Origin of the sequence: Serratia sp. CC22-02 (genome assembly GCF_900182895.1) — a bacterium.
GTDB classification, from domain to species: domain Bacteria; phylum Pseudomonadota; class Gammaproteobacteria; order Enterobacterales; family Enterobacteriaceae; genus Serratia; species Serratia nevei.
The window spans coordinates 446,516-504,063 of the sequence record NZ_FXUD01000003.1; the positions used below are offsets into that span (position 1 = coordinate 446,516).

General features: G+C 61.2%; 49 protein-coding genes (2 of these 49 running past the window's edge). 29 read left to right on the forward strand and 20 right to left on the reverse strand.

Annotation, left to right across the window (positions count from 1 at the left end; all coding sequences use genetic code 11):
- The 7 genes from murG to lpxC all read left to right on the forward strand — a co-directional run.
- Positions 1-72 carry the end of an undecaprenyldiphospho-muramoylpentapeptide beta-N-acetylglucosaminyltransferase gene (gene murG, locus QOL81_RS14030; protein ID WP_060422475.1) on the forward strand. It extends 993 nt beyond the left edge of the window, so the window shows 72 of its 1,065 coding nt (coding positions 994-1,065); its start codon lies off the left edge, out of view; its stop codon occupies positions 70-72.
- Positions 73-156: 84 nt separating this feature from the next.
- Positions 157-1,632, forward strand: a complete 1,476-nt coding sequence (murC, locus tag QOL81_RS14035; RefSeq protein WP_025301571.1) for a UDP-N-acetylmuramate--L-alanine ligase — start codon at positions 157-159, stop codon at positions 1,630-1,632.
- Complete coding sequence (locus tag QOL81_RS14040; RefSeq protein ID WP_283439891.1) at positions 1,625-2,545, forward strand: D-alanine--D-alanine ligase; 921 nt, start codon at positions 1,625-1,627, stop codon at positions 2,543-2,545. Before murC ends, QOL81_RS14040 begins: the two co-directional genes overlap by 8 nt.
- A gap of 1 nt (position 2,546) precedes the next feature.
- Entirely contained in the window at positions 2,547-3,398 is an 852-nt protein-coding gene (ftsQ, locus tag QOL81_RS14045; protein WP_004932761.1) for a cell division protein FtsQ, read from the forward strand.
- Complete coding sequence (gene ftsA / locus QOL81_RS14050; protein ID WP_004932758.1) at positions 3,395-4,651, forward strand: cell division protein FtsA; 1,257 nt, start codon at positions 3,395-3,397, stop codon at positions 4,649-4,651. Before ftsQ ends, ftsA begins: the two co-directional genes overlap by 4 nt.
- A 74-nt stretch (positions 4,652-4,725) precedes the next feature.
- A complete protein-coding gene (gene ftsZ, locus QOL81_RS14055; protein WP_004932757.1) occupies positions 4,726-5,880 on the forward strand; it encodes a cell division protein FtsZ in 1,155 nt (384 codons plus the stop codon).
- Between the two features lie 103 nt (positions 5,881-5,983).
- Positions 5,984-6,901: a UDP-3-O-acyl-N-acetylglucosamine deacetylase gene (gene lpxC / locus QOL81_RS14060; RefSeq protein ID WP_004932754.1), complete on the forward strand. Its 918-nt coding sequence runs from the start codon at positions 5,984-5,986 to the stop codon at positions 6,899-6,901.
- Between the two features lie 104 nt (positions 6,902-7,005).
- On the opposite strand, the gene QOL81_RS14065 is transcribed toward lpxC, so the two are convergent.
- A complete protein-coding gene (locus QOL81_RS14065) occupies positions 7,006-7,521 on the reverse strand; it encodes a DUF721 domain-containing protein (RefSeq protein WP_033637110.1) in 516 nt (171 codons plus the stop codon).
- A gap of 26 nt (positions 7,522-7,547) precedes the next feature.
- Here QOL81_RS14065 and secM point away from each other — a divergent pair, with 26 nt between their 5' ends.
- From secM to mutT, 3 genes are all read left to right on the forward strand, one after another.
- Positions 7,548-8,078 (forward strand): secA translation cis-regulator SecM, encoded by a 531-nt coding sequence (secM, locus tag QOL81_RS14070; protein ID WP_038873490.1) that lies wholly within the window; start codon positions 7,548-7,550, stop codon positions 8,076-8,078.
- Between the two features lie 82 nt (positions 8,079-8,160).
- The gene (gene secA / locus QOL81_RS14075; RefSeq protein ID WP_038873493.1) at positions 8,161-10,869 is read left to right on the forward strand and encodes a preprotein translocase subunit SecA; all 2,709 of its coding nucleotides are present in this window, start codon (positions 8,161-8,163) and stop codon (positions 10,867-10,869) included.
- 80 nt (positions 10,870-10,949) lie between these two features.
- Positions 10,950-11,354, forward strand: coding sequence for an 8-oxo-dGTP diphosphatase MutT (gene mutT, locus QOL81_RS14080; protein WP_084826851.1), 405 nt, complete (start codon positions 10,950-10,952; stop codon positions 11,352-11,354).
- 39 nt (positions 11,355-11,393) lie between these two features.
- On the opposite strand, the gene yacG is transcribed toward mutT, so the two are convergent.
- The 3 genes from yacG to coaE are packed head-to-tail and all read right to left on the reverse strand — an operon-like array spanning position 11,394 to position 13,009.
- On the reverse strand, positions 11,394-11,585 hold the full coding sequence (gene yacG, locus QOL81_RS14085; protein ID WP_004932737.1) for a DNA gyrase inhibitor YacG: 192 nt from the start codon (positions 11,583-11,585) through the stop codon (positions 11,394-11,396).
- Positions 11,586-11,636: 51 nt separating this feature from the next.
- The gene (gene zapD / locus QOL81_RS14090) at positions 11,637-12,389 is read right to left on the reverse strand and encodes a cell division protein ZapD (RefSeq protein WP_038873498.1); all 753 of its coding nucleotides are present in this window, start codon (positions 12,387-12,389) and stop codon (positions 11,637-11,639) included.
- Positions 12,390-12,394: 5 nt separating this feature from the next.
- Positions 12,395-13,009, reverse strand: coding sequence for a dephospho-CoA kinase (gene coaE / locus QOL81_RS14095; protein ID WP_060422484.1), 615 nt, complete (start codon positions 13,007-13,009; stop codon positions 12,395-12,397).
- 362 nt (positions 13,010-13,371) lie between these two features.
- On the opposite strand from coaE, the gene QOL81_RS14100 reads away from it, so the two are divergent.
- On the forward strand, positions 13,372-14,415 hold the full coding sequence (locus tag QOL81_RS14100; RefSeq protein WP_283439892.1) for a GMP reductase: 1,044 nt from the start codon (positions 13,372-13,374) through the stop codon (positions 14,413-14,415).
- Positions 14,416-14,466: 51 nt separating this feature from the next.
- Here QOL81_RS14100 and hofC read toward each other — a convergent pair whose 3' ends face one another.
- The 4 genes from hofC to nadC all read right to left on the reverse strand — a co-directional run bounded on the left by hofC (position 14,467) and on the right by nadC (position 18,629).
- Positions 14,467-15,666: a protein transport protein HofC gene (gene hofC, locus QOL81_RS14105; RefSeq protein WP_060440770.1), complete on the reverse strand. Its 1,200-nt coding sequence runs from the start codon at positions 15,664-15,666 to the stop codon at positions 14,467-14,469.
- Positions 15,663-17,105 (reverse strand): type II secretion system protein GspE, encoded by a 1,443-nt coding sequence (gspE, locus tag QOL81_RS14110; RefSeq protein ID WP_060422493.1) that lies wholly within the window; start codon positions 17,103-17,105, stop codon positions 15,663-15,665. Before gspE ends, hofC begins: the two co-directional genes overlap by 4 nt.
- Before the next feature lie 5 nt (positions 17,106-17,110).
- Positions 17,111-17,548, reverse strand: a complete 438-nt coding sequence (gene ppdD, locus QOL81_RS14115) for a prepilin peptidase-dependent pilin (protein ID WP_060422496.1) — start codon at positions 17,546-17,548, stop codon at positions 17,111-17,113.
- 190 nt (positions 17,549-17,738) lie between these two features.
- Positions 17,739-18,629: a carboxylating nicotinate-nucleotide diphosphorylase gene (gene nadC / locus QOL81_RS14120; RefSeq protein WP_060422499.1), complete on the reverse strand. Its 891-nt coding sequence runs from the start codon at positions 18,627-18,629 to the stop codon at positions 17,739-17,741.
- Positions 18,630-18,713: 84 nt separating this feature from the next.
- Here nadC and ampD point away from each other — a divergent pair, with 84 nt between their 5' ends.
- Positions 18,714-19,310 carry a 1,6-anhydro-N-acetylmuramyl-L-alanine amidase AmpD gene (gene ampD, locus QOL81_RS14125; RefSeq protein WP_060422503.1) on the forward strand — a complete coding sequence of 199 codons (597 nt, stop codon included), beginning with the start codon at positions 18,714-18,716 and terminating at the stop codon, positions 19,308-19,310.
- The gene (ampE, locus tag QOL81_RS14130; protein WP_033631795.1) at positions 19,310-20,164 is read left to right on the forward strand and encodes a beta-lactamase regulator AmpE; all 855 of its coding nucleotides are present in this window, start codon (positions 19,310-19,312) and stop codon (positions 20,162-20,164) included. The genes ampD and ampE overlap by 1 nt, the downstream gene beginning before the upstream one ends.
- 60 nt (positions 20,165-20,224) lie before the next feature.
- On the opposite strand, the gene hemL is transcribed toward ampE, so the two are convergent.
- Positions 20,225-21,514 carry a glutamate-1-semialdehyde 2,1-aminomutase gene (hemL, locus tag QOL81_RS14135; RefSeq protein WP_049272773.1) on the reverse strand — a complete coding sequence of 430 codons (1,290 nt, stop codon included), beginning with the start codon at positions 21,512-21,514 and terminating at the stop codon, positions 20,225-20,227.
- A gap of 174 nt (positions 21,515-21,688) precedes the next feature.
- Between hemL and clcA the strand changes: the two genes are divergently transcribed.
- Together clcA and erpA are read left to right on the forward strand one after the other, a co-directional pair.
- Positions 21,689-23,128, forward strand: a complete 1,440-nt coding sequence (clcA, locus tag QOL81_RS14140; RefSeq protein WP_047728941.1) for a H(+)/Cl(-) exchange transporter ClcA — start codon at positions 21,689-21,691, stop codon at positions 23,126-23,128.
- 89 nt (positions 23,129-23,217) lie between these two features.
- Positions 23,218-23,562, forward strand: a complete 345-nt coding sequence (erpA, locus tag QOL81_RS14145) for an iron-sulfur cluster insertion protein ErpA (protein ID WP_033649222.1) — start codon at positions 23,218-23,220, stop codon at positions 23,560-23,562.
- Positions 23,563-23,618: 56 nt separating this feature from the next.
- Here the strand turns inward: erpA and QOL81_RS14150 are convergent, their stop codons facing one another.
- The 4 genes from QOL81_RS14150 to mtnN form a co-directional block, all read right to left on the reverse strand.
- Entirely contained in the window at positions 23,619-23,867 is a 249-nt protein-coding gene (locus QOL81_RS14150) for a hypothetical protein (protein WP_127554757.1), read from the reverse strand.
- 200 nt (positions 23,868-24,067) lie between these two features.
- Entirely contained in the window at positions 24,068-24,682 is a 615-nt protein-coding gene (locus QOL81_RS14155) for a TRIC cation channel family protein (RefSeq protein ID WP_147839740.1), read from the reverse strand.
- On the reverse strand, positions 24,682-25,467 hold the full coding sequence (gene btuF / locus QOL81_RS14160) for a vitamin B12 ABC transporter substrate-binding protein BtuF (protein ID WP_060422567.1): 786 nt from the start codon (positions 25,465-25,467) through the stop codon (positions 24,682-24,684). Before btuF ends, QOL81_RS14155 begins: the two co-directional genes overlap by 1 nt.
- A 22-nt stretch (positions 25,468-25,489) precedes the next feature.
- Positions 25,490-26,191 (reverse strand): 5'-methylthioadenosine/S-adenosylhomocysteine nucleosidase, encoded by a 702-nt coding sequence (mtnN, locus tag QOL81_RS14165; RefSeq protein ID WP_049200308.1) that lies wholly within the window; start codon positions 26,189-26,191, stop codon positions 25,490-25,492.
- Positions 26,192-26,320: 129 nt separating this feature from the next.
- Here mtnN and dgt point away from each other — a divergent pair, with 129 nt between their 5' ends.
- Both dgt and degP read left to right on the forward strand, forming a co-directional pair.
- A complete protein-coding gene (gene dgt, locus QOL81_RS14170; RefSeq protein WP_149570941.1) occupies positions 26,321-27,838 on the forward strand; it encodes a dGTPase in 1,518 nt (505 codons plus the stop codon).
- A 179-nt stretch (positions 27,839-28,017) separates the two neighbouring features.
- Positions 28,018-29,457, forward strand: a complete 1,440-nt coding sequence (gene degP, locus QOL81_RS14175) for a serine endoprotease DegP (protein WP_033637134.1) — start codon at positions 28,018-28,020, stop codon at positions 29,455-29,457.
- Positions 29,458-29,524: 67 nt separating this feature from the next.
- Here degP and barA read toward each other — a convergent pair whose 3' ends face one another.
- Positions 29,525-32,251, reverse strand: a complete 2,727-nt coding sequence (gene barA / locus QOL81_RS14180) for a two-component sensor histidine kinase BarA (protein ID WP_038873538.1) — start codon at positions 32,249-32,251, stop codon at positions 29,525-29,527.
- Positions 32,252-32,317: 66 nt separating this feature from the next.
- On the opposite strand from barA, the gene rlmD reads away from it, so the two are divergent.
- From rlmD to eno, 5 genes are all read left to right on the forward strand, one after another.
- On the forward strand, positions 32,318-33,667 hold the full coding sequence (gene rlmD / locus QOL81_RS14185) for a 23S rRNA (uracil(1939)-C(5))-methyltransferase RlmD (RefSeq protein WP_197757207.1): 1,350 nt from the start codon (positions 32,318-32,320) through the stop codon (positions 33,665-33,667).
- A gap of 9 nt (positions 33,668-33,676) precedes the next feature.
- The gene (relA, locus tag QOL81_RS14190; protein WP_038873545.1) at positions 33,677-35,908 is read left to right on the forward strand and encodes a GTP diphosphokinase; all 2,232 of its coding nucleotides are present in this window, start codon (positions 33,677-33,679) and stop codon (positions 35,906-35,908) included.
- A gap of 102 nt (positions 35,909-36,010) precedes the next feature.
- Positions 36,011-36,805: a nucleoside triphosphate pyrophosphohydrolase gene (gene mazG / locus QOL81_RS14195; RefSeq protein WP_033649234.1), complete on the forward strand. Its 795-nt coding sequence runs from the start codon at positions 36,011-36,013 to the stop codon at positions 36,803-36,805.
- A gap of 348 nt (positions 36,806-37,153) precedes the next feature.
- Positions 37,154-38,791 (forward strand): glutamine hydrolyzing CTP synthase, encoded by a 1,638-nt coding sequence (pyrG, locus tag QOL81_RS14200; RefSeq protein ID WP_033637139.1) that lies wholly within the window; start codon positions 37,154-37,156, stop codon positions 38,789-38,791.
- Positions 38,792-38,872: 81 nt separating this feature from the next.
- Positions 38,873-40,168, forward strand: coding sequence for a phosphopyruvate hydratase (eno, locus tag QOL81_RS14205; protein WP_038873548.1), 1,296 nt, complete (start codon positions 38,873-38,875; stop codon positions 40,166-40,168).
- Between the two features lie 116 nt (positions 40,169-40,284).
- Here eno and QOL81_RS14210 read toward each other — a convergent pair whose 3' ends face one another.
- From QOL81_RS14210 to QOL81_RS14225, 4 genes are all read right to left on the reverse strand, one after another.
- The gene (locus QOL81_RS14210) at positions 40,285-41,679 is read right to left on the reverse strand and encodes an L-histidine transporter HutT (RefSeq protein WP_060422516.1); all 1,395 of its coding nucleotides are present in this window, start codon (positions 41,677-41,679) and stop codon (positions 40,285-40,287) included.
- Between the two features lie 102 nt (positions 41,680-41,781).
- Entirely contained in the window at positions 41,782-43,317 is a 1,536-nt protein-coding gene (gene hutH, locus QOL81_RS14215; protein WP_025301604.1) for a histidine ammonia-lyase, read from the reverse strand.
- Positions 43,314-45,005 carry a urocanate hydratase gene (gene hutU / locus QOL81_RS14220; protein WP_041033306.1) on the reverse strand — a complete coding sequence of 564 codons (1,692 nt, stop codon included), beginning with the start codon at positions 45,003-45,005 and terminating at the stop codon, positions 43,314-43,316. The genes hutH and hutU overlap by 4 nt, the downstream gene beginning before the upstream one ends.
- Positions 45,006-45,380: 375 nt before the next feature.
- Positions 45,381-46,721, reverse strand: a complete 1,341-nt coding sequence (locus QOL81_RS14225) for an MFS transporter (RefSeq protein WP_015376678.1) — start codon at positions 46,719-46,721, stop codon at positions 45,381-45,383.
- A 327-nt stretch (positions 46,722-47,048) separates the two neighbouring features.
- Between QOL81_RS14225 and queE the strand changes: the two genes are divergently transcribed.
- Positions 47,049-47,720, forward strand: a complete 672-nt coding sequence (queE, locus tag QOL81_RS14230; RefSeq protein ID WP_047728915.1) for a 7-carboxy-7-deazaguanine synthase QueE — start codon at positions 47,049-47,051, stop codon at positions 47,718-47,720.
- Positions 47,721-47,750: 30 nt separating this feature from the next.
- On the opposite strand, the gene queD is transcribed toward queE, so the two are convergent.
- Complete coding sequence (gene queD / locus QOL81_RS14235) at positions 47,751-48,110, reverse strand: 6-carboxytetrahydropterin synthase QueD (protein ID WP_004932638.1); 360 nt, start codon at positions 48,108-48,110, stop codon at positions 47,751-47,753.
- 436 nt (positions 48,111-48,546) lie between these two features.
- On the opposite strand from queD, the gene cysJ reads away from it, so the two are divergent.
- The 3 genes from cysJ to QOL81_RS14250 all read left to right on the forward strand — a co-directional run bounded on the left by cysJ (position 48,547) and on the right by QOL81_RS14250 (position 52,860).
- Positions 48,547-50,349: an NADPH-dependent assimilatory sulfite reductase flavoprotein subunit gene (gene cysJ / locus QOL81_RS14240; RefSeq protein WP_060422522.1), complete on the forward strand. Its 1,803-nt coding sequence runs from the start codon at positions 48,547-48,549 to the stop codon at positions 50,347-50,349.
- Complete coding sequence (gene cysI, locus QOL81_RS14245; protein ID WP_038871907.1) at positions 50,349-52,064, forward strand: assimilatory sulfite reductase (NADPH) hemoprotein subunit; 1,716 nt, start codon at positions 50,349-50,351, stop codon at positions 52,062-52,064. Before cysJ ends, cysI begins: the two co-directional genes overlap by 1 nt.
- Before the next feature lie 61 nt (positions 52,065-52,125).
- Positions 52,126-52,860 carry a phosphoadenylyl-sulfate reductase gene (locus QOL81_RS14250; RefSeq protein WP_283439893.1) on the forward strand — a complete coding sequence of 245 codons (735 nt, stop codon included), beginning with the start codon at positions 52,126-52,128 and terminating at the stop codon, positions 52,858-52,860.
- A 55-nt stretch (positions 52,861-52,915) separates the two neighbouring features.
- Here the strand turns inward: QOL81_RS14250 and QOL81_RS14255 are convergent, their stop codons facing one another.
- On the reverse strand, positions 52,916-53,986 hold the full coding sequence (locus QOL81_RS14255; RefSeq protein ID WP_060422571.1) for an aminopeptidase: 1,071 nt from the start codon (positions 53,984-53,986) through the stop codon (positions 52,916-52,918).
- A 261-nt stretch (positions 53,987-54,247) separates the two neighbouring features.
- Between QOL81_RS14255 and cysG the strand changes: the two genes are divergently transcribed.
- The 3 genes in view from cysG to cysN are tightly spaced (at most 22 nt apart) and all read left to right on the forward strand, a layout consistent with a single transcriptional unit that may run on beyond the window.
- The gene (gene cysG / locus QOL81_RS14260; protein ID WP_070914987.1) at positions 54,248-55,678 is read left to right on the forward strand and encodes a siroheme synthase CysG; all 1,431 of its coding nucleotides are present in this window, start codon (positions 54,248-54,250) and stop codon (positions 55,676-55,678) included.
- Between the two features lie 22 nt (positions 55,679-55,700).
- Entirely contained in the window at positions 55,701-56,609 is a 909-nt protein-coding gene (cysD, locus tag QOL81_RS14265; RefSeq protein WP_004932620.1) for a sulfate adenylyltransferase subunit CysD, read from the forward strand.
- 11 nt (positions 56,610-56,620) lie between these two features.
- A protein-coding gene (cysN, locus tag QOL81_RS14270; protein ID WP_055316082.1) for a sulfate adenylyltransferase subunit CysN crosses the window boundary here: on the forward strand, positions 56,621-57,548 show its 5' portion. 500 nt of this gene lie beyond the right edge of the window; the window shows 928 of its 1,428 coding nt (coding positions 1-928); its start codon is at positions 56,621-56,623; its stop codon lies off the right edge, out of view.

A 57,548-nucleotide genomic window follows, 5' to 3' on the forward strand; every position in this document is an offset into this window, starting at 1 on the left:
AAAGCGCGCGCGGTCGCCATTCCGGACGCCACCGAGCGCGTGGCGGCGGAGCTGGTGCGGCTCGCCAAGTAACGAGTGCAGGGGTTCGGTGCGCCGAACCTGAATAAAAGCAATGTGATGTAGGGCCGGGGTACCGGATCCGGATTAGAGAGAGTGATGAATACACAACAACTGGCGAAACTACGTACTATCGTGCCCGAGATGCGTCGCGTCCGGCACATTCACTTTGTCGGCATCGGTGGCGCCGGCATGGGTGGTATCGCCGAAGTGTTGGCAAACGAAGGGTATCAGATCAGCGGCTCCGACCTGGCGCCGAATCCGGTCACCCAACAGTTGAGCGCGCTCGGGGCGACGATTTATTTCAATCACCGTCCGGAAAACGTGCTGGATGCGAGCGTAGTGGTGGTGTCTACCGCCATCTCCGCCGACAACCCGGAGATCGTCGCCGCCCGTGAAGCGCGCATCCCGGTGATCCGCCGCGCAGAAATGCTGGCGGAGCTGATGCGTTTTCGCCACGGCATCGCTATCGCCGGCACGCACGGCAAAACCACCACCACGGCGATGGTTTCGAGCATTTACGCCGAAGCCCGCCTGGACCCGACCTTCGTCAACGGCGGGCTGGTGAAGGCGGCGGGCACCCACGCGCGACTGGGGTCCAGCCGTTATCTGATCGCGGAAGCGGATGAGAGCGATGCGTCGTTCCTGCATCTGCAGCCGATGGTGGCCGTGGTCACCAACATCGAAGCCGACCATATGGACACTTACCAGGGTGACTTCGAGAACCTGAAGCAGACGTTTATCAATTTCTTGCACAACCTGCCGTTCTACGGCCGTGCGGTGATGTGCATCGACGATCCGGTCGTGCGCGAGCTGTTGCCGCGCGTGGGTCGCCACATCACCACCTATGGCTTCAGTGAAGATGCCGATGTGCGCATCGAAGACTACCGGCAGATTGGGCCGCAGGGGCACTTTACCCTGAGCCGTCAGGACAAACCGTTGCTGACGGTGACGCTGAACGCGCCGGGCCGCCACAATGCGTTGAACGCGGCGGCGGCGGTGGCGGTGGCAACCGAAGAAGGCATCGACGACGAAGATATCCTGCGCGCGCTGGCGGGCTTCCAGGGCACCGGGCGTCGCTTCGATTTCCTCGGCGAGTTCCCGCTGGAGCCGGTCAACGGCAAAGCGGGCAGCGCGATGCTGGTGGACGACTACGGCCACCATCCGACCGAGGTGGACGCCACGCTGAAAGCGGCGCGCGCCGGCTGGCCAGACAAGCGTTTGGTGATGATCTTCCAGCCGCACCGTTATACGCGCACCCGCGATCTGTACGACGATTTCGCCAACGTGCTGTCGCAGGTGGATGTGCTGCTGATGCTCGACGTGTACGCCGCTGGCGAAGCGCCGATCCCGGGCGCGGACAGCCGTTCGCTGTGCCGCACCATCCGCAGCCGCGGCAAGCTGGATCCGATCCTGGTTTCCGATGCCGATACCGTGCCGGAAACCCTGGCGCAGCTGCTGCAGGATGAAGACCTGGTGCTGGTGCAAGGCGCCGGCAACGTGGGCAAAATCGCCCGTAAACTGGCCGAGCTGAAGCTGCAGCCGCCGAAGAAAGAGGAGGAGCACCATGGCTGATAAAGTTGCAGTTCTGCTGGGCGGCACCTCCGCTGAACGTGAAGTCTCTCTGCAATCCGGTGCCGCGGTGCTGGCCGGGTTGCGCGAAGCCGGTATCGATGCGCACGGCGTCGATACCCGCGATTTCCCGGTGACCCAGCTGAAAGAGCAGGGGTTCACCAAAGTGTTTATCGCGCTGCATGGCCGCGGCGGCGAGGACGGCACCCTGCAGGGGCTGCTGGAGTTCCTCGAACTGCCTTATACCGGCAGCGGTGTGATGGCCTCGGCGCTGACCATGGACAAATGGCGCACCAAAATGGTGTGGCAGTCGATGGGTTTGCCGGTGGCGCCTTACGTGGCGCTGAATCGCCAGCTGTACCTCGGCGGCGAAAAAGCGGCGCTGCTGGCACGCGTGGCGGAGCTCGGCCTGCCGCTGATCGTCAAGCCGAGCCGTGAAGGTTCCAGCGTCGGCATGAGCAAGGTCACTGAAAGCGCCGCGTTGGAAGCCGCGTTGGAAGAGGCCTTCCGCCATGATGACGACGTATTGGTGGAGAAGTGGCTGAGCGGCCCGGAATATACCGTGGCGATGCTGGGCGACCAGGTTCTGCCGTCGATCCGCATCCAGCCGGCCGGCGTGTTTTACGACTACCAGGCCAAGTACATTTCGGACGACACGCAGTACTTCTGCCCGAGCGGTTTGAGCGCCGAGCAGGAAGCCGAGATGGCGGCGTTGGCGCTGCGCGCCTATCGCGGCCTGGACTGCAGCGGCTGGGGCCGCGTCGACGTGATGCAAGACAGCGATGGCAGCTTCTATCTGCTTGAGGTGAACACCTCTCCGGGCATGACCAGTCATAGCCTGGTGCCGATGGCGGCGCGCCAGTTTGGATTAAGCTTCTCGCGGTTGGTGGCGAGAATTTTGGAGTTGGCCGACTGATATGTCGCAAGCTGCCCTGAATGCGCGCGATCGCGAGGTGGATAACGGCCCGCGCCGCAGCAATGGAACCCAGTTGGCGGGAATGATTTTCCTGCTGATGGTGTTGGGAACGGTCGTGTGGAGCGGTTGGGCGGTGCTTGGCTGGATGAAAGACGCCAGTCGCCTGCCGCTCTCAAGGCTGGTGGTGACCGGCGAACGCCACTACACCACCAACGATGATATTCGTCAGGCGATCCTGGCGCTGGGCGCGCCCGGCACCTTTATGACGCAGGATGTGGACGTCATCCAGCAGCAGATCGAACGTCTGCCGTGGATCAAGCAGGCCAGCGTGCGCAAACAATGGCCGGATGAGCTGAAGATCCATCTGGTGGAGTACGTCCCGGTGGCGCGCTGGAACGATTTGCACATGGTGGACGCCGAAGGCAAAGCGTTCAGCGTGCCGGCGGAGCGGGCGGGCAAACAGAAGTTGCCGCTGCTCTACGGTCCGGAAGGGAGCGAGCAGGATGTGCTGGAAGGCTATCGGGCGATGAGCGCCACGTTGGCGGCCAGCAAATATACGCTGAAAATGGCGGCGATGACCGCGCGCCATTCCTGGCAGCTGGCGCTGGACAACGATGTCCGGCTTGAGCTGGGGCGCGATGACCGCAACGGGCGTTTGCAGCGGTTTATCGAGCTTTACCCGGTATTGCAGCAGCAGGGCCAGGCGGAGAGCAAGCGTGTCAGCTATGTCGATCTGCGCTACGAGTCCGGCGCTTCGGTAGGGTGGGCTCCGGTGTTGGTCGATCCGCAGGCGCTTGGCGGTCAGCAAAACAGTAATCAGCAACAGAATCAGGCACAGGCAAAACAACAATGATCAAGTCGACGGACAGAAAACTGGTAGTTGGACTGGAGATCGGTACTGCAAAAGTCTCCGCGTTGGTAGGGGAAGTTCTGCCCGATGGCATGGTCAACATTATCGGGGTGGGCAGCTGCCCGTCTCGCGGCATGGATAAGGGTGGCGTAAACGACCTGGAGTCGGTGGTGAAGTGCGTACAGCGCGCCATCGATCAGGCCGAGCTGATGGCGGACTGCCAGATCTCCTCGGTGTACCTGGCGCTGTCGGGCAAACACATCAGCTGCCAGAACGAAATCGGCATGGTGCCGATCTCGGAAGAGGAAGTGACGCAGGATGACGTGGAGAACGTGGTGCACACCGCCAAATCGGTGCGCGTGCGCGACGAACACCGCATTCTGCACGTGATTCCTCAGGAATACGCCATCGATTATCAGGAAGGCATCAAAAACCCGGTTGGGCTGTCCGGTGTGCGCATGCAAGCCAAGGTGCATCTGATTACCTGCCATAACGATATGGCGAAGAACATCGTCAAGGCCGTGGAACGTTGCGGCCTGAAAGTTGACCAACTTATTTTCGCCGGTCTGGCCGCGAGCTACGCGGTGCTGACCGAAGATGAACGCGAACTCGGCGTTTGCGTGGTGGATATCGGCGGCGGCACCATGGATATGGCGGTGTACACCGGCGGTGCGCTGCGCCACACCAAAGTGATCCCTTATGCCGGGAACGTGGTCACCAGCGATATCGCCTACGCCTTCGGCACGCCGCCGACCGACGCGGAAGCGATTAAAGTTCGACACGGCTGTGCGCTTGGGTCGATTGTTAGCAAGGATGAGAATGTAGAGGTGCCTAGCGTCGGGGGACGTCCTCCGCGCAGTCTGCAAAGACAGACGCTGGCTGAGGTCATTGAGCCACGCTACACCGAACTGTTGAATCTGGTTAACGATGAAATTTTGCAATTGCAGGAGCAACTGCGTCAGCAAGGGGTGAAGCATCATCTGGCAGCCGGTATCGTGCTGACCGGTGGCGCCGCCCAGATTGATGGCCTGGCAGCCTGTGCGCAACGGGTGTTCCACACCCAGGTACGCATCGGCCAACCCTTGAACATCACGGGTCTGACGGATTATGCGCAGGAGCCTTACTACTCGACAGCGGTAGGTCTGCTGCACTATGGAAAAGAGTCTCACCTGAGCGGTGAGACGGAAGTAGAAAAACGCGCCTCGGTGGGCAATTGGTTTAAACGTATCAATAGCTGGCTGAGAAAAGAGTTTTAATGTTTCAACAAAGAGATCATGCTGAGTAATCTTTTTATGATCTCGCAGCGACAGGCACAAAACGGAGAGAAACTATGTTTGAACCAATGGAACTAACCAATGACGCGGTGATTAAAGTCATCGGCGTCGGCGGCGGCGGTGGCAATGCCGTTGAACACATGGTGCGCGAGCGCATCGAAGGTGTTGAATTCTTTGCTGTGAACACGGACGCCCAGGCGCTCCGCAAAACGGCGGTTGGCCAAACCATCCAGATTGGTAGCGGTATTACCAAAGGTCTGGGTGCGGGCGCGAACCCGGAAGTGGGTCGCAATTCAGCGGAAGAAGACCGCGAAGCCCTGCGCGCAGCGCTGGACGGCGCAGACATGGTCTTCATCGCGGCCGGCATGGGCGGCGGTACCGGTACCGGTGCGGCACCAGTGGTGGCTGAAGTGGCTAAAGATTTGGGTATTCTGACCGTGGCCGTGGTGACCAAGCCTTTCAACTTCGAAGGCAAGAAGCGCATGGCATTCGCGGAGCAGGGTATCGCTGAGCTGTCCAAACACGTGGACTCGCTGATCACCATCCCGAACGATAAATTGCTGAAAGTTCTGGGGCGCGGCATCTCTCTGCTGGACGCGTTCGGCGCGGCCAACGACGTGCTGAAAGGCGCGGTGCAGGGTATCGCCGAGCTGATCACCCGTCCGGGCCTGATGAACGTCGACTTCGCCGACGTGCGCACCGTGATGTCCGAAATGGGCTACGCGATGATGGGTTCCGGCGTGGCTTGCGGTGAAGACCGTGCCGAAGAAGCGGCCGAAATGGCGATCTCCAGCCCACTGCTGGAAGACATCGACCTGTCCGGCGCGCGCGGCGTGCTGGTCAACATCACCGCCGGCTTCGACCTGCGTCTGGATGAGTTCGAAACCGTGGGTAACACCATCCGTGCGTTCGCGTCCGACAACGCTACCGTGGTTATCGGTACCTCGCTGGATCCGGAAATGAACGACGAACTGCGCGTAACCGTGGTTGCAACCGGTATCGGTATGGACAAACGTCCTGAAATCACCCTGGTGACCAATAAGCAGGCCAGCCAGCCGGTGATGGATCACCGTTATCAGCAGCACGGCATGTCGCCTCTGCCGCAGGAAGTGAAACCTGCCGCCAAGGTGGTCAACGACCAAGCTGCGCAGCCGAATAAAGAGCCCGACTATCTTGATATTCCAGCCTTCCTGCGTAAACAGGCAGACTAAGAATATCCTGAGAATTTGGAATCTCCGCTCTTTGTGCTAAACTGTCCCGCCGGCCATGCTGTATGCTTGGCTGGTAGGATGGATAACATTGCGAGATAAAACGATGATCAAACAAAGGACATTAAAACGTATTGTTCAGGCGACTGGCGTCGGTTTGCATACCGGCAAGAAAGTCACGCTGACAATGCGCCCAGCGCCGGCTAATACCGGGGTCATCTATCGTCGCACTGACTTGAATCCACCGGTTGATTTTCCGGCTGATGCAAAATCCGTGCGTGATACCATGCTCTGTACTTGCCTGGTGAATGAGCATGACGTGCGTATTTCGACCGTTGAACACCTCAACGCCGCGCTGGCTGGGTTGGGCATCGACAACATCGTTATCGAAGTCGACGCCGCTGAAATCCCAATCATGGACGGCAGCGCCAGTCCGTTCGTGTTCTTGCTGCTGGATGCCGGCATCGAAGAACTGAACTCGGCGAAGAAATTCCTGCGTCTGAAAGAGACCGTGCGTGTTGAAGATGGCGACAAATGGGCCGAGCTGTCCCCGCATAACGGGTTCCGCCTGGACTTCACCATCGACTTCAACCACCCGGCTATCGACGCCAGCTCTCAGCGCTATCGTCTCGATTTCTCGGCTGAGTCGTTCGTTCGTCAAATCAGCCGCGCGCGCACCTTCGGGTTTATGCGCGACATCGAATACCTGCAGTCCCGCGGCCTGGCCTTGGGCGGCAGCTTCGATTGCGCTATCGTGGTAGATGACTACCGCGTGCTGAACGAAGACGGCCTGCGTTTCGAAGACGAGTTCGTACGTCACAAAATGCTGGACGCCATCGGCGACCTGTTCATGTGCGGCCACAACATCATTGGCGCGTTCACCGCGTTCAAGTCTGGCCACGCGCTGAACAACAAACTGCTGCAGGCCGTGCTGGCCAAGCAGGAAGCGTGGGAATACGTGACCTTCCAGGACGAAGCCGAAATGCCGTTGGCATTCAAGGCACCGTCCACCGTATTGGCGTAAGGTCTGAATTCCTCGCCTGCTGCGAATAAAGGCAGGTGCATCCTCTGAGAGCCTGAGAACTCAGGCTCGTGATGCGATCTGATGTTTTGCAGCTGTGTCGCTGATTACTTATCACGACTGGTTGTGTTGGTACCCTCTCCGGCCAATGCAGCCAGCCGTTCCAATATCTTGCGCAGTTTCTCCGGGCTACGGCTCGCCAATCCTCTCAGTTCTTCCGCACTTTCCAGACTCAAATGCCGCATCGGCACGGGTTTTTCCGGCGCTTTCTCTGCGTTTTGCACCTGGTGGCTGCCTTTCGCCATCAAGGCCGGATTAATCCTGATGTCGATCGACGACAATGATGGTAGAATTTGCGCTCGTAGTGCAGACAGCAAAGCGGGTTGTTCGTAGCGCAAGCGCATCATCCAACTGGCATTTGCCGTTTCAAGCACTAAAATACCCTGTCGGAAATTCGCGACGCGGCACCAGGGATGCAGGGGAGCAGGCAACAGGCCCTTCACTGCACGGTTAAGCTTGAGCAGCGCCACCGCGCGTTGCTGGACGTTATGCAGCGGCCCTTTGCTGCCGGCAGACGCGTCGTCGAACAGGACATCTAATAATTGTGGACGGCTATCGCGCATAATGGGCTCCGGCGGATTATAAACTCGTGATCGGTATTCTAAATCGTTGGCGACAATTTGGCAGACGTTATTTCTGGCCCCATCTCCTGTTAGGGATGGTTGCGGCCACGCTTGGCGCGTCTTCCAATTTGCCCGGCGCCCCCGATCAGGCCGCACTGCCGAATACGTCGTCCAGCCTTAACCGGCAAAATTCAGCCAACGGCACCTTCAACAGCCTGGCCCTGCTGCAGGACGCGCACCGTCGCCCTACCTTCAGCGTAGATTACTGGCAGCAACATGCGCTGCGCACCGTCATTCGTCACCTCTCTTTCGCGCTGGCGCCGCAGGCGGTTTATGCGCGGGTGCAGGAGAGCGAAGCCGAAGCCGAACCGCCTTTGCAGGTAGCGCAACTGGCGCTGCTTTCTACCCTCAACGCGCTGCTGACGCACGAGCCGAAGCCGCCGACGATCATTCGCCATACCCACCTTGAGGTGCTGCCAACGCTGGCACGGCACCAGACCGGCCTGTGGGTGGCGCAGGTACAGGGCATTCGCGCCGGGCCTGCCGCGCTCGTCTGACTCCGCCCTCAGGGCACAAAAACCATAAATAATAGCAAGTTGACTGCCGTATTCGGCCGTCATGACAGAGATATCAAACATCATGTTAGTGAAATTATTAACCAAAGTTTTTGGCAGCCGTAACGATCGTACCCTGCGCCGCATGCGCAAAGTGGTTGAGCAGATCAACCGCATGGAACCGGACATGGAAAAACTGTCCGATGACGAACTGAAAGCGAAAACCAACGAGTTCCGTGCGCGCCTGGAGAAAGGTGAGTCGCTGGAAAGCCTGATCCCGGAAGCCTTCGCCGTAGTGCGTGAGGCGAGCAAGCGCGTGTTCGGCATGCGTCACTTCGACGTGCAGCTGCTGGGCGGCATGGTGCTGAACGACCGCTGCATCGCCGAGATGCGCACCGGTGAAGGTAAAACCCTGACCGCGACGCTGCCGGCCTACCTGAACGCCCTGAGCGGCCGCGGCGTGCACGTCGTGACCGTCAACGACTATCTGGCGCAGCGTGACGCCGAAAACAACCGTCCGCTGTTCGAGTTCCTCGGCCTGAGCATCGGCATCAACCTGCCGGGCATGCCGGCGCCGGCCAAGCGTGAAGCTTACGCCGCTGACATCACCTACGGCACCAACAACGAATACGGTTTCGACTACCTGCGCGACAACATGGCGTTCAGCCCGGAAGAGCGCGTGCAGCGCAAACTGCACTATGCGTTGGTGGATGAGGTGGACTCCATCCTGATCGATGAAGCGCGTACGCCGCTGATCATCTCCGGCCCGGCTGAAGATAGCTCCGAGATGTACATCAAGGTCAACAAGCTGATCCCTAAACTGATTCGCCAGGAAAAAGAAGACTCCGACACCTTCAAGGGTGAAGGGCACTTCTCGGTGGATGAGAAGGCGCGTCAGGTCCACCTGACCGAACGCGGCCTGATCCTGATCGAAGAGATGCTGGTGGAAGCCGGCATCATGGATGAGGGCGAATCGCTGTACTCGCCGACCAACATCATGCTGATGCACCACGTTACCGCCGCGCTGCGCGCCCACGTGCTGTTCACCCGCGACGTTGACTACATCGTGAAAGACGGCGAAGTGATCATCGTCGACGAGCACACCGGGCGTACCATGCAGGGCCGCCGCTGGTCCGACGGCCTGCACCAGGCGGTGGAAGCCAAAGAAGGCGTGGAGATCCAGAACGAGAACCAGACGCTGGCTTCAATCACCTTCCAGAACTACTTCCGTCTGTACGAGAAGCTGGCCGGGATGACCGGTACCGCCGATACCGAAGCCTTCGAATTCAGCTCGATCTACAAGCTGGACACCATCGTGGTGCCAACCAACCGTCCGATGATCCGTAAGGACATGCCGGATCTGGTGTACATGACCGAGAAAGAGAAGATCGGCGCCATCATCGAAGACATCCGCGAGCGTACCGCCAAAGGCCAGCCGGTGCTGGTGGGTACCATCTCAATCGAGAAATCCGAAGTGGTTTCCCATGAGCTGACCAAAGCGGGCATCGAGCACAAGGTGCTGAACGCCAAATTCCACGCCATGGAGGCGGACATCGTCGCCCAGGCCGGCCAGAGCGGTGCGGTAACCATCGCCACCAACATGGCGGGCCGTGGTACCGATATCGTGCTGGGTGGCAGCTGGCAGGCCGAAGTGGCGTTGTTGGAAGAGCCGACCGAAGAGCAGATCGAGGCCATCAAAGCGGCCTGGAAAGTGCGCCATGACGCGGTGCTGGCGGCGGGCGGCCTGCATATCATCGGCACCGAGCGCCATGAATCGCGCCGTATCGATAATCAGCTGCGCGGCCGTTCCGGTCGTCAGGGCGATGCCGGTTCATCCCGCTTCTACCTGTCGATGGAAGATGCCCTGATGCGTATCTTCGCGTCGGATCGCGTGTCCGGCATGATGCGCAAACTGGGTATGAAAGAAGGCGAAGCGATTGAGCACCCGTGGGTGACCAAGGCGATCGCCAACGCCCAGCGCAAGGTAGAGAGCCGCAACTTCGACATCCGTAAGCAGCTGCTGGAATACGACGACGTCGCTAACGATCAGCGCCGCGCCATCTACAGCCAGCGTAACGAATTGCTGGACGTGTCCGACGTGAGCGAAACCATCGCCAGCATCCGCGAGGACGTGTTCAAGAGCACCATCGACAACTACATTACGCCGCAGTCGCTGGAAGAAGAGTGGGACATTCAGGGGTTGGAAGAGCGCCTGAAGAACGACTTCGATCTGGAGATGCCGATCGCACAATGGCTGGACAAAGAGCCGGAGCTGCACGAAGAGACGCTGCGCGAACGCATTCTGGAGAACGCCAAAGAGCAGTACCAGCGTAAGGAAGAAGTGGTCGGCAGCGAAATGATGCGCAACTTCGAGAAGGGCGTGATGCTGCAGACGCTGGATTCCCTGTGGAAAGAGCACCTGGCGGCGATGGACTACCTGCGTCAGGGTATTCACCTGCGCGGCTATGCGCAGAAGGATCCTAAGCAGGAGTACAAGCGTGAATCCTTCAACATGTTCGCCACTATGCTGGAATCGCTGAAATATGAAGTGATCAGCGTGCTGAGCAAGGTTCAGGTGCGGATGCCGGAAGAGGTGGAAGCGCTGGAACAGCAGCGCCGTGAAGAGGCCGAGCGCCTGGCGCAGCACCAACAGCTGAGCCACCACGACGAGAACGCGCTGGTGACCGAAGATCCGAACGCGCCGGCGACCGCCGAGCGTAAAGTGGGCCGCAACGATCCGTGCCCATGCGGCTCCGGAAAGAAATACAAGCAGTGCCACGGCCGCCTGCAGTAATGCCGGCTGCGGTTAATCGATAATACCCAGGGGTTCAGCTTGCTGAGCCCCTGTTTTTTGACACCCATCAGGAGGGTGAGATGAAACATCTGAATATCGCCGTGGGCATCATCCGTAATGCGCAACGGGAGATCTTTATTACCCGCCGCGCCGCCGACGCGCACATGGCCGGATTCTGGGAGTTCCCCGGTGGCAAGATCGAACAGGGTGAAACGCCGGAGCAGGCGCTGCGCCGCGAACTGCGGGAAGAGACCGGTATCGAAGCCGAACGCGCCGAACTGTTGGAGGTGGTGGAGCACCGCTTCAGCGATCGCATCGTGACGCTGAATTTTTATCTGGTGGAAGCCTGGGCGGGCGAGCCGTTCGGCCGCGAGGGGCAACCGATGCGCTGGGTAAAACAGGCAGAGCTGCGTGAAGACGAGTTCCCGGAAGCCAACGCCGGCATTATTCAGCTGCTGGTGGCGCAGGCGAACGCTGCGCAATAACAAGGTTGGCCTGGCGGGCGCCAGGCCAATCGTGGACGATCAACGATCGTCCATTTCACTCCAGTCTTCGCTTTCCGACAGATCGCTGTTGCTCGGAATACGCTTCTCTTCATCGGCCCACTCGCCGAGATCGATCAGCTGGCAGCGCTTGCTGCAAAACGGCCGGAAGGGGCTAACTTCACCCCAAACCACGCCGGTGCCACAGGTTGGGCATTTTACTACGGTCGTCATAACGGTTCCTTACGCCTTCTGCCAATGCTGAGAAGGCTTTCTTGCACAAGTTCAACAACAGGCCAGTTCGAACGTCAGGCGTTCAGGCACCACGCCATTTTCGCTATCCAGCGGCAGGAAGCGAATGGCATAGCGGGTCTTGTGGCCGGAAATCTGCGGATAAAGCTGCGGCGCCAGATGGAGGCGCAGGCGCAGCAGATCCGCCCCTTCGGCGTTGTCCTGGAAAAAGCCGTTCAGGCTGATTTGATTGCGGAACGGCCCGGATTGGCGGATCAGATCCAACACCATGATCAACGCCTGGTTCAGCGGATCCAGCGACTGCAGCCAGGTGGCGACGTCGGCATCGCGATCCTGCTGCGGCGCGTGCATCCACATGTGCAGGGTCGGCAGATCGAAGCTGCAGCAGCCGCCGGGAATGTTCAGCCGCTGGCGCACCAGACCGATCAGCCGGTCTTCGCGCAGAGCCTGGCCTAGGCGCGGCGCCGCCATCAGCGCCGATGAGCGCGACTTCAACTGGCCGCGCAGCTGATCGATCAGCGCCATATCCACGCCCGGCACATCGGCCCAGGCCAACAGTTTCTGCTGCTGGCGCTCCAGCTCTTTGAGCAATTCGGTGCGTACTTCGCCGCGCTCCAGCACGTCCAGCAAGTCGGAGACGGTGCGAAAGAAGGTGAGGGCGATGGCGGTTTCGCTCAGGGCGCGTTGGCCGTGCAGCTGTTGCAGCAGAAATTCGATGCGTAGCCAGGTACGCATTTTTTCGTTCAGCGGGTGTTCAAAGAGAACGGTTGGGGAAACATCACTCATGCAGTTTAATCCTGTTGGGGCGCTGTTGCCGCCAGTTCAAGGTAGCGACGATGCAGTGCGGCGACCTGTGGCTCTATCCCCTGAGCGGCGCCGCTGTTGTCAATAATGTCATCCGCCACGGCGAGGCGCTGCCGGCGCGTGGCCTGGGCGGCGAGAATTCTCTGCGCTTGCTCGCGGCTGACGCCGTCGCGCGCGATGGTGCGAGCCAGCTGGGTTTCGGCGTCGACGTCGATCACCAGCACCCGATCGGCGCGCTCCTGCAGACCGTTTTCCACCAGCAGCGGCACTACCCACAGCGCGTACGGGCTGGTGGCCTGCGCCAGTTGGCGCTGGGTTTCACGGTGTATCAGCGGATGCAGCAGCTGGTTCAGCCAGGTTTTGTCATCGGGATGGCTAAAGATGCGCTGACGCAGCGCAGCGCGGTTCAATGCGCCGTCCGGCAGCAACATTTCATTACCAAATCGCTCGGCGATCGCGGCCAAAGCAGGGGTGCCCGGCTCGACGACCTGACGGGCGATCACGTCGGCATCGACGAGGGTTGCGCCGTGGCGCGCAAAGGCGTTCGCGACGGTCGTCTTGCCGCTGCCTATGCCCCCGGTCAACGCAACAATGTAGGCCATGGTGTTAGGTGCATCCGATGTTCATAAAAAAATAATAGTCGAATCATAAAGCGATCGCGCAGAAGTGCAAGTCGGCAGGCGGCGCTTGCGCGTCGGCACCGATCGGACGGCGAGAAAAAGCGCAGCGGCACGGCAAAAATGAGCGGGCAATCACACTGCGGTTATGCAGGTAAATTTGTCGGATTGTAGCGTAAATAAAGGCGAATTCGCAGTCTTGTTCGGCGATTATTAGCGCGTATTATAACGTCACTGGAACTGGCATTAATCTCGCCGCCGTCTTTTTGCGCCACTGGAAAGCCGTCGGGCAGAGGTTCGAATATCCTCCTTGCGATCCGTCGCCATTAACCAGGAAATCATAAGTCATGCGTATTGAAGAAGATTTGATGTTGGGCTTTAAAGACGTGTTGATCCGCCCTAAGCGCTCCACGCTGAAAAGCCGCTCCGAGGTTGAACTGGAACGTCAGTTTACCTTCAAGCATTCAGGTTGCAGCTGGTCCGGCGTGCCGATTATCGCCGCTAACATGGACACGGTGGGCACCTTCCGCATGGCCGAGGCCCTGGCTTCTTTCGACGTTCTCACCGCCGTACACAAACATTACAGCGTCGAGCAATGGGCTGACTTCGTGCAGCGCATGCCGGAATCGGTGCTGCGCCACGTCATGGTGTCCACCGGCACTTCCGAAGCCGACTTCGCCAAAATGCAGCAGATCCTGGCCCTGTCTCCGGCGCTCAAATTCATCTGCATCGACGTGGCCAACGGCTACTCTGAACATTTCGTCGCCTTCCTGCAGAAAGCGCGCGAAGCTTGCCCGAATCACGTGATCTGCGCCGGCAACGTAGTGACCGGCGAGATGGTGGAAGAGCTTATCCTCTCCGGCGCCGACATCGTTAAGGTCGGCATCGGCCCGGGTTCAGTCTGTACCACCCGCGTGAAGACCGGCGTGGGCTACCCGCAGCTGTCGGCGGTGATCGAATGCGCCGATGCGGCCCACGGGCTGGGCGGCCAAATCGTCAGCGACGGCGGCTGCTCGGTGCCGGGCGACGTTGCCAAAGCCTTCGGCGGCGGTGCTGACTTCGTGATGCTGGGCGGCATGCTGGCCGGCCACGACGAGTGCGAAGGCACCGTGGTGGAAGAGAACGGCGAGAAGTTCATGCTGTTCTACGGTATGAGCTCCGAGTCGGCGATGAAACGCCACGTCGGCGGCGTGGCGGAGTATCGTGCGGCCGAAGGCAAAACCGTCAAGCTGCCGCTGCGTGGCGAGGTGGAGTTTACCGTGCGCGATATCCTCGGCGGCCTGCGCTCCGCCTGCACCTACGTCGGTGCCGAGCGCCTGAAAGAGTTGACCAAGCGCACCACCTTTATCCGCGTGGCGGAGCAGGAAAACCGCGTCTTCGGCAGCAAATAAGCCGCACCTTGCATCGGGCGCAGCGCACAGCGGCGCCCGCTATCCTCTTCTTTATCCCAGTACGCTGCCCAGTTGAAAAATAGGCAGGTACATGGCGATCACCAAAGCACCGACAATCCCGCCCACCACCAGCATCAGCAGCGGCTCCAGCGTTTGCGCCAGCGTATCGGCCAGCTCGTGCGTCTGCCGTTCGTACCACTGCGCCAATTTATCCAGCAAGGCGTCCAGCGAACCGGATTCTTCGCCCACCCGCACCAGTTGCCGGCACAGCGGCGGAAACAGCGGTTGCAGGCCCAGGGCATGATGAAATGCCTCGCCTTCGGCGATCTGCCGCTGCACCTGCTCCAGCGCCTGTCGGTACAGCAGATGATCCGCCGCCAGTGCCGCCGCGTTCAACCCTTCCACCAGCGTCAGCCCCGCGCGTTGGGTCATGGTCAGAATACGAAAGGTTTGGCTCAGCGCGCCGCCGCTCACCAGCCGGGCGATCAGCGGCAGGCGCAGCAAGGCGGCCTGTTCACGTCGGCGCCATGGCGGGCGTGGATGCAGCCAGCGGCAATAGCCGAGCAGCAATGCGCCGAGCAGCAGCGCCAAATAGGGGCCAACGGCGATCAGCAGCGCGGACACCCCCAATAACCCTTGGGTAAACCAGGGCAGCGGCGCATCGAACGACTGATAAACCTTGGCGAATTCCGGCAGCACCATCACCAGCATCAGCACGCTGACCAGCAGCGCCACCGCACAGATGAAGAGGGGATACCGCAGCGCTTTGGTCACTTTGCGGCGCAGCATCAGCTGGGCTTCCTGTTGTTGTGCCAGCTGCAGGCAGCAGCGATCGAGGTTGCCGGTCAGTTCGCCGATGGCGATCAGTTGGCGATAGATAAGTGGAAAAACGCCTGGCTGCGCGGCAAGGGTTTCGGAGAGCGGCTGCCCTTCGCGCACCTGTTCTGCCAACTGGCGCAACAGGCAACGCCAGGCTGCCGAAGGGTGCTCTGCCGCCAGCAGCTGCAACGTATTGACCAGCGGCAACCCGGCCTGCAACAGGGTGGCGAGTTGGCGGGTGAAGTGGATTAAGGGTTCTCCGCGCCACTGGCCGGGCGTGATGCGTTTGCCGTGCCCAATCCGCCAAGGCTGCAGGCCTTGTTCGATCAGCAACCGGCTCACCTGCCGTTTTTCATCGCTCATCAGTTCGCCGCGGCGCAAGGCGCCCTGGGCGTCGAAAGCCTGCCATAGGAACAGCCGGCGCGCTTTCATGGCGCGGTTACGCCGAGCTGGACGACGTCGATCACGCGGTACAGTTCTTCCAGCGAGGTCGTGCCTTCGCTGGCCAGCGCCAGCCCGGCCTGCAGCAGCGAAAGCTGCCCCTGCTCGCGGGCGACATCCGCCAGCAGGCTGGGCGCGGCGTTCGCCAGCAACGCCGCCTGTATTTCCGGCGTAATGGCCAACAGCTCATACACGCCGATGCGCCCATAGTAGCCGCCGAAGCAATGCTCGCAGCCGTCGGCGCGCCAGGCGGTCAGCGGCTCCGGCCAGACCGAGGTAGGAAAATGCGTCGGCTGGCTGTGCGGGTAGCGGCAGTGGCGACACAGCCTGCGCACCAGCCGCTGTGCGATGACCAGCTTCAGGCAGCCGGCGAGCAGGTAGCCGGGGATACCCATGTGCATTAGCCGCGTCAGGGTTTCGCCGGTGGAGTTGGTATGCAGCGTCGACAGCACCAGGTGGCCGGTTTGCGCGGCCTTGACTGCGATCTCGGCGGTTTCCGCATCGCGGATCTCGCCGATCATGATGACATCCGGATCCTGGCGCAGCAGGGCGCGCAGCACCCGGGCGAAACTCAGCTCGGTTTTGGCGTTGATCTGGGTTTGATTGACGCCGAACAGCGGTATCTCGATCGGATCCTCGACGCTGCACAGGTTGCTTTGCGCATCGTTCAACTGACGCAGACCGCTGTACAGCGTGACCGTCTTGCCGCTGCCGGTTGGGCCGGTCACCAGGATCAAACCTTGCGGGCAGGCCAGCGCCGTCGCGTAGCGCGCCAGATCCGCCCGGCCCATGCCCAGTTGATCCAGCGGCAGCTCCTGCTGCTCACCTTGCTGAACGCGCAGCACCACCTTTTCGCCGTGCAGCGTCGGCAGGGTGGCGATACGCATGGCATAACGCGCGCTGTCCAGCGTCAGGCTGAGTTGCCCGTCCTGAGGCTGACGGCGCTCGGCGATATCCAACTGACCGAGGATCTTCAGCCGGGCGATGAGGCGCGCGGTCAGCTGCGGCGGCGGTGAGGCGAGGGTTTGCAGCACGCCGTCGATGCGCAGGCGAATGCGAAAATGCTGCCGAAAGGGCTCGAAGTGGATATCCGAGGCGCGGCGCTGGATGGCCAGACGCAGCGTCTGGTTGATGAACTGCACCACCGGCGCATCGCCGTCGTCGGGGTAGGCGATGTCGGCGGTGTCTTCTTCGGCTGCCAGCGGCGCCGGCAGCGATTCGTGGCGTTGGTTCAGCGCCTGCTCCAGCCTGGCCGCCGGCCAGTGTTCCAGATGGATGCGCTTGCCGGTGGCGAAACGCAGCGCCGCCAGCAGCCCCTGCGGCGCTTCTTCGTTGAGCGCGATCGTGAGAGTGGTCGGGTCTTCGTTCAGCGCCAACGCCTGATAGCGCCGGCACAGGGCGTGAACCTCTTCGCTGATTTGCGCGTTCATCGCCGTTACTCCGCCGCGTTGTCGAAGCGGAAGACTTCCTGGCACACCTCAACCAGCGTTGCGTTTTCGCTGCTGCACAGCCGGCTCCAGCGGGTCAGCCCATCGGCGTTCGCTTTGGGGGTTAATGCCACCGCCAGCCCCTGCAGCGTCTGGGTGCCGGTCAGCGTGATCACGCCTTTGGCGACTTTCACCCCGCTGACGTAACGCGACGTGCCGCCGGTGGGAATGCCTTTGCTGCCGGCCTCACAGCCGGTGGGGGCGCCTTCGTCCAGCACGCACAGCTCGACCGCCAGTTTATACGGCGCCATGGTTTGCAGCATGTCGGTCATTGCCGCTTTCTGGATGTAGCGTTGGTAGGCAGGGATGCCGATGGCGCTGAGGATGGCGATGATGGCGATCACCACCATCAGTTCTATCAGGGTAAAGCCGCGTTGCGTTTCCATACGTTGTTTTCTCCATTGGGGTGTGGAAGACAACGGTAGCGGTTTGCTCGGGGGTTCGGCGAGGGGCTTTTGCGCGTTTCTCGGCGCGCTTCCATCAGTAATGATGTCGTTTGCAGCGGTGAAAAAAACGGTGAGAGGAGGTTCGCAATTTTACGGTAACGCCCCCGACAGCGGCCGGGGGCGAGGGGGATCATTTGAAGCGCATCGACAGATCGAGTGCAGTGATGTGCTTGGTCAGCGCACCGACCGAAATGTAATCCACGCCGGTCTCGGCAAAGGTGCGCAGCGTCTCGCTGGTGACGTTGCCGGACACCTCCAGCTGGGCGCGGCCCTGGGTTTGAGCGACCGCCTGACGCATCATCTCGACGCTGAAGTTGTCCAGCATGATGATATCGGCACCGGCATCCAGCGCCTGCTGCAGCTCATCAAGCGATTCGACCTCCACTTCCACCGGCACGTCGGCGTGCAGCCAGAAGGCTTTTTCCACCGCGTTCTTGATAGAGCCGGAGGCGATGATGTGGTTTTCCTTGATCAGGAAGGCGTCGGACAGCCCCAGCCGATGGTTGCTGCCGCCCCCGCACAGTACGGCGTATTTCAGCGCGGTGCGCAGGCCGGGCAGGGTCTTGCGGGTATCGAGCAGGCGAGTCCGGGTGCCTTCCAGCAGGGCCACGTAGCGGCTGACTTCGGTCGCCACGCCGGAGAGCGTCTGCACGAAGTTCAGCGCGGTGCGCTCGCCGGTCAGCATCACCCGCGCGGGGCCGCGCAGCCGGCAAAGCGGTTGGTTCGGCGTCAGACGGTCGCCGTCCGCCACCAGCCACTCCACCTGCACCTGGTTGCCCAATTGAATAAAGACCTCATTCAGCCAGCGGCGGCCACAGAATACACCGGCTTCGCGGGTGATGACGGTGGCTTCGGCCTGCTTGTCCGCCGGTAACAATTGCGCGGTAATATCGCGCCCGGCGTCGACTTCACCCCCCAGGTCTTCGCGCAGCGCCTGGGCGACGGCATAGGGAATATCACTTTCAATTCGTTCAAGAAGCTCGGTGCGGCGACGGTCGGCACTGTAGCGGCGTGTCGGCATGGAAAACTCCGAAATGGACGGTTAGATCGTAGGGGAACATGCTACTCTGTTGCAGGAATAAGTACCACCGCAGAGAGGTGTCTGATGCAGTTGGAAAATGGCTGGATTGTCGGGGTGACGCGAGTGCTCTCGCCGCACTGCGATCGGCGCCCGGATGACGAGCCCCCCTCGCTGCTGGTCATCCACAACATCAGCCTGCCGCCCGGCGAGTTCGGCGGCCCCTATATCGACCAGCTGTTCACCGGCACGCTCGATCCCGCGCAGCACCCCTATTTCGCCGAGATCCATCAGCTGCGGGTGTCGGCGCACTGTCTGATCCGCCGCGACGGGGAGATCGTGCAGTATGTGCCCTTCGACCAACGCGCCTGGCACGCGGGCGTTTCCCTGTATCAGGGGCGCGATCGGTGCAACGATTTCTCCATCGGCATCGAGCTGGAAGGCACCGATCTGTTGCCTTACACCGAGGCGCAATACCGCACGCTGCAGGTTGTCACCGCGCTGCTGGCCGAACATTATCCGCCGCTGGTGGCCAATATCGCCGGGCATTGCGATATCGCCCCCGGCCGCAAGACCGATCCCGGGCCGGCGTTCGATTGGGATCGCTATCTGGCATCTCTGGAACAACGCGACGCGTCCGTCGACGCTATGCTTGAGGCAAGAAAAAGGGAGAGGAATCGCTAATGACGCTGTTTACGCTGTTGCTGGTTTTGGCCTGGGAGCGCCTGTTTAAGCTGGGAGAACATTGGCAGCTGGACCACCGTCTCGAAGTGGTGTTTCAGCGGCTGCATCGGGTTTCGCTGGCGCAGACGCTGGCGATGACCGCCGCCTGGATGGTGATCGTCTGGGGCGTTCTGTGGCTGTCTCACGGGTTGTTCTTCGGCGTGGTGACGCTGCTGCTGTGGATTGTCATCGATCTGCTGTGCGTCGGCGCCGGCATCAAGCGCAAACACTACCGCGCCTACCTCAAAGCGGCGCGGCAGGGCGATACCCACGCCAGCGATCAGATGGCGGAAGAGCTGGCGTTGATCCACGGTTTGCCGGTGGACTGCAGCGAAGAGCTGCGCCTGCGCGAGCTGCAAAACGCGCTGCTGTGGATCAATTTCCGCTATTACCTGGCGCCGCTGTTCTGGTTCGTGGTCTTTGGGCCTTACGGGCCGATCGCGTTGGCGGGGTATGCCTTCCTGCGCGCCTATCAAACCTGGCTGGCGCGTCACAATACGCCGCTGGAGCGTTCGCAGTCGGGTATCGATCATCTGCTGAACTGGCTGGACTGGATCCCGGTGCGTTTGGCCGGGGTGGCCTACGCGCTGTTCGGCCACGGCGAGCGTGCGCTGCCGGCCTGGTTCGCCTCGCTGGGGGATCGGCATTCGTCGTCGTATCAGGTGTTGACGCGGCTGGCGCAGTTCTCGCTGGCGCGCGATCCGCATATGGACCCGGTGCAAACGCCGCGGGCAGCGGTGACGCTGGCTCGCAAGGTGACGATGATCATCGTGGTGGTAGTGGCGCTGTTGACCATTTACGGCACGCTGCTTTAAGCGGCAGCGAAAAACAAAACGGGCGCCGAGGCGCCCGTTTTTTTGGCCATTCGGCCGGGATTACAGCTTGGCGAAGCAGCGACGCGCGGCGTCGATGGTGCGCTGAATGTCTTCCTTGCTGTGCGCCACGGACATGAAGCCCGCTTCGAAGGCGGACGGCGCCAGATACACCCCTTCCTCCAGCATCAGGTGGAAGAAGCGTTTGAAGCGTTCCACATCGCACTGCATCACGTCCTGATAGCAGGTCACTGTCGGCGCGTCGGTGAAGAACAGGCCGAACATGCCGCCGACGTTGTTGACCACCAGCGGGATATTCTCTTCCTGCGCCGCATGCAGCAGGCCTGCGGCCAGCATTTCGGTCAGTTCGGTCAGCGTCTGGTGCACGCCTACCTGTGATACTTCGGTCAGGCAGGCATAGCCCGCCGCCATGGCGATTGGGTTGCCGGACAGGGTGCCCGCCTGGTAGACCGGGCCGGTCGGCGCCAGCGCGTCCATCACGTCGCGGCGGCCGCCGAAGGCGCCCACCGGCATGCCGCCGCCGATGATTTTGCCGAGGCAGGTCAGATCCGGCTCAACGCCGTAATAGGACTGTGCGCCGGCCAGCGCCACGCGGAAACCGGTCATCACTTCATCGATGATCAAGAGCGCGCCGTACTTGTCGCACAGGGCGCGCAGGCCCGGCAGGAATTCCGGCAGCGGCGGCACGCAGTTCATGTTGCCGGCAACCGGCTCGACGATGATACAGGCGATCTCGGACGGGTACTGCTCGAAGGCGGCCCGCACCGAATCCAGGTCGTTATAGGTGCAGGTCAGGGTGTGCTTGGCGAAGTCGGCCGGCACGCCCGGTGAGTTCGGCTGGCCGAGGGTCAGCGCACCGGAACCGGCTTTCACCAGCAGGCAGTCGGCGTGGCCGTGGTAGCAGCCTTCGAACTTGATGATTTTGTCGCGGTTGGTGTAGCCGCGCGCCAGACGGATGGCGCTCATGGTGGCTTCGGTGCCCGAGTTCACCATACGCACCATATCCATGGTAGGCACCAGTTCGGTGACCAGCTGCGCCATTTTGACTTCCATCTCGGTCGGCGCGCCGAAGCTCAGGCCGCGCTGCGCCGCTTCGATCACCGCGTCGCGGATCGCCGGGTGGTTGTGCCCCAGCACCATCGGCCCCCAGGAACCGACATAGTCGATATAGGCCTTGCCGTCGGCATCGAACAGGTAAGCCCCGTCAGCCCGCTCGATAAACAGCGGCACACCGCCTACGCCGGTGAATGCACGCACCGGAGAGTTCACCCCACCGGGGATCAACTGTTGCGCCTGGGCGTACAGACTTTCGGACTTGCTGTGTAGGCTCATAAATCGGCTCCTGGATTCTCTTTTGAATGATTTGACCGCGCTATTCTAGAGGAGAGCGCCGCGTTATGAAACGATCACAGTCAGATACCATTAACGGCAGCGCCCGCCACCGGGTTGGGGTAGAATAACCGCCTTGCCTATTTGTATTACAAATTACCTGACGAATTACTCGCGATGACGGAATCACAATCACAGCCAGTCGGGACGTTGAGCCCGCGTCTTAGCCGCAGCGATGCGGTGCGTCAGTTTATTCGCCGCGATAAGACCCCGGTGGCGATCCTGGTGATGGCCGCGCTGGTGGGGACGCTGGCCGGTTTGCTCGGCGTGGCCTTCGATAAGGCGGTGGAGTGGGTGCAGCAGCAGCGGCTGGCTTCGCTGGCGCAGGTCGCCGACTCCTGGCTCCTGGTGTGGCCGCTGGCGTTTATCCTGTCCGCCGCGCTGGCGGCGCTGGGCTATTACCTGGTGCGGCGCTTTGCGCCTGAGGCGGGCGGCTCGGGCATTCCGGAGATCGAAGGCGCGCTGGAGGAGCTGCGGCCGGTGCGCTGGTGGCGCGTGATCCCGGTGAAATTCATCGGCGGCATGGGCACGCTGGGGGCGGGCATGGTGCTGGGGCGCGAAGGCCCCACGGTGCAAATGGGCGGCAACGTCGGGCGCATGGTATTGGACGTGCTGCGCATTCGCGGCGCCGAGGCGCGTCATACGCTGCTGGCGACCGGGGCCGCCGCCGGGTTGTCCGCCGCGTTCAACGCGCCGCTAGCCGGCATCTTGTTCATCATCGAAGAGATGCGGCCGCAGTTCCGCTACAACCTGATCTCGATTAAAGCGGTGTTTATCGGCGTGATCATGTCGAGCGTGGTATTCCAGCTGTTTAACGGCCAGGGTTCGGTGATCGCGGTCGACAAACTTTCTTCGGCGCCCATCAATACCCTGTGGCTCTATCTGGTGCTGGGGGCGATATTCGGTGCGGTGGGCGTGGGGTTCAACGCGCTGATTTTCCGCACTCAAGACATGTTTGCGCGCCTGCACGGCGGCAGAATGCGCAATATTTTGCTGATGGGCGGGCTGCTCGGCGGCGTGTGCGGCATTCTGGGGCTGATCCAGCCGGAGGCGGCGGGCGGCGGCTTTGGGTTGATCCCGATCGCCGCGGCGGGCAATTACAGCGTCGGCATGTTGATGTTTATCTTTATCACCCGCATCTTCACTACGCTGCTGTGCTTCGGTTCCGGCGCGCCGGGCGGCATCTTTGCGCCGATGCTGGCGCTGGGCACGCTGTTCGGCACCGCCTTTGGGCTGGCGGGGGCGCATCTGTTCCCGCAGTACGGCATCGAGGCGGGCACCTTCGCCATCGCCGGCATGGGGGCGCTGTTCGCCGCTACGGTGCGCGCCCCGCTGACCGGCATCGTGCTGGTACTGGAAATGACCGACAACTACCAACTCATTTTACCGATGATCATCACCTGCCTCGGCGCCACGGTGGTGGCGCAGCTGCTCGGCGGCAAGCCGCTGTATTCGTCGATCCTGGCCCGCACGCTGCAAAGGCAGGAGGCGCAGCTGGCGCGGGAAGCGGCGGAGAAAACAGGTAAGGAAAATACAACAAATGCGGTGAATACTTGAACGCAACACTCAGGTATCGGATAATCGTTAATATTAATCAGGCAGCCATAGTCGCGATCTGATGCTGAACAATGTTGGGAGTAAAGAGTATGAGTGATCAAACGGCACTGCCCCTGCAATTTACCGAGGCAGCAGCAAGCAAGGTTAAGTTCCTGATTGCTGACGAAGAAAATCCGAACCTGAAGTTGCGGGTTTACATTACCGGCGGCGGCTGCAGCGGATTCCAGTACGGCTTCACTTTTGACGACAAGGTCAACGATGGCGACATGACCATCGAGAAGCAGGGCGTGGCGCTGGTGGTCGATCCGATGAGCCTGCAGTATCTGGTCGGCGGCTCGGTGGACTACACCGAAGGGCTGGAAGGGTCGCGCTTCGTGGTGACCAACCCGAATGCCAAAACCACCTGCGGTTGCGGTTCGTCGTTTAGCATCTGAGTTTGCCTGTCAGAATATCAACCCGCTCGCCTTACGGCCGGCGGGTTTTTTTATGCCTACCATTCCACGAGGATCACTTCTGCACCGCTCTCCTGTGCCGGTGGGCTGTGGATGATGTTCGGCTGCGCCGTTGCGTGGCTGCATTCGGCCTGTGGGGCGGCGGCCTCGAGGCGCACGGCGCATTGCGGTTCAATGGTCAGGGTAACGCCGATCTGGCCGCTGACGGCATCGGCATACGCGGCGCCACTCAGCAGGGTGCCACAGCAGGCAAGCAGAATTTTTTTCATCATTGCGGGAATAGTCATCCGTAAGCCATCTTGTGATGACTTATCGGCAAAAAGTTAAAAAGTTTTAACAGCGTGGGAAAGGAATTAACCTGCGGATAACAGAATTTTACATCGTCACTACGCTATTTTTCGGTCGAAAATAATACCATTAAACCCGTTAATAGTCTAATAAATCACCAGGTGCGGCGTTGCAAAGCGTCGCCCCGCAGGGCGACGGCTCAGCGTTTGAGAATAAAGGCGGGCAGTTTGAGGTGCCAGCGGATGGCCGCCAGGCGAATGGCCAGGGTGATGATCATGCCCAGCATCATGGCCTGTTGCAGCGGCATGTGGAAGGTGTAAAACGCCGTGGCGTGCACGATGCCGCCGATGATGCAGGCGGTGGCGTAAATTTCGGTGCGCAGGATCATCGGGATCTCGCGCGCCAGCACGTCGCGGATAATGCCGCCGCCGACGCCGGTGATCACTCCCATGCAGATTGCCACCAGCGGGCCGGTGCCGGCCGCGAAGGCCTTGTTGACGCCGATGCCGACGAACACCGCCAGCCCGACGGCGTCCAGCACCGGCAGCACCCACTTCGGCAGCCGGCGCGGCTGGCGCACCAGCAGCAGCGTCAAGACGCAGGTGATCATCGCCACCACCAAATCGGTGGGATCCTTGACCCAGAACACCGGGCCGTTGGCCAGCGCCATGTCGCGGATGGTGCCGCCGCCGACCGCGGTGACCACGCCCAATACCAGCACGCCGAACGGATCCATGCGCAGCTTGCCGGCCAACAGCACGCCGGAGACGGCGAACACTGCGGTGCCGAGAATATCCAACCAGAACACCAGCATCAGCGGATCTCCGCCAGCTGGCGGCACAGCTGCTGCGCCGCCAACGCAATGCGCGGCCCGCCGCGGTTGAACCAGTCTTCGTTCAGCGCGATCACCGGCACCTGCAGCTGCGGGGCCCAGAAGGCTTTCACACTGGCGGCTGCTTTCGCGCCCCCGGTGATGACGATGGCCTGCGGCTGGCGCGCCAACACCTGCTCGCGGCTGATCTGCGGCCAAGGGGTGCGGCTGTCGGCAAAGACGTTCTGCCCGCCGCACAGCGCCAGCACCTGGCTTTGCAATGTGGCGCCGGCGCTGGTGAACAGCGGCTGGGTGCCGAACTGCAGCAGCACGCGCCGTGATGGGTTAGCGGCATACTGTTGTTTGAGAGCGGCGAACTGGCGGCGAAGGCCCTCCGCCGCCTGATGCGCCTGCTCCGGGTGCGGGCTGTATTGCGCCAGCTGGTCCAGCAAACCGGCGATCCCTTCGAGGGTGTCGGCGTCCGCATAGAAAATCGGGATGCCGAACGCAGCGAGCTGATCCAGCACGCGCTGCGGATTGCCGCCGCGCCAGGCGAGGATCAGGTCCGGCTTGAGCGCCAGCACCCGCTCCAGATTGATGCCCTGCCAGGAGGCCACTTGTTCCAGCTTGGCGGCCTGCGGCGGATAATCGGAATAGGCGCTCGCCGCCACCAGCACATCGCCCATGCCGGCGGCATAGGCGAGTTCGGTCGCGTTGGGCGCCAGGCTGATCACCCGCTGAGCGGCGCCGGCCGGCATGGCCAGCCAGAGCGCCAACAGACAGAGCATCGAGGTGAAGCGCAGCCTCACATCAACCGCGCTTGGCCAGGGTTTGCAGCATGGCGTTGACCATCAGCGTAGACTGCTTGGCCGCTACCACCAGGAACTCGTCAAAGCTCATGTGCGATTCGCTGTCGGCGACGTCGGAAATGGCGCGCACCACCACGAACGGCGTGCCGAACAGATGGCAGACGTGGGCGATCGCTGCGGCTTCCATTTCCACGGCGGCGACGCGCGGGAAGGTGGCGCGAATGCGCGCCAGCGGCTCGGCGCCGTTGATGAAGGCGTCACCGCTGCAGATCAGGCCGCGCACCGCGTGCAGATCCAGCTGTTTGATGCAGCTTTCCGCCAGCGCGATCAGCGCGTCGTCGGCGACGAACGCCGCCGGGCAGCCGGCCATCTGGCCCGGCTCGTAGCCGAAGGCGGTGACGTCGGCGTCGTGGTAGCGCACTTCTTCCGACACCACGATATCGCCCACGCGCAAGGTGCTGGCCAGGCCGCCGGCGGAACCGGTGTTGATCACCAGATCCGGGCTGCAGTGTTCCAGCAGCAGGGTGGTGCCCATGGCCGCCGAGACTTTACCGATGCCGGATTTCAGCAGAGCCACGTCAACGCCGCCGATCTGGCCGGTGTAGATTTCGCAGCCCGCACGCTGGATGGTTTGACGGTTTTCGATTTGATCGCGCAGCAGGGTGACTTCCTGCTCCATTGCGCCGATGATGCCTACTTTCATAAATAACACTCGCTGATTGGCCGTGAGAATTGCGGCATAGTCTATCATGGCTGTGTATGAGAGATAATGCGTTGCATCCGCTGCCGGGAATTGTTATCACGGGGGCAGGGCGCAACGGCGGAGAAACAGATGTCCGGGATCGACTTCAAGCAAAAAATCAGCTTCCAACGGCCTTTCAGCAAACCGATCGAGGCCGAGGAAGAGTACGACATCGTGCGGCAATTCGAGAGCGATCGCGGGCGCATCGTCAACTCGGCCGCCATTCGCCGTCTGCAGCAAAAAACCCAGGTGTTTCCGCTGGAGCGTAACGCGGCGGTGCGCAGCCGCCTGACGCACTCGATGGAGGTGCAGCAGGTTGGGCGCCACATCGCCAAAGAGATCCTCAACCGCTTCAAACAGGCGGGGAAAATTGATGAGCTCGGCCTGACCCGGCTGCTCGATCCGTTTGAAAGCATCGTGGAAATGGCCTGCCTGATGCACGACATCGGCAATCCGCCGTTCGGTCACTTCGGCGAGTCGGCGATCAACGACTGGTTTGCCCAACGGCTCGATCCCGCCAGCTGCGGCAGCGAGCCGGGCAGCCACGATCGCTGCCAGGTGGCGACGCTGCGCCTGCATGAGGGGGAGAGCGATCTGAACCGGCTGCGCAGCCGGATCCGTCAGGATCTCAGCCACTTCGAGGGCAATGCCCAGGCGATCCGCATGGTGTACAGCCTGCTCAAGCTCAACCTGACCTACGCGCAGGTCGGCTGCATTTTGAAATACACCCGCCCGGCCTACTGGGCGAGCGACATCCCCGCCAGCCACAGTTACCTGATGAAAAAGCCCGGCTACTATCTGGCGGAAGAGGCCTTCGTCGATCGGCTGCGGCGCGAGCTGCACATGGGCGAGTTCGATCGTTTCCCGCTGACCTATATCATGGAGGCCGCCGACGATATCTCGTACTGCGTGGCCGATCTGGAAGACGCGGTGGAGAAGAGCATTTTCACCGTCGAGCAGCTGTATCAGCACCTGATTCAGGAGTGGGGCGAGGTGGTGCCGGGCGATCTGTTCGACAAGACCGTCGCCAGCGCGTTTCGCAAGATCGATCGCGGCGGCGCGCGGCGCAGCGCGGAAGATCAGTTCTTCATGTATCTGCGGGTGTTTACCGTGGCGCGGCTGGTGCCGCACGCGGCGCAGCGCTTTATCGACAATCTGGATGCGGTCTATCAGGGCAGTTTCAATCAGGCGCTGCTGGAGGACTCCAGCCCGGCGTACCGGCTGCTGAAAATATTTAAAAATGTGGCGTTCAAGCACGTGTTCAACCACCCGGAGGTCGAGCAACTCGAGCTGCAAGGCTACCGGGTGATCAGCGGCCTGCTGGACATTTACAGCCCGCTGTTGGCGATGTCGCTGGCGGATTTCAGCCAACTGGTGCGCGAGGACAGCCATCGCGCTTACCCGATCGAAACGCGCCTGTTCCACAAGCTGTCCACCAAGCATCGGCTGGCGTATGCGGAGGCGGTAGAGGGGCTGCAGCATTTATCGCCGGAGCAGCAAGCCATTCGGGAATATTATTTCCGCGCGCGTTTATTGCAGGACTATATCAGCGGAATGACCGACCTTTACGCCTATGACGAATATCGTCGATTGATGGCGGCGGAATAATTACGCTGAAGAATAATTTTAGCAATTCCAATCGGTTGGCTGTCTCGAGTTTTGTAAAGACGGACAATATTTGTTTACTATTGCCAATCATCTGTGCCGGAACTTCGGGCTATTAATTAACTCTGAATAAGCACGCAAGACAGCCATTCTTTTTGAACGACTTTATAAGAGACACACAGATGAAAAAAACCGCATTAGTTCTGAGCGCACTGGCATTCAGTATCGGTATGGCGATGGGCCCGGTCACGGCCAGCGCCGCTGAAACCGCCTCTTCCAGTACACAACAGCTGCCGAGCCTGGCGCCGATGCTGGAAAAGGTAATGCCTTCCGTGGTGAGCATTAACGTTGAGGGCAGCACCACGGTCAATACGCCGCGCATGCCGCAGCAGTTCCAACAGTTCTTCGGCGAAGATTCACCGTTCTGCCAAGACGGCTCGCCGTTCCAGGGCTCGCCGATGTGTCAGGGCGGCGAACAGCCTGGGCCGGATGGCCAGCCGCAGGGCACGCAGCAGAAATTCCAGGCGCTGGGCGCCGGGGTGGTCATCGATGCCGCCAAGGGCTACGTGGTGACCAATAACCACGTGGTGGACAACGCCAACAAGATCCAGGTGCAGCTGAGCGACGGCCGCCGTTTCGACGCCAAGGTGATCGGCAAGGATCCGCGTTCCGATATTGCGCTGATCCAGCTGAAAGACTTCAAGAATCTGACGGCGATCAAGATGGCGGATTCCGATCAGCTGCGCGTCGGCGATTACACCGTGGCGATCGGCAACCCGTACGGGCTGGGTGAAACCGCCACCTCGGGCATCGTATCCGCCCTGGGGCGCAGCGGCCTGAACATCGAAAACTACGAAAACTTTATCCAGACCGATGCGGCGATCAACCGCGGTAACTCCGGGGGGGCGCTGGTTAATCTCAACGGCGAGCTGATCGGCATCAACACCGCGATCCTGGCGCCGGACGGCGGTAACATCGGTATCGGCTTCGCCATTCCGAGCAACATGGTGAAAAACCTGACGGCGCAAATGGTCGAATATGGCCAGGTGAAACGCGGCGAGCTGGGCATCATGGGTACCGAGCTGAACTCTGAGCTGGCCAAGGCGATGAAGGTCGACGCGCAGCGCGGGGCCTTCGTCAGCCAGGTGATGCCGAAGTCTTCCGCGGCGAAGGCGGGCATCAAGGCCGGCGACGTGATCGTCACCATGAACGGCAAGGCCATCTCCAGCTTCGCCTCGTTCCGGGCGGAGATCGGCACGCTGCCGGTCGGCAGCAAGATGTCGCTGGGCATTATTCGCGACGGTAAGCCGGTGACGATTGACGTCACGCTGGAGCAAAGCGCGCAGACCCAGGTGGCCTCGGGCAATATCTACACCGGCATTGAAGGTGCCGAGCTGAGCAACACCCAGGTCGGCAACGTGAAGGGCGTCAAGGTTGACAGCGTGAAAGCCGGCAGCGCCGCGGCGCGCATCGGCCTGAAAAAGGGCGACGTGATCCTGGGCGTGAACCAACAGCCGATCCAGAACCTGGGTGAGCTGCGTAAAATCCTCGACAGCAAGCCGTCGGTACTGGCGTTGAATATTCAACGCGGCGAGAGCCAGCTGTACCTGCTGGCGCAGTGATAGGCGTCAGGCGTTAAAAAAACAAAGGCACGCTGCGGCGTGCCTTTTTGCGTTATGGCCTGAGGATTCAGGCGGGTTGCGCCAGATGCGCGCGCGCCGCGTGGATCACCAGTTCAATCTCATCCAACAGCTCCAGCCACTCCGGCTCCAGTTCGTCGTTGGTGATGCCCTGACGCAGCTGCCGCTCGAGGTAGAAACACAGCTGCTTGAGGCGCGGCACGCCGCTGTAGCTGCAGCTGCCGTGCAGCTTATGGACCAGATCGAGGATCTCGTCGTCATGCTGGCCGTCGAGCAGCGCCTGTACCCGTTCGCGCACCTGCGGCAGGAAATCGAGCAGCATTTGCAGCAGATCGCGCGCCAGATCCGGTTTGTTGGCCGCCTGACGCAGCGCCAGCGGCCAGTCGAGCGACAGCGGAGCGTCGTCGGCGATGGCGTTTTCCACGTCGCCGCTGTGGTAGCGCGACAGCACGCGGGTCAGCATTTTCTCGTCGATCGGTTTGGCCAGATAGTCGTCCATCCCGGCCTGCAGCAGGTGCTCGCGCTCGCCGCTGGCGGCATGGGCGGTAACGGCGACGATCGGCGTGGAGTTGTGATGCGGCAGCTGGCGGATCAGTTCGCTGGCGTGAATGCCGTCCATCTTCGGCATCTGAATGTCCATCAGGATCAAATCCAGCACGTTGTCGCGCGCTAGCGCCAGCGCTTCCTCACCGCTCTCGCACAGCAGGGTTTTTTCTACCTGTTCCCCCAGCAGCGTGCCGATCAGCTTCAGGTTGGCCGGGTTGTCGTCAACCGCCATCACCGTCAGCGGCAGGCGTTTACGCTCAGGCTGCGCGGTGAGGCGTGCCGGCGCTTCCATCCGGAGCAGAGGGAACAGTCGGGTGCTGGTGATCGGCTTGATCAGACAGCCGAGCGCGCCTTGTTGTTTAAGCAGCTCGGCGTCGATCTGCGCCTGGCACGGCAGCGCCAGAATCACCCGATCGGCCAGCTTCAGCGAGGCCAGCAATTTGTCCTCGTGCTGCGCCATGTTGTCGCGGAACGGGATGGGCACGCCGGCCAGCAGGAAGTCATAGTGGCCTGGCGGCAACTGGCCCAGCGTCGGCGAGTGGGTGATCACCAGCTGCGTGATGCTGAGCATGTTGAGCGTCGCCTGCGCCGCCGTCGGGTTGGACTCGATATAGGCGAGCGTTTTGCCGCTCAGGTCCGGCAGGCTCGGCGCCAGCGACAGCATGCCCTCGTTCAGATCCAGCGTGATGTGGAACCAGAAGGTCGAGCCGCGGTTCAACTGGCTGTGGAAACAGATATCGCCCCCCATTTCTTTCACCAGTTTTTGCGTGATCACCAGCCCCAGCCCGGTACCGCCGTGGCGGCGGGAGATGCTGGCGTCCGCCTGACGGAACGCCTGGAACAGCTGCGACTGCTGGCGTTCGGAGATGCCGATGCCGGTGTCGTGGATCTGCACTTCCACCTCCACCCGGCGATCCAGCTGTTTGCGCAGCTCGACGCGAATGTCGATATTGCCGGTTTCGGTGAACTTGATGGCGTTGCCCAGCAGGTTGGTGATGATTTGCTGTAGGCGCAGCGAGTCGCCGATCACCTGCTCCGGCACGTCGTTGTGCACATCCAGCGTCAGCTCCAGCCCCTTGTCGTGGGCGCTGGGTGCCAGCAACACCACCACTTCGTCCAGCGTTTCACGCAGGGCGAAAGGAATATGCTCCAGCACCAGCTTGCCGGCTTCCAGCTTGGAGAAGTCCAGCACGTCGTTGATGATGGTCAGCAGGTTGTTGGCCGAGCGTTCGATGGTCTGCAAATAATCGGTCTGGGTCGCGCTCAGATCGGTTTTCAGCATCTGGCGGGTGAAGCCGATCACGCCGTTGAGCGGTGTACGCAGCTCGTGCGACATGTTGGCCAGGAATTCGGACTTGATGCGCGCCGCCTCCTGCGCGCGTTTTTTCGCCAGATCCAGCTCGACGTTCTGGATCTCCATCTGCTCCAGGGTTTCACGCAGGTCGGAGGTGGCCTGATCGATGTTCTGCTGCATCTCTTCGTGATAGGCGGTGAGCGACATCGCCATCGAGTTGATGCCGTTCTTCAGCATGTGCAGCTCGCCGAGCATGTAACCCTCCACGCGGCTGTCGAGCTGGCCGCGGCGGATACGGTCGACGGTGTTCACCATGTTGCGGATCGGGCCGGTCACGTCGCGCATCAGCCGGTAAGCGAACAGGATAGCGATGCACATGCACAGCAACAGCAGCAGGGTGGAGACGAAGACCTCTTTATATTGCTGCAGCCGCACTGACTGCAGATCCAGCTCGATCGCCACATAGCCCAGGTTGTTGTCGGGGTGGCTGCCGCCGTCGGCGGTTTCATCCGGATACTGGCTTTCCGACAGGATCGGCGTGCGCAGGATCAGCGAATCGCCGCGTCGGGTGAGCATCAGCTCGGTGGGCAACGGCACGCCTTTCGGCAGCTGCAGCTGAGCGAAGTTGTGATGATAATTGGAGGTGACGAACAAATTGTTCTGCGCATCGAACACGGTGATCGAACGCACGATGTCCGAATGGCGGCGGTGCAACAGGCTGACCAACTGCCTGACCGATTCGCGGCTGCGGAACGTCATGCCGTACTCGCTGGCCACCGCCAGCGGCTCGATGATGCTGGCGCCGGCGTCGACCAATTGCTCCTGCAGCTCGTTATAGCGGTGCACCACGAAGAAGGTGCTGAGCAGCAAACCAATCAGCAAGGTCGGGGCCAGAATCAGGATCATCATGCGCGCACGCAGGCTGTATTTGGTCATGGGATTCCAATGTGGGAGAATTGACAGCTGACACTAGCTTAATGAACCAGCACACAATCGACAAATATGGCGCAATTCTACTCTCCCAAACGCCGCGTGACGACCCGGCAGAGCTCACAAATCTTCACCGTGACGGTGAGCGATCTCGATCCTTTCGGCCAGGGCGTGGCGCGCCACGACGGCAAAGCGGTGTTCGTGCCGGGCGTATTGCCGGGCGAGCAGGCGGAAATCCAGCTGACCGAAGACAAGCGCCAGTTCGCCAAAGGCAAGCTCAAACGCTTGCTGAGCCGCAGCCCGCAGCGGGTGGCGCCGCGTTGCCCGCATTTCGGCGTCTGCGGCGGCTGCCAGCAGCAGCATGCGGATGAAGCGCTGCAGCAGCAGAGCAAGGCGGCGGCGCTGGTGCGCATGATCGCCCGCGAAACCGGGGTGACCCCGCAGCAGGAACCGGTGATCGCCGGCCCGGAATACGGCTATCGCCGCCGCGCTCGCCTGAGCCTGGCATGGCAGCCGAAGTTGCAGCGCCTGATGATGGGTTTTCGACAGGCGGCCTCCAGCGAGCTGGTGGCGGTGGAGCACTGTCCGGTGCTGCGGCCGGAGCTGGAACAGCTGCTGGCGCCGGTGCGCGCCTGCCTGAGCGGGCTGCAGGCGGTACGGCGGCTGGGGCATGTGGAGCTGGTGCTGGCGGACAACGGCCCGCTGCTGGTGCTGCGCCATCTCGACGCGCTGAAAGAGGCGGATCGGCAGGCGCTGTTGGCGTTTGGCGAGCGGGAAAACGTCGCCGTCTATCTGGCGCCGGACAGCGATCGCGTGGAGAAACTGTGCGGTGACACGCCGTATTATCAGGTTGACGGGCTACGCTTAGACTTCAGTCCGCGCGACTTTATTCAGGTCAATGACGTCGTAAACCAACAAATGGTGGCGCAGGCCCTTGAATGGCTCGATATTCAACCCAATGATCGGGTGCTGGACCTGTTCTGCGGCATGGGTAACTTCACCCTGCCGTTGGCGCGCCGCGCCGCTGCGGTGGTGGGCATCGAAGGTGTTGCCACGCTGGTAGCGAATGGGCAATATAATGCACATAAGAATAAGCTGAATAATGCATCGTTCTTCCACGAGAATCTGGAGGACGACGTTGCGCGGCAACCTTGGGCAGCACAAGGGTTTGATAAGGTGATGCTGGATCCCGCCCGTGCCGGTGCGGCCGGGGTGATGTCACACATTGTAAAACTGGCGCCGGCGCGGGTGGTGTATGTTTCCTGTAACCCCACCACGCTGGCTCGCGACAGCAAAGTGCTGTTGAGCGCCGGTTATCGTCTTGCGCGCGTGCGGATGTTGGATATGTTTCCGCACACGGGGCATCTTGAATCAATGGCGCTGTTTATCAACGAGCGCGCGCCAGAGGTCGCTGCAAAGTAGGGAGAAGTTATGGTTGCGGTAAGAAGTGCACATCTGAATACGGCGGGTGAATTCGCTCTCGATGAGTGGATCGCCGGCTTGGGGCTACCTAACCCGCAGTCATGTGAGCGATTGGCCGCAACCTGGCGTTATTGTGAGCAGCAGACCCAGAACCATCCCGACGCCTCGCTGCTGCTGTGGCGCGGTCTGGAGATGGTGGAAATCCTCTCGACGCTGAGCATGGACAACGACAGCATGCGCGCCGCGCTGCTGTTCCCGCTGGTGGACGCCGGCATCGTGCAGGAAGAGACCCTGACCGAAGCGTTCGGCAAGGGCATCGTCGCGCTGGTGCACGGCGTGCGCGACATGGACGCCATTCGCCAACTGAAAGCCACCCAAAACGATTCGATGGCCTCCGAACAGGTCGACAACGTGCGCCGCATGCTGTTGGCGATGGTGGAGGATTTCCGCTGCGTGGTCATCAAGCTGGCGGAGCGCATCGCCCATCTGCGCGAGGTGAAAGACGCGCCGGAAGACGAACGCGTGCTGGCGGCGAAGGAATGTTCCAACATCTACGCCCCGCTGGCCAACCGGCTCGGCATCGGCCAGCTGAAGTGGGAGCTGGAGGATTTCTGCTTCCGCTACCTGCATCCGGAAGAATACAAGCGCATCGCCAAGCTGTTGCATGAGCGCCGCATCGATCGCGAACAGTTCATCGACGATTTCGTCGCCGGGCTGCGTACCGAGATGGCCAGCGAAGGCATTCGGGTGGAGATCTACGGCCGGCCGAAACACATCTACAGCATCTGGCGCAAGATGCAGAAAAAGCACCTGGCGTTCGACGAACTGTTCGACGTGCGCGCGGTGCGCATCGTGGCGGAGCGCCTGCAGGATTGCTATGCGGCGTTGGGCATCGTGCATACCCATTTCCGCCATCTGCCGGACGAGTTCGACGACTACGTCGCCAACCCGAAACCCAACGGCTACCAGTCGATCCACACCGTGGTGCTGGGGCCGCGCGGCAAAACCGTCGAGATTCAGATCCGCACCCGGCAAATGCATGAAGACGCCGAGCTGGGCGTGGCCGCGCACTGGAAGTACAAAGAGGGCGCGGGCGTGACCGTGCGCTCCGGCTACGAAGAACGCATCGCCTGGCTGCGTAAGCTCATCGCCTGGCAGGAAGAGATGGCGGACTCCGGCGAGATGCTCGACGAAGTGCGCAGCCAGGTGTTCGACGATCGGGTCTATGTGTTTACGCCGAAAGGCGACGTGGTGGATCTGCCGGCCGGCTCCACGCCGCTCGATTTCGCTTACCACATTCACAGCGACGTCGGTCACCGCTGTATCGGCGCCAAGATCGGCGGCCGCATCGTGCCGTTTACCTATCAGCTGAAGATGGGCGATCAGATTGAGATCATCACCCAGAAGCAGCCGAACCCGAGCCGCGACTGGCTGAACCCGAACCTGGGCTATGTCACCACCAGCCGCGGGCGCTCGAAGATCCATAACTGGTTCCGCAAGCAGGATCGCGACAAGAACATCCTCGCCGGTCGTCAGATGCTGGACAACGAACTGGAGCATCTCGGCATCAGCCTGAAAGAGGCCGAGAAGCTGTTGATCCCGCGCTACAACATGAACTCGCTGGACGAGGTGTTGGCGGCGATCGGCGGTGGGGACATTCGCCTGAACCAGATGGTGAATTACCTGCAGGGCAAGTTCAACAAGCCGAGCGCCGAAGAGCAGGATCGCGAGGCGCTGCGCCAGCTGGTGCAGCAGAAAGCGCCGCCGCCGGCCCGCAACAAGGACAATGGCCGGGTGGTGGTGGAGGGCGTGGGCAACCTGATGCACCACATCGCCCGCTGCTGCCAGCCGATCCCGGGCGACGACATCGTCGGCTTTATCACCCAGGGGCGCGGTATTTCGATCCACCGTGCGGACTGCGATCAGCTGGTCGATCTGCAATCGCACGCGCCGGAGCGCATCGTCGACGCGGTATGGGGTGAAAGCTACTCCAGCGGTTATTCGCTGGTGGTGCGCGTGATGGCCAACGATCGCAGCGGGCTGCTGCGCGACATTACCACCATTCTGGCCAACGAAAAGGTCAACGTACTGGGCGTCGCCAGCCGCAGCGACACCAAGAAGCAGTTGGCCACCATCGACATGGATATCGAAATCTACAACCAGCAGGTGCTGAGCCGGGTGCTGGCGAAGCTGAACCAGCTGCCGGACGTGATAGACGCCAAGCGTCTGCACGGCAACTAAGCCCACATCGCCTTTCGGGCCGTATCGATAGCGGATGCGGCCCGAAATCCATGAATTCGGCGGGCGCTCCCCTGCGCCCCCATGCTTTCTCAGAGATTTTTTATGACCCAATCCACTCCGCTGCAGCGTCTGCTGAACATCATGAAAACGCTGCGCGACCCGCAGATCGGTTGCTCGTGGGACCGCAAGCAAACCTTCGCCACCATTGCGCCTTATACGTTGGAAGAGACTTACGAAGTGCTGGACGCCATCGAGCGGCAGGACTACGCCGATCTGCGCGACGAGCTGGGTGATTTGCTGTTTCAGGTGGTGTTCTACGCGCAAATGGGGCAGGAGCAGGGGCTGTTCGATTTCGATGAGGTGTGTACCGCCATCAGCGACAAGCTGGAGCGCCGTCACCCGCACATCTTCGGCGACGCCGAGGGCGGAGACAGCGAAGCCGTGGCGGCGCGCTGGGAGCAGCTGAAGGCCGGTGAGCGCGCCGAGAAAGCGCTGCACTCGGTGCTGGACGATATTCCGCAGGCGCTGCCGGCGTTGATGAAAGCGCACAAGATCCAGAAACGCTGCGCCTCGGTCGGCTTCGACTGGAATACCCTGGGCCCGGTGCTGGACAAAGTGTACGAAGAGATCGACGAAGTGATGCACGAAGCCCGCCAGGCGGTGGTCGACGAGAGCAAGCTGGAAGAGGAGATCGGCGATCTGCTGTTCGCCACGGTGAACCTGTCGCGCCATTTAGGCCACAAGGCGGAGAACGCGCTGCAGGCGGCGAACCGCAAGTTCGAGCGCCGCTTCCGCCAGGTGGAAGAGATTGTCCAGCAAAGCGGGCTGCGGCTTGAAGACGCCACGCTGGAGCAGATGGAAGAGGCTTGGCAGCAGGTGAAACGTCAGGAAAGTTGAATCGCCGCGACAATGTTGATCGCCGACAAGGTTCGCTCAAGCTGAAACGGTTAAGCTTTCGGTCAGGTTAGAGGCGCATGGCTGCCGGCGGCAGCAAAAGGGCAACAAACTGAAATCTAAGGCGTTTTATCGCTCCTGAGGGGCGGTAAAAAGAAATTTTCTCTGCTAACTCTTTGTTTTACCTGGAGGGTTTAGGCGGCGCCGGCGGAGTAAACCCTGATGAACACGGGAGGGCGGCCGAGATGATGGACAGCAAAACGATCGTTTGTAGGTCAGGAGAGGTTCGGGTATACTACTTTCCCGTCCTGGTTCTTCCATCGTCTTTAAACCTAAACTCTCAGGTTCAGCATGACAACTAATTATATTTTTGTGACCGGCGGGGTCGTATCCTCTCTGGGTAAAGGCATTGCCGCAGCCTCTCTGGCGGCTATTCTTGAAGCCCGTGGCCTCAACGTTACCATCATGAAACTGGACCCGTACATCAACGTGGATCCGGGCACCATGAGCCCGATTCAGCATGGGGAAGTTTTCGTCACCGAAGACGGCGCAGAAACCGATCTGGATTTGGGTCACTACGAGCGCTTCATCCGCACCAAAATGTCGCGTCGCAACAACTTCACCACCGGCCGCATCTACTCCGACGTGCTGCGTAAAGAACGCCGCGGCGACTATTTGGGTGCGACCGTGCAGGTCATTCCGCACATCACCAACGCGATCAAAGAGCGCATCATCGAAGGTGGCGAAGGCCACGATGTGGTGCTGGTGGAAATCGGCGGCACCGTCGGCGATATCGAATCGCTGCCGTTCCTCGAAGCCATCCGTCAGATGGCGGTGGAAGTGGGCCGCGAGCACACTCTGTACATGCACCTGACGCTGGTGCCGTACATGGCGGCAGCTGGTGAAGTGAAAACCAAGCCGACCCAGCATTCCGTAAAAGAGCTGCTTTCCATCGGTATTCAGCCGGATGTGCTGATTTGCCGTTCCGATCGCGCGGTTCCTGCTAACGAACGCGCTAAAATCGCGCTTTTCTGCAACGTGCCGGAAAAAGCGGTTATCTCTCTGAAAGACGTTGATTCTATTTATAAAATCCCAGGCCTATTGAAATCTCAGGGGCTGGACGATTATATTTGTAAACGATTCAGCTTGAACGCACCGGAAGCCAACCTGGCCGAATGGGAACAGGTGATCTACGAAGAAGCCAATCCGGGCGGCGAAGTGACCATCGGTATGGTCGGCAAATACGTTGAGCTGCCGGACGCCTACAAGTCGGTGATCGAAGCGCTGAAGCACGGCGGGCTGAAAAACCGTCTGACCGTAAACATCAAGCTGATCGATTCGCAGGACGTGGAAACCCGCGGCGTGGAAGTGCTGAAAGGGCTGGACGCGATCCTGATCCCGGGCGGCTTCGGCTACCGCGGCGTGGAAGGCAAAGTGATGACCGCACGCTATGCGCGCGAGAACAACATTCCTTATCTGGGCATTTGCCTGGGCATGCAGGTGGCGTTGATGGAGTTTGCTCGCAACGTGGCGGGCATGGAAAACGCCAACTCCACCGAGTTTATGCCAGACTGTAAGTACCCGGTGGTGGCGTTGATCACCGAATGGCGCGACGAAGACGGCAACGTCGAAGTGCGCAGCGAAGAAAGCGATTTGGGCGGCACGATGCGCGTAGGTGGCCAACAGTGCAACCTGATCGACAACAGCCTGGTGCGTCAGCTGTACGGCGAACCGACCATTGTCGAGCGTCACCGTCACCGTTACGAAGTTAACAACATGCTGTTGAAGCAGATCGAAGCCGCAGGGCTGCGTGTCGCCGGTCGTTCCGCCGACAACAAGCTGGTTGAGATCATTGAACTGCCGAATCACCCGTGGTTTGTAGCCTGTCAGTTCCACCCGGAATTTACGTCTACGCCGCGTGATGGGCATCCGCTGTTCGCCGGCTTCGTGAAAGCCGCAGGCGAGCATCAGAAGCGCCAGGTGAAATAAAATATTTGGTAGGCGGCGCGCGGTGAGAACCGCGCGCTGTTTGTCTGGAGTTTTAGTTTAACTTGTACTGAGGAAAACCTAATGTCCAAAATCGTTAAAGTCATCGGTCGTGAAATCATCGACTCCCGCGGTAACCCGACTGTTGAAGCCGAAGTTCATCTGGAAGGCGGTTTCGTAGGCCTGGCTGCTGCGCCGTCAGGTGCTTCTACCGGTTCCCGCGAAGCGCTGGAACTGCGTGACGGTGACAAGTCTCGTTTCCTGGGTAAAGGCGTACTGAAAGCCGTTGCTGCAGTAAACGGTCCGATTGCTCAGGCAGTACTGGGTAAAGATGCCAAAGACCAGGCGAACATCGACAAGATCATGATCGATCTGGACGGCACCGAGAACAAATCCAACTTCGGCGCCAACGCCATTCTGGCGGTTTCCCTGGCAGCAGCGAAAGCGGCCGCAGCCTCTAAAGGCATGCCGCTGTACGAGCACATCGCTGAACTGAACGGCACCCCAGGCAAATTCTCCATGCCACTGCCGATGATGAACATCATCAACGGCGGCGAGCACGCTGACAACAACGTCGACATTCAGGAATTCATGATTCAGCCGGTTGGCGCGAAAACCCTGAAAGAAGCGGTGCGCATCGGTTCTGAAGTGTTCCACCACCTGGCGAAAGTTCTGAAAGCCAAAGGCATGAACACCGCCGTGGGCGACGAAGGCGGCTATGCACCAAACCTGGGTTCCAACGCCGAAGCGCTGGCGGTTATCGCTGAAGCGGTAAAAGCGGCGGGCTACGAGCTGGGCAAAGACGTGACTCTGGCGATGGACTGTGCGGCTTCCGAATTCTACAAAGACGGTAAATACGTGCTGGCCGGCGAAGGCAACAAAGCCTTCACTTCCGAAGAGTTCACTCACTTCCTGGAAGATCTGACCAAACAGTACCCAATCGTGTCTATCGAAGACGGCCTGGATGAATCCGACTGGGCGGGCTTCGCTTACCAGACCAAAGTTCTGGGCGACAAAATCCAGCTGGTGGGCGACGATCTGTTCGTGACCAACACCAAGATCCTGAAAGAAGGCATCGAGAAAGGCATCGCTAACTCCATCCTGATCAAATTCAACCAGATCGGTTCTCTGACCGAAACGCTGGCTGCTATCAAGATGGCGAAAGACGCTGGCTACACCGCGGTGATCTCTCACCGTTCCGGTGAAACCGAAGACGCGACCATCGCCGACCTGGCGGTAGGGACTGCGGCTGGCCAGATCAAAACCGGTTCCATGAGCCGTTCTGACCGCGTTGCCAAATACAACCAACTGATCCGTATCGAAGAAGCGCTGGGTGACCGTGCGCCGTTCAACGGCCTGAAAGAAGTTAAAGGCCAGTAAGTTCGACCGATTCGGTTGTTAAATAAAAACCCGCTTCGGCGGGTTTTTTTATGGCCGGCGTTTGGCCAAAAGCGCAATAAAAAACCCGCCGCAGCGGGTTTTATTAGAAGTGAGCGTTACATCTGCTGCGTTGCCGCGCTCACCGGCGAGCCGCCGCCTTTCTTGCGCACCCACAGCCAGTAAGCCACGGTGAGTAAAGCGATCCACACCAGCCCGACGTACAGCGCGATGCGGCTCTCTTCGAAGTAGCCGAGCAGGCCGATGACAAATGCCATAAAGGCGGTCGCCAATGCCGGCGCCACTGGCCACCACGGCACCGGGAAGCTCAACTGACGGGTTTCCTCCGGCGACAGCGTGCGGCGCATGACGATCTGCGAAAGCAGGATCATCAGCCACACCCAGACGGTGGCGAAGGTGGCGATCGAGGCGATGATCATGAAGACTTTCTCCGGGATCAGGTAGTTGAGCACCACCGCCAGCAGCAGAGCGACCGACATCACCAGCACCGTCATCCAGGGCACGCCGCTGGCGGTCAGTTTGGTGAAGCTGCGCGGCGCCTGGCCGTCCTGCGCCATGCCGTACATCATGCGGCCGGCGCCGAAGATGTCGCTGTTAATGGCCGAGATGGCGGCGGTGATCACCACCACGTTCAGTACGTTGGCGGCGGAGCTGATGCCGAGGTTGCTGAAGATCTCCACGAACGGGCTGCCGTTCTGGCCGATGCTGTTCCACGGATAGATCGCCATCAGCACCGTCAGCGTCAGCACGTAGAACAGCAGGATGCGCACCGGCACGGCGTTGATCGCTTTCGGCAGCACTTTGGCGGGGTCTTTCGCCTCGCTGGCGGTAATGCCGATGATCTCGATGCCGCCGAAGGCGAACATCACCACCGCCAATGACGCGACCACGCCGCCGATGCCGTTAGGCATAAAGCCGCCGTGCTGCCACAGGTTGCTGATACCGGTGGCGTGCTGGGTTTGGCCGAAGCCGAACAGCATCACCGCCGCGCCGCCGACGATCATCGCCACGATGGCGGCGACCTTGACCAGCGACAGCCAGAATTCCAGCTCGCCGAATACCTTGACGCTGCACAGGTTGAGCGCGCCGATAAACAGAATGATGCTGAGTACCCAGACCCACTGGGCGACCTCCGGGAACCACAGCCCCATATAAATGCCGAAGGCGGTGACGTCCGCCAGGGCGACGATCACCATTTCGAAGGTGTAGGTCCAACCGGTGAGGAACCCGGCCAGCGGGCCGAGATAGTGGCTGGCGTAGTGGCCGAACGAGCCGGAAACCGGCTGGTGCACCGCCATTTCACCCAGCGCGCGCATCACCATGAACACCGCCGCGCCGCCCACCAGGTAGGCCAGCAGCACGGCCGGGCCGGCCAGCTGGATGGCGCCGGCGGAGCCGTAGAACAGGCCGGTGCCGATCGCCGAGCCGAGAGCCATGAAACGGATGTGCCGCGCGTTTAGTCCGCGTCTGAGTTGTGTCGTTTCGTTACGCATGTTGCTTCCCGTTAAGTGTTTGCCGAACAGGCACGCGCTGCCCGCGCCGGGTGGAACGCACCCGGCGGGGCAGAACAAACTGCGTGATTCAGTGTGTGATGATTATGCCTGGCTAGGCAGCAGCGCCGCAGGCAGCAGCGATGTCAGGTGACCGGCCGCCAAGAGTTGGCTGGCGGCTTCAATGTCGGGGGCGAAGAAACGATCCTTGTCGTAGAAACTGACATGCTCGCGCAGCAGACGGCGCGCCTGCTCCAGACCTTCCGAGGTCTTCAGGCCGTTGCGGAAATCCAGGCCCTGGCAGGCGGCCAGCCATTCGACCGCCAGAATGCCGCGCACGTTGTCCGCCATGCTCCACAGGCGGCGACCGGCGGCCGGCGCCATGGAAACGTGGTCTTCCTGGTTGGCGGAGGTCGGAATGCTGTCGACGCTCGACGGGTGCGCCAGCGCTTTGTTTTCGCTGGCCAGCGCCGCAGCGGTCACCTGGGCGATCATGAAGCCGGAGTTCACGCCGCCGTTCTCCACCAGGAACGGTGGCAGCTGCGACATATGCTTGTCCATCATCAGCGAGATGCGGCGCTCGGACAGCGAACCGATTTCGGCAAACGCCAGCGCCAGGTTATCGGCGGCCATCGCTACCGGTTCGGCGTGGAAGTTGCCGCCGGACAGCACGTCGCCCTGTTCCGCGAACACCAGCGGGTTATCGGAGACGGCGTTGGCTTCAATTTCCAGCACCTCGGCGGCCTGGCGGATCTGCGTCAGGCAGGCGCCCATTACCTGTGGCTGGCAGCGCAGGGAGTAAGGATCCTGCACTTTTTCACAGTTGCGGTGCGAGTCGGAGACTTCGCTGCGCGCGCCGAGCAGGTGGCGATAGGCGAGGGCGGCGTCGATCTGGCCGCGCTGGCCGCGCACCTCGTGGATACGCGCATCGAACGGGCTGCGGGAGCCCAGCGCCGCTTCCACCGTCAGGCTGCCCGCCACGGTCGCGGCGGCGAACAGATCTTCGGCATCGAACAGGCCGCGCAGCGCGAAGGCGGCGGAGACCTGGGTGCCGTTCAGCAGCGCAAGGCCCTCTTTCGCCGCCAGCGTCAGCGGTTTCAGGCCGGCTTTGGCCAGCGCTTCGGTCGCCGGCAGCCATTGGCCCTGATGGCGCGCCTGGCCTTCGCCCAGCAGCACCAGGCTCATGTGCGCCAGCGGCGCCAGGTCGCCGGAGGCGCCGACGGAGCCTTTCAGCGGAATATGCGGATAAACTTCGGCGTTGACCAGCGCGATCAGCGCCTGAATGACTTCCAGACGAATGCCGGAGAAGCCGCGCGACAGGCTGTTGATCTTCAGCACCATGATCAGGCGCACCAGGTTGTCGTCGGTCGGCTCGCCCACGCCGGCGGCGTGTGACAGCACGATCGAACGCTGCAGGTTTTCCAGATCGTCGCGGGCGATGCGCGTCGAAGCCAGCAGGCCAAATCCGGTGTTGATGCCGTAAGTGGTGCGGTTTTCTTCAACAATGCGTTCCACGCAGGCCACGCTCTGTTGGATAGGGCCGTAGGCGTTGTCGTCCAGCGTCAGCGTCACCGGGTGTTGATAGACGTCGCGTAGCTGGGCCAGCGTCAGTTTGCCAGGGCGAATAGTCAGCGCTTTCATGCTTTTTCTCCTTGGGTCGCGGCAACCATCGGCAGGTTCAGGCCTTGCTCGCGGGCGCAGTCGATAGCGATATCGTAACCGGCGTCGGCGTGACGCATGACCCCGGTAGCCGGGTCATTGTGCAGGACGCGGGCGATGCGCTCGGCGGCCTCGTCGGTGCCGTCGCAGACGATCACCATGCCGGAGTGTTGGGAGAAGCCCATGCCGACGCCGCCGCCGTGGTGCAGGGAAACCCAGGTGGCGCCGCTGGCGGTGTTCAGCAGGGCGTTCAGCAACGGCCAGTCGGAAACCGCATCGGAACCGTCTTTCATCGCTTCGGTTTCACGGTTCGGGCTGGAAACGGAGCCGGAATCCAGGTGGTCGCGGCCGATGACGATCGGGGCGGACAGTTCGCCGCGGCGCACCATCTCGTTGAACGCCAGGCCCAGCTTGGCGCGCTGGCCAAGGCCAACCCAGCAGATGCGCGCCGGCAGGCCCTGGAAGCTGATGCGCTCGCGCGCCATGTCCAGCCAGCGGTGCAGGTGTTCGTCATCCGGGATCAGCTCTTTCACCATGGCGTCGGTTTTGTAGATGTCCTGCGGGTCGCCGGAGAGCGCCGCCCAGCGGAACGGCCCGATACCGCGGCAGAACAGCGGACGGATGTAGGCCGGCACGAAGCCCGGGAAGTCGAAGGCGTTGTCGACGCCGGTTTCTTTCGCCATCTGGCGAATGTTGTTGCCGTAGTCGAAGGTCGGCACGCCCATCTGCTGGAACGCCAGCATGGCTTTGACGTGATCGGCCATCGACTGCTTGGCGGCGGCGACCACTTTAGCCGGCTCGGTCTGGGCGCGCTGGCGATACTCTTCCCAGCTCCAGCCCTTCGGCAGGTAGCCGTTCAGCGGATCGTGGGCGCTGGTCTGATCGGTGACCATGTCCGGGCGCACGCCGCGGCGAACCAGCTCAGGCAGAATTTCCGCCGCGTTGCCGCACAGAGCGATGGAGATGGCTTTGCCTTCTGAGGTGTATTTTTTGATGCGGGCCAGCGCGTCGTCCAGATCGTTGGCCTGCTCATCGACGTAGCGGGTTTTCAGGCGGAAATCGATGCGGCTCTGCTGACATTCGATGTTCAGCGAGCAGGCGCCTGCCAGCGTCGCGGCCAGCGGCTGCGCGCCGCCCATGCCGCCCAGGCCGGCGGTCAGCACCCAGCGGCCCTGCAGGCTGCCGTCGTAATGCTGGCGACCCGCTTCGACGAAGGTCTCATAGGTGCCCTGAACGATGCCCTGGCTGCCGATGTAGATCCAGCTGCCGGCGGTCATCTGGCCATACATGGCCAGGCCTTTGGCGTCCAGTTCGTTGAAGTGTTCCCAGGTCGCCCAGTGCGGCACCAGGTTGGAGTTGGCGATCAGCACGCGCGGGGCGTTGCTGTGGGTTTTGAAGACGCCGACCGGCTTGCCGGACTGCACCAGCAGGGTTTCGTCTTCTTCCAGCGTTTTCAGGGTTTCGACGATCTTGTCGTAGCAATCCCAGTCGCGTGCGGCGCGGCCGATGCCGCCGTACACCACCAGCTCGTGTGGGTTCTCCGCAACTTCAGGATCGAGGTTGTTCATCAGCATGCGTAACGGCGCTTCGGTCAGCCAGCTTTTTGCGTTTAATTGTGTGCCGCGTGGCGCGCGTACATCGACATTGCGAACTTTGTTATTTGTAGTCACAGCAGTTTCCTCAAACAGTATCGGTGCAGATTCCATGCCGTGGTGGGGATGAGTACCACGGCATAACAATGCGTAGGGCTTATTAACATATACTTGTATGTACAAGCATATGCAACACTGACCAGTTGCCGCTGAAAAGTGGCATAAGAAAAAGTTATTTTCTTTTTATATCAGGTTGATATGCGATTTTTCATCGCCGGCTTCAGGTACGAAAAGCCGGAGAAAAGTGAGCTGTTCGGCAAAAATGAATTAAAAATGACTCATTTTTGGGCGGCTAGTCACAATATTTTTACAGACTGATTACAGTTGGCGGCGGAGGATAAACAAGCCCTATCACCGCGGGAAGAAAGCCCGCCGTGGGCGGGCTTGCCAGGCTCAGGCGGCCGGTTGCAGCATCGGCTTGCGGCTCATCTTGCACACCGTGGCGATGGCGGCGATCAGCGCCGGTACGCACAGGAACATCAGGATGCTCTGCACTTCCCATTGCATCGCCAGCAGTTGGGCGCCCATCATGGTGCCGGCGACGCCGCCGAAGCGGCCGATGCCCTGCATCCAGGCGATGCCGGTGGCGCGGCTGTGGGTGGGGTAGAAGGTGGCCGCCAGCGTTTGCAGCCCGGACTGCGCACCGTTCATGGTGACGCCCATCAGGAAGATGAAGGCGCCCAGCAATACGATCTGCTTGTCTTCGGTCGCCATCGCCACGATCAGCAGGGCGGTGACGACAAAGCCGCTCGAGACCACCTTGTGCGCATTCCAGCGATCCATCAGCCAGCCGGCTACCAGAATGCCGAGCGTGCCGCCGAAGGTGAACAGTGAGGTGAGCATCGCCGACTGTTCCAGCTGATAGCCCAGCCCCTGCATCAGGATTGGCATCCAGCTCAGCAACACGTAGTAGATCACCAGCCCCATGAAGTAGGTCACCCACAGCATCAGCGTGCCGAGCAGGTAAGGGCGGCTGAACAGCAGGCCGACGCTGGTCTTGGCCTGCGTCAGCTTCTCTTCGTACAGGTAAAAACGCGTTACACCATCAAGGCTCTGGCTGACGAAGCGTTGCGCGATGCGCTTGATCTTCGCCGCATCCTGCCCGCGGTTGACCATATATTTGACCGATTCCGGCAGCAGCAGGATCAGCAAGACCGTCAACGCCAGCGGCGCAATGGCGCCGAGCAACAGCACACTGTGCCAGCCGTAGCTCGGGATCAGCCACGATGAAATGGCACCGCCGCCGGCCGCGCCCAGCGGAAAGCCGCAGTACATGGTATTGATCGCCAGCGAACGGCAGCGCTGCGGCGCGTATTCGGAGATCAGCGTGATGGCGTTGGGCATCGCCGCTCCCAGCCCGAGGCCGGTGAGGAAACGCCACAGCGTCAGGCTATTGAGCGAGCCGGCGTAGGCGGTGGCCAGGCTCGACAGGCCGAAGAACAGGCAGGAAAACACCAGCACGCGCTTGCGGCCGATGCGGTCGGAGATTGGCCCGGCGATCAGCGCGCCGAGCGACAGCCCCAGCAGCGCGGCGCTCAGCACCGGCCCCAGATCCTGTTTGACGATGCCCCAGTCTTTGGCGACCGAGGGGGCGATATAGCCCATGGCGGCGGTATCGAAACCGTCGATGGCGAGGATCAGGAATCCGAGAATGATCAGGGTCCAGTGAAACAGCGAAAACTTGCTGTCGTCGATGGCCTGCTGAATGTTCAACTCGCTGGTGGAATGAGTCATGGCACCCTCTAAACGCAGATGTAGTCGTGATGGATGGAACGTGGCCGAAACTGGCGCTCGGCTTGTGTTTGCTTGTATATACATCTGCGCGTCGGCGCTTTATGTCAAATATAATTATCTTATTTGTTAACTGCGTGTTGTTTTCTGTGGAGCAGGTTGCACCGCGGATGAAAGGCCAAAGCACGACTCACAAATTAAATGAGCGCCATTGGTGGTGGGATATGCTGGCGGCGGCGCGGAGAATAAAATTTAATACAATGTTGGCCGTTTGGTCGGCGGGCCGGAATCTGCGATAATCGCTTTTTACTTTTCCAGATTGAGAAACCGATGCAGTACCCGATCAATGAGATGTTCCAAACCTTGCAGGGCGAAGGCTTTTTCACCGGCGTGCCGGCCATTTTTATCCGCCTGCAGGGCTGCCCGGTAGGGTGCAGTTGGTGCGATACCAAACATACCTGGGAAAAGGAAGCCAATCGGGAAGTCGACCTGCAACGGATCCTGGTCAAAACAGAGGAAAGCGACGCCTGGGGCAATGCCGGCGCCGAGCAGCTGCTGGCGGTGATGCGCCAACAAGGTTACACCGCGCGCCATGTGGTGATCACCGGCGGCGAACCCTGCATCTACGATCTGACGCCGCTGACCGAGCTGTTCGAACAGCATGGCTACGGCTGCCAGATTGAGACCAGCGGCACCCACGACATTCGCTGTTCCGCCAAGACCTGGGTGACGGTTTCGCCGAAGGTGAATATGCGCGGCGGCATGAAGGTGTTGGATCAGGCGCTGCGGCGCGCCGACGAGGTGAAGCATCCGGTGGCGCGCGAGCGCGACATCGAGGCGCTGGACGCGCTGCTGGCGACGCTGCAGGACGACAAGGCACGGATTATTGCGCTGCAGCCGATCAGCCAGAAAGAAGAGGCGACCCGCCTGTGCATCGAAACCTGCATCGCGCGCAACTGGCGGCTGTCGATGCAGACCCACAAGTATCTGAACATCGCCTAAAATCAGGGCGCCTTTGCGGCGCCCTTTCTTTTAACCTTTATATACGCATCCCGCAGTACAGGTCTCTTTCACCATCACCGCAGTCAGTTCCGGCAACTGGGGCTTGAGCTGCTGCCAAATCCAGGCGGCGAGCACTTCGCTGGTGGGATTTTCCAATCCTGGAATATCGTTCAGATAATGGTGATCCAACCGCTCCCAGATCGGGGAAAACACAGCCTTGAGCTCGGCGAAATCCATCACCCAACCGGTGTGGGGGTCCACTTCACCGGTCACTTCCAGACGCACCATAAACGAATGCCCATGCAGGCGGCCGCATTTATGGCCCTCCGGCACGTGCGGCAAACGGTGTGCGGCTTCAAACTGAAAATCTTTAAACAGCGTGGTTGCCATTATTACGGCCTCATTGACTCAAAAACCGCCGCATAGTACCGGAAAGCGCGTCTGCTTGCCATTTATACCGTTATGGTCTAGCGCCGCGATAACCGCGCCCGGTTAACACTTTTTTTGTTTGGTGTTTGCGGCACCTATCGGCTGGGGTAATGAGCCGAAATGTTGAACGGTGAAAAAACGATGAAAAAAAGCGCTTTAATTTCATCTGGATAAAAAACTTTGTTTAACGGTTTAAGCGTTATCCCTTACCAGAAAAACAGCTTAGTCATTTTGGTTATGATTTATTGCTATCCCTTATTTAATCGTTGCTATTCTGCTCGGTAACCTTACAAACTCTCCTGATCTTTTCCGCACACCCGACGCAGCGAAGAGACAGCGACTGACACTGGCGCGCGCCTGGCAGGAAAGGCGCTAAGTATAGGAAATAAGTACAGCAATGACGACTCAGGCTCCTCCAACATCTTTGCTCCCGCTGACGCCCGAACAGCTGGCGCGCCTGCAGGCGACGATCGGCGACTATTCGCCGACGCAGCTGGCGTGGCTGTCCGGCTATTTTTGGGGCATGGTCAATCAACAGCCCGGAGCCGTGGCCATTGCGCCTGTCGCCCCTGCGGCTGCCGCCGGCATCACCATCATTTCCGCTTCGCAGACAGGCAATGCGCGCCGCCTGGCGGAGCAGCTGCGCGACGATCTGCTGGCCGCCAATCTGAGCGCCACGCTGATCAGCGCCGGCGACTACAAGTTCAAGCAGATAGCCCAAGAGCGCCTGCTGGTGATCGTCGCCTCGACGCAGGGGGAGGGCGAACCAGCGGAAGAAGCGGTGGCGCTGCATAAATTCCTGTTCTCGAAGAAGGCGCCGAAGCTGAATGATACCGCTTTTGCGGTGTTCGGGCTGGGCGACACCTCTTATGAGAATTTCTGCCAGTCAGGTAAAGATTTCGACGGCAAGCTGGCCGAGCTGGGCGCTGAGCGCCTGGTGGAGCGCGTGGACGCCGACGTGGAGTACCAGGAACTGGCCGCCGCCTGGCGCAAACAGGTGGTATCGGTGCTGAAGGCGCGCGCGCCGGCGGAAAGTGCCGCGCCGGGCGTGTTGGCCAGCGGCGCGGTCGATCTGATCGACAGCAGCCCGTACAGCAAGGAACAGCCGCTCACCGCCCAACTGGCGGTCAATCAGAAAATTACCGGCCGCGCGTCGGATAAAGACGTGCGCCATATCGAGATCGATCTGGGCGACTCCGGCCTGCGCTATCAGCCGGGCGATGCGCTCGGCGTATGGTTCGACAACGATCCGGCGCTGGTGGACGAACTGGTGCAGCTGTTGTGGCTGAAAGGCGACGAGCCGGTCGAGGTGGAAGGGCAAACCCTGCCGCTGGCGCAGGCGCTGCGCAGCCATTTCGAGCTGACGCAGAACACCACGCCGATCGTCGATAAATACGCCGCGCTGTCGCGCGACGAAACGTTGATCGGCCTGTTGGCGGATAAAGCCGCGCTGCAGCACTATGCGCACAACACGCCGATCGTTGACATGGTGCGTCAGGCGCCGGCGGACCTGAGCGCCGAACAGCTGGTCGGTCTGCTGCGCCCGCTGACGCCGCGCCTGTACTCCATCGCCTCTTCGCAGGCGGAGAACGAAAGCGAAGTGCACATCACCGTGGGCGTGGTGCGTTACGACATCGACGGGCGCGCCCGCAGCGGCGGCGCCTCCGGCTTCCTGGCGGATCGCCTGGAGGAGGACGGCGACGTGCGGGTGTTTATCGAACACAACGACAATTTCCGCTTGCCGGCCAATCCGGAAGCGCCGGTGATCATGATCGGCCCGGGCACCGGCATCGCGCCGTTCCGCGCCTTTATGCAGCAGCGCGACGCCGACGGCGCCGGCGGCAAGAACTGGCTGTTCTTCGGCAACCCGCACTTTACCGAAGATTTCCTGTATCAGGTCGAATGGCAGCGCTACGTGAAAGACGGCCTGCTGACCCGCATCGATCTGGCCTGGTCCCGCGACCAACAACATAAAATATACGTACAAGACAAACTGCGCGAACAGGGCGCGGAAGTGTGGCGCTGGATTCAGGAAGGCGCGCACATTTACGTCTGCGGCGATGCCAATCGCATGGCGAAAGACGTGGAAAACACATTACTGGAACTGGTGGCCGAGCACGGTGGCATGGATACCGAGCAGGCGGATGAATTTTTAAGTGAGCTGCGCCTTGAGCGCCGTTATCAGCGAGATGTTTACTGATGAGTGATAAACACCCCGGGCCTTTGGTAGTCGAAGGCAAACTGGCCGATGCGGAGCGCATGAAGAAGGAGAGCCACTTCCTGCGCGGCACCATCGCCGAAGATTTGAACGACGGCCTGACCGGCGGCTTCAACGGCGACAACTTCCTGCTGATCCGTTTTCACGGCATGTATCAGCAGGATGACCGCGATATTCGCGCCGAACGCGCTGAGCAGAAGCTGGAGCCGCGCCACGCCATGATGCTGCGCTGCCGCCTGCCGGGCGGCATCATCAGCCCGCAGCAGTGGCTGGGCATCGACAAGTTCGCGCAGGAGAGCACGCTGTACGGCAGCATTCGCATCACCAACCGCCAGACGTTCCAGTTTCACGGCATTCTGAAAGGCAACGTCAAACCGGTGCACCAGCTGCTGAACCGCCTGGGGCTGGACGCGCTGGCGACCGCCAACGACGTGAACCGCAACGTGCTGTGCACCTCCAACCCGGTGGAGTCCGAGCTGCATCAGGAAGCCTACGAGTGGGCGAAGAAGATCTCCGAACACCTGCTGCCGCGCACCCGCGCCTACGCCGAGGTGTGGCTGGATCAGGAGAAGGTGGCCACTACCGACGAAGAGCCGATTCTGGGGCCGACCTACCTGCCGCGTAAGTTCAAAACCACGGTGGTGATCCCGCCGCAGAACGACGTCGATCTGCACGCCAACGACATGAACTTCGTGGCGATCGCCGAAAACGGCAAGCTGGTAGGCTTCAACCTGCTGGTGGGCGGCGGGTTGTCCATCGAGCACGGCAACAAGAAAACCTACGCGCGCCAGGCCAGCGAGTTCGGCTACATTCCGCTCGAACATACGCTGGCGGTCGCGGAGGCCGTGGTGACCACGCAGCGCGACTGGGGCAACCGCACCGATCGCAAGAACGCCAAAACCAAATACACGCTGGAGCGTGTCGGGGTGGACGTTTTCCGCGCCGAAGTGGAAAAACGCGCCGGCATCACCTTCGCGCCGATCCGGCCGTATGAATTCACCGGCCGCGGCGATCGCATCGGTTGGGTGAAGGGCATCGACGATCAGTGGCACCTGACGCTGTTTATCGAGAACGGCCGCCTGCTGGACTATCCGGGGCGCCCGCTGAAGACCGGCATGGCGGAGATCGCCAAGATCCATAAAGGCGACTTCCGTCTGACGGCGAACCAAAACGTGATCATCGCCGGCGTGCCGGAAAGCGAGAAGGCAAAGATCGAAGCCCTGGCGCGCGATCATGGCCTGATCGACGACGAGATCAGCGAGCAACGCAAGAACTCGATGGCCTGCGTATCGTTCCCGACCTGCCCGTTGGCGATGGCGGAGGCCGAGCGCTTCCTGCCGCAGTTCGTCACCAAGGTGGAAGGGATCATGCATCGGCACGGGGTGGGCGACGAGCATATCGTGCTGCGCATCACCGGCTGCCCGAACGGCTGTGGCCGCGCGCTGCTTGCGGAGCTGGGGCTGGTGGGCAAGGCGGTCGGCCGCTATAACCTGCATTTGGGCGGCAACCGCGAAGGCACGCGCATTCCGCGCATGTACCGCGAGAACATCAACGAAGACGAGATCCTGAGCGAGATCGATCTGTTGGTGGGGCGCTGGGCGAAGGAGCGCAACGCCGGCGAAGGCTTCGGCGACTTCACCGTTCGCGCGGGCATCGTCAAACCAGTGCTGGACCCGGCGCGGGATTTCTGGGAGTGAGGCCGGGCGGCCCCTGGGCAGGGGGGCCGCACAGGTAATTTCAAGTAGCAGGAGAGACAACATGGCTGAATTCGATCTGGCGGCGCTGAATGCGTTGCCCAAATCCGGGCAGGCGCTGGCATTGGCGGTGGTCAACGGCCAACTGGAGACCCTCAGCGCCGAACAGCGCGTTGAATGGGCGCTGGAGCATCTGCCCGGCGAGTTCGTACTCTCGTCCAGTTTCGGCATTCAGGCGGCGGTGTGTCTGCACCTGGTGACGCGCATCCGGCCGGATATCCCGGTGATCCTGACCGACACCGGTTACCTGTTCCCGGAAACCTACCGCTTTATCGATCAACTGACCGACCAGCTGAAGCTGAATCTGCAGGTGTTCCGCGCCGAACAGTCTCCCGCCTGGCAAGAGGCGCGCTACGGCAAGCTGTGGGAACAGGGCGTGGAAGGGATTGAAAAGTACAACCAGATCAACAAGGTTGAGCCGATGAACCGCGCGCTGGAGACGCTGGGGGCACAGAGCTGGTTCGCCGGCCTGCGGCGCGGGCAGTCCGGCAGCCGCGCCAATCTGCCGGTGCTGGCGGTGCAGCGCGGGGTGTTCAAGATCTTGCCGATCATCGACTGGGACAACCGCAAGATTTACCAGTATCTGACCGAGCACGGGCTGAGCTATCACCCGCTGTGGGAGCAGGGCTACCTGTCGGTAGGCGATACCCACACCACCCAGAAGTGGGAGCCGGGCATGAGCGAGGAAGAGACGCGTTTCTTCGGACTGAAGCGCGAGTGCGGCCTGCACGAAGGCTAAACGAGGCGAATCACACGACAGGGCTCAGCAATGCTGGGCCCTGTTTTTTTGCGGGCTACTTTTTCTTCTGTGCTTTCGGCGGGTGCGCCTGCGCCAGCTCTTTGATCAGCGGCAGCAGGATCTGCACGCTGTCGCGGCTGCGTTTGTCGATCCGCCCCGGCAGGTAGCGATCCAGGTACTGCAGGTTGTCATACTGCGGGCGGTGCCAGGTGATGCCCTGCGGGAAGTGCGGGCTGACGGCGCGCTGCTGGTAGCCGTCCTTGTCGCCCAGCGACCAGTTGGTGGCCTCCACCGACAGCACCGGGATGCCTGCGGCGTCGAATACCTCTTGATCGGAGCAGCAGCCGGTGCCCTTCGGATGCTGTGCGCTGCCCGGATTGCTGGCGGCGGCGATGCCGTAGCGATGGGCGATATCCAGCGCGCGATCGCGGGAGCGTTTCGCCATCTGCGGGGGCGTGTTGCGCCCGGCGTTGAAGTACAGGCGATCGCCGGTGATCAGGCTGTCGAGGTTGATCACCAGCACGGTGTTGCTTTTCTCTTCCGCGCTCATGCGCTGCAGGTAGTTCTGTGCGCCCAGCGAGCCAAGCTCTTCGGCGCTGGTGGCGACGAAGCGCAGGCCGTAGGCAGTGGGGATGCTTTTCAGGCGCTCCGCCAGTTCCAGCATCACGCCGATGCCGGAGGCGTTGTCGTCGACGCCCTGCAGCGTCAGGCCGCCGAGGTTGTTATCCAGATCTTCGTCGCTCTGCGGCGTGTAGGTGTCGAAGTGGGCGACGATCACTATCTGTTTCGGGCTGTCGCCGTTGCGGGCGGCGATCACCGAGCTGGCGGTGACGTTGTTCCAGTTCTTCTTGCCGTCTTTGCTGGTGTAGAGGTAGCGCGTGTTGACGCTGCGAATGTCGCTTTGGTAACCCATCTTGGCGAACTGCTGCTTCAGGTAGTCGGCGGTGAGCAATTCGGCCGGGCTGCCCGCCATGCGGCCGGGGAAGTAAGTGGCGATGTGGCGGGTCTGTTCGGCGGCGAAACGGCCCATTGGCGCGTCTTTTGCGGGCTGTGCGGCACAAACGCTGAAGACGCCGCCGAGTGCGAGGGCCAGCAGGCTGGTCTTCAGGTAAAAACGGGAAAACATACCGAAAAATCCTTCTTTGCTATCGGCGCTGCCGATCATTTTTCTGCGGCACCCAGTATGAGACGCCGGGCGGCATTACACAATTTCCCCGTCTCTTAATTTTCGCGCGAATGCGCAAACCGCCGCCGCAGTTATCACCGTTTGCCTCTGGCGTTGCGGCCTATATTCCATAAAGGAACTAATCATTCCTTTTCGTCATTTCAGAGGCTAAATCTCAGCCCGTATAGTCACACTATCTTTCTGTTATATGAAAAGGCTGTTGTGGACTATCTACCAATATTCGCCGATCTGAAACAACGTCCGGTGCTGGTCGTTGGCGGCGGTGACGTGGCTGCGCGCAAAGTCGATCTGCTTCAGCGCGCCGGGGCTGAAATACGGATAGTTGCGCAGTCGCTCTCACCGGAACTGGAACAACAACGTCAGCGAGGGCAACTGCTCTGGCTGGGGAAAACCTTTGACCCGCCGCAGCTGGACGACGTGTTTCTGGCGATCGCCGCCACGGACGACAACGCGCTGAACGCCGCGGTGTTTGCCGAAGCGGATAAACGCCGGGTGTTAGCCAACGTGGTGGACGACCAGCCGCGCTGCTCGTTCATCTTCCCGTCGATCATCGATCGCTCGCCGCTGGTGGTGGCCGTATCGTCCAGCGGCCAGGCGCCGGTGCTGGCGCGGTTGCTGCGCGAAAAGCTGGAGGCGCTGCTGCCCGCCAGTTTGGGGCAGATGGCGCAGGTGGCGGGCCGCTGGCGCGGCCAGGTCAAACAGCGGCTGGCCTCGATCGGCGAGCGTCGCCGTTTCTGGGAGAAAACCTTCGGCGGCCGTTTCGCCACGCTGGTGGCCAACGGCCAGACGGCGCAGGCGGAGCGGCAGCTTGAGCAGGATTTGCAAAGCTTCGCCGCAGGCGATGAAGGCGCACAGGGTGAGATAGCCTTGGTGGGCGCCGGGCCGGGCGACGTGGGGCTGTTGACCCTGCGCGGGCTGCAGGTGATGCAGCAGGCGGACGTGGTGCTGTATGACCACCTGGTCAGCGGTGAGATCCTCGATCTGGTGCGCCGCGACGCCGAGCGCATCTGCGTGGGCAAGCGCGCCGGCGCGCACTCGGTGATCCAGGAAGAGACCAACCGGCTGTTGGTGGCGCTGGCGCAGCAGGGCAAACGCGTGGTGCGCCTCAAGGGCGGCGACCCGTTCATCTTTGGCCGGGGCGGCGAAGAGCTGCAGGTAGCCGCCGCCGCCGGCATTCCGTTCCAAGTGGTGCCGGGCGTCACGGCCGCTGCGGGGGCGACCGCCTACGCCGGCATTCCGCTGACGCACCGCGACCACGCGCAGAGCGTGACCTTTATCACCGGCCACTGCCGCCCCGACGGCGATGGCCTGGACTGGGCCGATCTGGCCCGGGCGCGGCAGACGCTGGCTATCTACATGGGCACCATGAAGGCGGCGGACATCAGCCAACGCCTGATCGCCCACGGCCGCGCTGCCGATACGCCGGTGGCGGTGATCAGCCGCGGCACGCGCGCCGATCAGCAGGTGCAGATCGGCGCGCTGTATCAACTGGAACATCTGGCCCAACGGGCGCCGCTGCCGGCGCTGCTGGTGATTGGCGAAGTGGTGGAACTGCACCATCAAATCGCCTGGTTCGGGCATCAATCGCAGACGGAAGGGGCCGCGCGCCCGGCCGTCGTGAATTTGGCATAGGCAAGGCTTTTAAGGACCTGTTATGGACGAAAAACGACTCACTCATTTGCGGCAATTGGAGGCGGAGAGTATCCATATCATCCGTGAAGTCGCCGCTGAATTCGCCAACCCGGTGATGCTGTATTCCATCGGCAAAGACTCTTCCGTGATGCTGCATTTGGCGCGCAAGGCGTTCTTCCCCGGCACGCTGCCGTTCCCGCTGCTGCACGTCGATACCGGCTGGAAGTTCCGCGAAATGTACGAGTTCCGCGATCGCACCGCGAAAGAGTACGGCTTCGAGCTGCTGGTGCATAAAAATCCGGAAGGGGTGGCGATGGGCATCAACCCGTTCGTGCACGGCAGCGCCAAGCATACCGACATCATGAAGACCGAGGGCCTGAAGCAGGCGTTGAACAAGTACGGTTTCGACGCCGCCTTCGGCGGTGCGCGGCGCGACGAGGAGAAATCGCGCGCCAAAGAGCGCATCTATTCGTTCCGCGATCGCTTCCACCGCTGGGATCCGAAAAACCAGCGGCCGGAGCTGTGGCACAACTACAACGGCCAGATCAACAAAGGGGAGAGCATCCGCGTCTTCCCGCTGTCGAACTGGACCGAGCTGGACATCTGGCAGTACATCTTCCTGGAAAAGATCGACATCGTGCCGCTGTACCTGGCGAAACCGCGCCCGGTGGTGGAACGCGACGGCATGCTGATGATGGTGGACGACGATCGCATCGATCTGCAGCCGGGCGAAGTGATCAGCCAGCGCATGGTGCGTTTCCGCACCCTGGGGTGTTGGCCGCTGACCGGCGCAGTGGATTCGCAGGCGCAAACCCTGCCGGAGATCATCGAAGAGATGCTGGTCTCCACCACCAGTGAACGCCAGGGGCGGATGATCGACCGCGATCAGTCCGGCTCGATGGAGCTGAAAAAGCGTCAAGGGTATTTCTAAGGAGCCGCCGGATGAACAACGCAATTGCACAACAAATCGCTGACCAGGGCGGCGTCGAATCCTACCTGCACGCGCAGCAACACAAGAGCCTGCTGCGCTTTCTGACCTGCGGCAGCGTCGACGACGGCAAAAGCACCCTGATAGGTCGCCTGCTGCACGATACCCGCCAGATCTACGAGGATCAGCTGTCGACGCTGCACAGCGACAGCAAACGCATCGGCACCCAGGGCGAGAAGCTCGATCTGGCGCTGTTGGTGGACGGCCTGCAGGCCGAGCGCGAGCAGGGCATCACCATCGACGTGGCCTATCGCTATTTCTCGACCGAAAAACGCAAATTTATCATCGCCGATACCCCAGGGCATGAGCAGTACACCCGCAACATGGCCACCGGCGCCTCCACCTGCGATCTGGCGATCCTGTTGATCGACGCGCGCAAAGGGGTACTGGACCAGACTCGTCGCCACAGTTTTATCGCAACCCTGCTGGGCATTCGCCATCTGGTGGTGGCGGTGAACAAAATGGATCTGGTGGACTACCAGGAAACGGTGTTCGAGCAGTTCAAACAGGATTACCTGACCTTTGCCCAGCAGCTGCCAGGCGATCTGGACATCAAATTCGTGCCGCTGTCGGCGCTGGACGGCGACAACGTGGCGAGCGAAAGCGCCCATATGCCGTGGTACAGCGGCCCGACGCTGCTGGAAGTGCTGGAGAGCGTTGACGTGGTCAGCGAGCGAGAAAACCAGCCGCTGCGCTTCCCGGTGCAGTACGTCAACCGCCCAAACCTCGATTTTCGCGGCTATGCCGGCACGCTGTCCGCCGGCGTGGTGCGGGTGGGGCAACGGGTCAAAGTGCTGCCTTCCGGCGTGGAGTCCAGCGTGGCGCGCATCGTGACCTTCGACGGCGATCTGCAAGAGGCGGTGCCGGGCGAGGCGATTACGC

Bases quoted from the DNA above. Each gene is read 5' to 3' on its own strand.
- rlmD (WP_197757207.1), top strand. From the start codon at position 32,318: ATGGCGCAATTCTACTCTCCCAAACGCCGCGTGACGACCCGGCAGAGC.
- QOL81_RS14155 (WP_147839740.1), bottom strand. From the start codon at position 24,682: ATGCTGGTGTTCTGGTTGGATATTCTCGGCACCGCAGTGTTCGCCGTC.
- mtnN (WP_049200308.1), bottom strand. From the start codon at position 26,191: ATGAAAGTAGGCATCATCGGCGCAATGGAGCAGGAAGTCACCCTGCTG.
- hemL (WP_049272773.1), bottom strand. From the start codon at position 21,514: ATGAGCCTACACAGCAAGTCCGAAAGTCTGTACGCCCAGGCGCAACAG.
- queE (WP_047728915.1), top strand. From the start codon at position 47,049: ATGCAGTACCCGATCAATGAGATGTTCCAAACCTTGCAGGGCGAAGGC.
- ppdD (WP_060422496.1), bottom strand. From the start codon at position 17,548: ATGGAAACGCAACGCGGCTTTACCCTGATAGAACTGATGGTGGTGATC.
- relA (WP_038873545.1), top strand. From the start codon at position 33,677: ATGGTTGCGGTAAGAAGTGCACATCTGAATACGGCGGGTGAATTCGCT.
- queD (WP_004932638.1), bottom strand. From the start codon at position 48,110: ATGGCAACCACGCTGTTTAAAGATTTTCAGTTTGAAGCCGCACACCGT.
- btuF (WP_060422567.1), bottom strand. From the start codon at position 25,467: ATGCTCTGTCTGTTGGCGCTCTGGCTGGCCATGCCGGCCGGCGCCGCT.
- hofC (WP_060440770.1), bottom strand. From the start codon at position 15,666: ATGAAAGCGCGCCGGCTGTTCCTATGGCAGGCTTTCGACGCCCAGGGC.
- secA (WP_038873493.1), top strand. From the start codon at position 8,161: ATGTTAGTGAAATTATTAACCAAAGTTTTTGGCAGCCGTAACGATCGT.
- QOL81_RS14250 (WP_283439893.1), top strand. From the start codon at position 52,126: ATGGCTGAATTCGATCTGGCGGCGCTGAATGCGTTGCCCAAATCCGGG.
- ftsZ (WP_004932757.1), top strand. From the start codon at position 4,726: ATGTTTGAACCAATGGAACTAACCAATGACGCGGTGATTAAAGTCATC.
- dgt (WP_149570941.1), top strand. From the start codon at position 26,321: ATGTCCGGGATCGACTTCAAGCAAAAAATCAGCTTCCAACGGCCTTTC.
- cysJ (WP_060422522.1), top strand. From the start codon at position 48,547: ATGACGACTCAGGCTCCTCCAACATCTTTGCTCCCGCTGACGCCCGAA.
- QOL81_RS14255 (WP_060422571.1), bottom strand. From the start codon at position 53,986: ATGTTTTCCCGTTTTTACCTGAAGACCAGCCTGCTGGCCCTCGCACTC.
- barA (WP_038873538.1), bottom strand. From the start codon at position 32,251: ATGACCAAATACAGCCTGCGTGCGCGCATGATGATCCTGATTCTGGCC.
- cysI (WP_038871907.1), top strand. From the start codon at position 50,349: ATGAGTGATAAACACCCCGGGCCTTTGGTAGTCGAAGGCAAACTGGCC.
- lpxC (WP_004932754.1), top strand. From the start codon at position 5,984: ATGATCAAACAAAGGACATTAAAACGTATTGTTCAGGCGACTGGCGTC.
- murC (WP_025301571.1), top strand. From the start codon at position 157: ATGAATACACAACAACTGGCGAAACTACGTACTATCGTGCCCGAGATG.
- ftsA (WP_004932758.1), top strand. From the start codon at position 3,395: ATGATCAAGTCGACGGACAGAAAACTGGTAGTTGGACTGGAGATCGGT.
- ftsQ (WP_004932761.1), top strand. From the start codon at position 2,547: ATGTCGCAAGCTGCCCTGAATGCGCGCGATCGCGAGGTGGATAACGGC.
- mazG (WP_033649234.1), top strand. From the start codon at position 36,011: ATGACCCAATCCACTCCGCTGCAGCGTCTGCTGAACATCATGAAAACG.
- cysD (WP_004932620.1), top strand. From the start codon at position 55,701: ATGGACGAAAAACGACTCACTCATTTGCGGCAATTGGAGGCGGAGAGT.
- clcA (WP_047728941.1), top strand. From the start codon at position 21,689: ATGACGGAATCACAATCACAGCCAGTCGGGACGTTGAGCCCGCGTCTT.
- nadC (WP_060422499.1), bottom strand. From the start codon at position 18,629: ATGCCGACACGCCGCTACAGTGCCGACCGTCGCCGCACCGAGCTTCTT.
- QOL81_RS14040 (WP_283439891.1), top strand. From the start codon at position 1,625: ATGGCTGATAAAGTTGCAGTTCTGCTGGGCGGCACCTCCGCTGAACGT.
- ampD (WP_060422503.1), top strand. From the start codon at position 18,714: ATGCAGTTGGAAAATGGCTGGATTGTCGGGGTGACGCGAGTGCTCTCG.
- QOL81_RS14150 (WP_127554757.1), bottom strand. From the start codon at position 23,867: ATGACTATTCCCGCAATGATGAAAAAAATTCTGCTTGCCTGCTGTGGC.
- coaE (WP_060422484.1), bottom strand. From the start codon at position 13,009: ATGGCCTACATTGTTGCGTTGACCGGGGGCATAGGCAGCGGCAAGACG.
- eno (WP_038873548.1), top strand. From the start codon at position 38,873: ATGTCCAAAATCGTTAAAGTCATCGGTCGTGAAATCATCGACTCCCGC.
- ampE (WP_033631795.1), top strand. From the start codon at position 19,310: ATGACGCTGTTTACGCTGTTGCTGGTTTTGGCCTGGGAGCGCCTGTTT.
- zapD (WP_038873498.1), bottom strand. From the start codon at position 12,389: ATGAGTGATGTTTCCCCAACCGTTCTCTTTGAACACCCGCTGAACGAA.
- QOL81_RS14100 (WP_283439892.1), top strand. From the start codon at position 13,372: ATGCGTATTGAAGAAGATTTGATGTTGGGCTTTAAAGACGTGTTGATC.
- erpA (WP_033649222.1), top strand. From the start codon at position 23,218: ATGAGTGATCAAACGGCACTGCCCCTGCAATTTACCGAGGCAGCAGCA.
- gspE (WP_060422493.1), bottom strand. From the start codon at position 17,105: ATGAACGCGCAAATCAGCGAAGAGGTTCACGCCCTGTGCCGGCGCTAT.
- degP (WP_033637134.1), top strand. From the start codon at position 28,018: ATGAAAAAAACCGCATTAGTTCTGAGCGCACTGGCATTCAGTATCGGT.
- pyrG (WP_033637139.1), top strand. From the start codon at position 37,154: ATGACAACTAATTATATTTTTGTGACCGGCGGGGTCGTATCCTCTCTG.
- mutT (WP_084826851.1), top strand. From the start codon at position 10,950: ATGAAACATCTGAATATCGCCGTGGGCATCATCCGTAATGCGCAACGG.
- QOL81_RS14225 (WP_015376678.1), bottom strand. From the start codon at position 46,721: ATGACTCATTCCACCAGCGAGTTGAACATTCAGCAGGCCATCGACGAC.
- QOL81_RS14065 (WP_033637110.1), bottom strand. From the start codon at position 7,521: ATGCGCGATAGCCGTCCACAATTATTAGATGTCCTGTTCGACGACGCG.
- QOL81_RS14210 (WP_060422516.1), bottom strand. From the start codon at position 41,679: ATGCGTAACGAAACGACACAACTCAGACGCGGACTAAACGCGCGGCAC.
- yacG (WP_004932737.1), bottom strand. From the start codon at position 11,585: ATGACGACCGTAGTAAAATGCCCAACCTGTGGCACCGGCGTGGTTTGG.
- hutH (WP_025301604.1), bottom strand. From the start codon at position 43,317: ATGAAAGCGCTGACTATTCGCCCTGGCAAACTGACGCTGGCCCAGCTA.